This window comes from Streptomyces sp. NPDC102490 (assembly GCF_044765285.1).
Classification (GTDB): domain Bacteria; phylum Actinomycetota; class Actinomycetes; order Streptomycetales; family Streptomycetaceae; genus Streptomyces.
The window spans coordinates 1-54,596 of the sequence record NZ_JBIWJU010000019.1; the positions used below are offsets into that span (position 1 = coordinate 1).

The 54,596-nt window shown below is 73.5% G+C and carries 52 protein-coding genes and 1 pseudogene (1 of these 53 running past the window's edge); 20 read left to right on the forward strand and 33 right to left on the reverse strand.

Going from position 1 to position 54,596, the window contains the following annotated elements:
- Nucleotides 1–138: 138 nt before the first annotated feature.
- Genes ACIRGB_RS33695 through ACIRGB_RS33705 form a run of 3 tightly spaced genes read right to left on the reverse strand, consistent with a single transcriptional unit; the run spans nucleotide 139 to nucleotide 3,204 of the window.
- Entirely contained in the window at nucleotides 139–732 is a 594-nt protein-coding gene (locus ACIRGB_RS33695) for a TetR/AcrR family transcriptional regulator (RefSeq protein ID WP_403872915.1), read from the reverse strand.
- Between the two features lie 34 nt (nucleotides 733–766).
- A complete protein-coding gene (locus ACIRGB_RS33700; protein WP_403872917.1) occupies nucleotides 767–2,437 on the reverse strand; it encodes a class I adenylate-forming enzyme family protein in 1,671 nt (556 codons plus the stop codon).
- The gene (locus tag ACIRGB_RS33705) at nucleotides 2,434–3,204 is read right to left on the reverse strand and encodes an SDR family oxidoreductase (RefSeq protein WP_403872919.1); all 771 of its coding nucleotides are present in this window, start codon (nucleotides 3,202–3,204) and stop codon (nucleotides 2,434–2,436) included. Before ACIRGB_RS33705 ends, ACIRGB_RS33700 begins: the two co-directional genes overlap by 4 nt.
- 218 nt (nucleotides 3,205–3,422) lie before the next feature.
- Here ACIRGB_RS33705 and ACIRGB_RS33710 point away from each other — a divergent pair, with 218 nt between their 5' ends.
- Nucleotides 3,423–4,682 (forward strand): exo-beta-N-acetylmuramidase NamZ domain-containing protein, encoded by a 1,260-nt coding sequence (locus ACIRGB_RS33710; RefSeq protein WP_403872921.1) that lies wholly within the window; start codon nucleotides 3,423–3,425, stop codon nucleotides 4,680–4,682.
- Nucleotides 4,683–4,698: 16 nt separating this feature from the next.
- Here the strand turns inward: ACIRGB_RS33710 and ACIRGB_RS33715 are convergent, their stop codons facing one another.
- Entirely contained in the window at nucleotides 4,699–7,506 is a 2,808-nt protein-coding gene (locus ACIRGB_RS33715; protein ID WP_403872923.1) for a penicillin acylase family protein, read from the reverse strand.
- Between the two features lie 222 nt (nucleotides 7,507–7,728).
- Here ACIRGB_RS33715 and ACIRGB_RS33720 point away from each other — a divergent pair, with 222 nt between their 5' ends.
- A complete protein-coding gene (locus tag ACIRGB_RS33720) occupies nucleotides 7,729–8,331 on the forward strand; it encodes a hypothetical protein (protein ID WP_403872925.1) in 603 nt (200 codons plus the stop codon).
- Between the two features lie 105 nt (nucleotides 8,332–8,436).
- Nucleotides 8,437–9,174, forward strand: coding sequence for a 3-keto-5-aminohexanoate cleavage protein (locus ACIRGB_RS33725; protein ID WP_403872927.1), 738 nt, complete (start codon nucleotides 8,437–8,439; stop codon nucleotides 9,172–9,174).
- 27 nt (nucleotides 9,175–9,201) lie between these two features.
- Here the strand turns inward: ACIRGB_RS33725 and soxR are convergent, their stop codons facing one another.
- On the reverse strand, nucleotides 9,202–9,747 hold the full coding sequence (soxR, locus tag ACIRGB_RS33730) for a redox-sensitive transcriptional activator SoxR (RefSeq protein ID WP_403872929.1): 546 nt from the start codon (nucleotides 9,745–9,747) through the stop codon (nucleotides 9,202–9,204).
- Between the two features lie 130 nt (nucleotides 9,748–9,877).
- Between soxR and ACIRGB_RS33735 the strand changes: the two genes are divergently transcribed.
- Nucleotides 9,878–10,339, forward strand: coding sequence for a MaoC family dehydratase (locus ACIRGB_RS33735; RefSeq protein ID WP_403872931.1), 462 nt, complete (start codon nucleotides 9,878–9,880; stop codon nucleotides 10,337–10,339).
- Here ACIRGB_RS33735 and ACIRGB_RS33740 read toward each other — a convergent pair.
- The 3 genes from ACIRGB_RS33740 to ACIRGB_RS33750 form a co-directional block, all read right to left on the reverse strand.
- On the reverse strand, nucleotides 10,330–10,977 hold the full coding sequence (locus tag ACIRGB_RS33740; RefSeq protein ID WP_403872933.1) for a TetR/AcrR family transcriptional regulator: 648 nt from the start codon (nucleotides 10,975–10,977) through the stop codon (nucleotides 10,330–10,332). The genes ACIRGB_RS33735 and ACIRGB_RS33740 overlap by 10 nt on opposite strands.
- 60 nt (nucleotides 10,978–11,037) lie before the next feature.
- Nucleotides 11,038–11,355 carry a YiaA/YiaB family inner membrane protein gene (locus ACIRGB_RS33745; protein WP_403872934.1) on the reverse strand — a complete coding sequence of 106 codons (318 nt, stop codon included), beginning with the start codon at nucleotides 11,353–11,355 and terminating at the stop codon, nucleotides 11,038–11,040.
- Nucleotides 11,356–11,430: 75 nt separating this feature from the next.
- Nucleotides 11,431–12,582: an acyl-CoA dehydrogenase family protein gene (locus ACIRGB_RS33750; protein WP_403872936.1), complete on the reverse strand. Its 1,152-nt coding sequence runs from the start codon at nucleotides 12,580–12,582 to the stop codon at nucleotides 11,431–11,433.
- Between the two features lie 89 nt (nucleotides 12,583–12,671).
- Here ACIRGB_RS33750 and ACIRGB_RS33755 point away from each other — a divergent pair, with 89 nt between their 5' ends.
- From ACIRGB_RS33755 to ACIRGB_RS33765, 3 genes are all read left to right on the forward strand, one after another.
- On the forward strand, nucleotides 12,672–13,313 hold the full coding sequence (locus tag ACIRGB_RS33755) for a TetR/AcrR family transcriptional regulator (RefSeq protein ID WP_403872938.1): 642 nt from the start codon (nucleotides 12,672–12,674) through the stop codon (nucleotides 13,311–13,313).
- A 59-nt stretch (nucleotides 13,314–13,372) separates the two neighbouring features.
- A complete protein-coding gene (locus tag ACIRGB_RS33760) occupies nucleotides 13,373–14,086 on the forward strand; it encodes an ArsR/SmtB family transcription factor (protein ID WP_403872940.1) in 714 nt (237 codons plus the stop codon).
- 69 nt (nucleotides 14,087–14,155) lie between these two features.
- Nucleotides 14,156–15,109: a DMT family transporter gene (locus ACIRGB_RS33765; RefSeq protein WP_403873102.1), complete on the forward strand. Its 954-nt coding sequence runs from the start codon at nucleotides 14,156–14,158 to the stop codon at nucleotides 15,107–15,109.
- Between the two features lie 95 nt (nucleotides 15,110–15,204).
- On the opposite strand, the gene ACIRGB_RS33770 is transcribed toward ACIRGB_RS33765, so the two are convergent.
- The 9 genes from ACIRGB_RS33770 to ACIRGB_RS33810 form a co-directional block, all read right to left on the reverse strand.
- Entirely contained in the window at nucleotides 15,205–16,302 is a 1,098-nt protein-coding gene (locus tag ACIRGB_RS33770; protein WP_403872942.1) for a Zn-dependent alcohol dehydrogenase, read from the reverse strand.
- A 21-nt stretch (nucleotides 16,303–16,323) separates the two neighbouring features.
- Entirely contained in the window at nucleotides 16,324–17,712 is a 1,389-nt protein-coding gene (locus tag ACIRGB_RS33775) for an aldehyde dehydrogenase family protein (protein WP_403872944.1), read from the reverse strand.
- 122 nt (nucleotides 17,713–17,834) lie between these two features.
- Nucleotides 17,835–19,172: an ABC transporter ATP-binding protein gene (locus ACIRGB_RS33780; RefSeq protein WP_403872946.1), complete on the reverse strand. Its 1,338-nt coding sequence runs from the start codon at nucleotides 19,170–19,172 to the stop codon at nucleotides 17,835–17,837.
- 285 nt (nucleotides 19,173–19,457) lie between these two features.
- Entirely contained in the window at nucleotides 19,458–19,652 is a 195-nt protein-coding gene (locus ACIRGB_RS33785; protein WP_403872948.1) for a hypothetical protein, read from the reverse strand.
- Nucleotides 19,649–20,902: an MFS transporter gene (locus ACIRGB_RS33790; RefSeq protein ID WP_403872950.1), complete on the reverse strand. Its 1,254-nt coding sequence runs from the start codon at nucleotides 20,900–20,902 to the stop codon at nucleotides 19,649–19,651. The genes ACIRGB_RS33785 and ACIRGB_RS33790 overlap by 4 nt, the downstream gene beginning before the upstream one ends.
- Before the next feature lie 30 nt (nucleotides 20,903–20,932).
- Complete coding sequence (locus ACIRGB_RS33795) at nucleotides 20,933–22,375, reverse strand: CitMHS family transporter (protein WP_403872952.1); 1,443 nt, start codon at nucleotides 22,373–22,375, stop codon at nucleotides 20,933–20,935.
- A gap of 123 nt (nucleotides 22,376–22,498) precedes the next feature.
- Nucleotides 22,499–24,742 carry a molybdopterin-dependent oxidoreductase gene (locus ACIRGB_RS33800; protein WP_403872954.1) on the reverse strand — a complete coding sequence of 748 codons (2,244 nt, stop codon included), beginning with the start codon at nucleotides 24,740–24,742 and terminating at the stop codon, nucleotides 22,499–22,501.
- A 138-nt stretch (nucleotides 24,743–24,880) separates the two neighbouring features.
- The gene (locus ACIRGB_RS33805; RefSeq protein ID WP_403872956.1) at nucleotides 24,881–25,498 is read right to left on the reverse strand and encodes a TetR family transcriptional regulator; all 618 of its coding nucleotides are present in this window, start codon (nucleotides 25,496–25,498) and stop codon (nucleotides 24,881–24,883) included.
- Between the two features lie 103 nt (nucleotides 25,499–25,601).
- On the reverse strand, nucleotides 25,602–26,171 hold the full coding sequence (locus ACIRGB_RS33810; protein WP_403872957.1) for a hypothetical protein: 570 nt from the start codon (nucleotides 26,169–26,171) through the stop codon (nucleotides 25,602–25,604).
- Between the two features lie 188 nt (nucleotides 26,172–26,359).
- Between ACIRGB_RS33810 and hmgA the strand changes: the two genes are divergently transcribed.
- The 3 genes from hmgA to ACIRGB_RS33825 are packed head-to-tail and all read left to right on the forward strand — an operon-like array spanning nucleotide 26,360 to nucleotide 29,644.
- Nucleotides 26,360–27,685 (forward strand): homogentisate 1,2-dioxygenase, encoded by a 1,326-nt coding sequence (gene hmgA / locus ACIRGB_RS33815; RefSeq protein ID WP_403872959.1) that lies wholly within the window; start codon nucleotides 26,360–26,362, stop codon nucleotides 27,683–27,685.
- 26 nt (nucleotides 27,686–27,711) lie between these two features.
- Entirely contained in the window at nucleotides 27,712–28,461 is a 750-nt protein-coding gene (locus ACIRGB_RS33820; protein WP_403872961.1) for a GntR family transcriptional regulator, read from the forward strand.
- A 22-nt stretch (nucleotides 28,462–28,483) separates the two neighbouring features.
- Nucleotides 28,484–29,644: a type ISP restriction/modification enzyme gene (locus ACIRGB_RS33825; RefSeq protein ID WP_403872963.1), complete on the forward strand. Its 1,161-nt coding sequence runs from the start codon at nucleotides 28,484–28,486 to the stop codon at nucleotides 29,642–29,644.
- A gap of 24 nt (nucleotides 29,645–29,668) precedes the next feature.
- Here ACIRGB_RS33825 and ACIRGB_RS33830 read toward each other — a convergent pair whose 3' ends face one another.
- Nucleotides 29,669–30,373, reverse strand: a complete 705-nt coding sequence (locus ACIRGB_RS33830) for a TetR/AcrR family transcriptional regulator C-terminal domain-containing protein (RefSeq protein ID WP_403872965.1) — start codon at nucleotides 30,371–30,373, stop codon at nucleotides 29,669–29,671.
- Nucleotides 30,374–30,436: 63 nt separating this feature from the next.
- Here ACIRGB_RS33830 and ACIRGB_RS33835 point away from each other — a divergent pair, with 63 nt between their 5' ends.
- Both ACIRGB_RS33835 and ACIRGB_RS33840 read left to right on the forward strand, forming a co-directional pair.
- Nucleotides 30,437–31,414, forward strand: a complete 978-nt coding sequence (locus ACIRGB_RS33835; RefSeq protein WP_403872967.1) for an ATP-binding cassette domain-containing protein — start codon at nucleotides 30,437–30,439, stop codon at nucleotides 31,412–31,414.
- On the forward strand, nucleotides 31,411–32,241 hold the full coding sequence (locus ACIRGB_RS33840) for an ABC transporter permease (RefSeq protein ID WP_403872969.1): 831 nt from the start codon (nucleotides 31,411–31,413) through the stop codon (nucleotides 32,239–32,241). The genes ACIRGB_RS33835 and ACIRGB_RS33840 overlap by 4 nt, the downstream gene beginning before the upstream one ends.
- 213 nt (nucleotides 32,242–32,454) lie before the next feature.
- Here ACIRGB_RS33840 and ACIRGB_RS33845 read toward each other — a convergent pair whose 3' ends face one another.
- The 4 genes and pseudogenes from ACIRGB_RS33845 to ACIRGB_RS33860 all read right to left on the reverse strand — a co-directional run bounded on the left by ACIRGB_RS33845 (nucleotide 32,455) and on the right by ACIRGB_RS33860 (nucleotide 35,254).
- Nucleotides 32,455–32,724 (reverse strand): hypothetical protein, encoded by a 270-nt coding sequence (locus ACIRGB_RS33845; RefSeq protein WP_003977105.1) that lies wholly within the window; start codon nucleotides 32,722–32,724, stop codon nucleotides 32,455–32,457.
- Nucleotides 32,725–32,839: 115 nt separating this feature from the next.
- Nucleotides 32,840–33,658: an anti-sigma factor domain-containing protein gene (locus ACIRGB_RS33850; protein ID WP_403872971.1), complete on the reverse strand. Its 819-nt coding sequence runs from the start codon at nucleotides 33,656–33,658 to the stop codon at nucleotides 32,840–32,842.
- Nucleotides 33,655–34,206 (reverse strand): annotated as a pseudogene (locus tag ACIRGB_RS33855) (sigma-70 family RNA polymerase sigma factor); the annotation flags it as partial. The gene ACIRGB_RS33850 and the pseudogene ACIRGB_RS33855, both read right to left, overlap by 4 nt.
- Nucleotides 34,207–34,447: 241 nt before the next feature.
- Nucleotides 34,448–35,254, reverse strand: coding sequence for an SGNH family lipase (locus ACIRGB_RS33860; RefSeq protein WP_403872973.1), 807 nt, complete (start codon nucleotides 35,252–35,254; stop codon nucleotides 34,448–34,450).
- A gap of 194 nt (nucleotides 35,255–35,448) precedes the next feature.
- On the opposite strand from ACIRGB_RS33860, the gene ACIRGB_RS33865 reads away from it, so the two are divergent.
- Nucleotides 35,449–36,543, forward strand: coding sequence for a DUF5925 domain-containing protein (locus ACIRGB_RS33865; RefSeq protein WP_403872975.1), 1,095 nt, complete (start codon nucleotides 35,449–35,451; stop codon nucleotides 36,541–36,543).
- 48 nt (nucleotides 36,544–36,591) lie between these two features.
- Complete coding sequence (locus tag ACIRGB_RS33870; RefSeq protein WP_403872977.1) at nucleotides 36,592–37,344, forward strand: DUF72 domain-containing protein; 753 nt, start codon at nucleotides 36,592–36,594, stop codon at nucleotides 37,342–37,344.
- 72 nt (nucleotides 37,345–37,416) lie between these two features.
- Here the strand turns inward: ACIRGB_RS33870 and ACIRGB_RS33875 are convergent, their stop codons facing one another.
- On the reverse strand, nucleotides 37,417–37,785 hold the full coding sequence (locus ACIRGB_RS33875; protein ID WP_403872978.1) for a GntR family transcriptional regulator: 369 nt from the start codon (nucleotides 37,783–37,785) through the stop codon (nucleotides 37,417–37,419).
- A 71-nt stretch (nucleotides 37,786–37,856) separates the two neighbouring features.
- On the opposite strand from ACIRGB_RS33875, the gene ACIRGB_RS33880 reads away from it, so the two are divergent.
- On the forward strand, nucleotides 37,857–38,783 hold the full coding sequence (locus ACIRGB_RS33880; protein WP_403872980.1) for a GNAT family N-acetyltransferase: 927 nt from the start codon (nucleotides 37,857–37,859) through the stop codon (nucleotides 38,781–38,783).
- Nucleotides 38,764–39,264: a DUF402 domain-containing protein gene (locus tag ACIRGB_RS33885; RefSeq protein WP_403872982.1), complete on the forward strand. Its 501-nt coding sequence runs from the start codon at nucleotides 38,764–38,766 to the stop codon at nucleotides 39,262–39,264. The genes ACIRGB_RS33880 and ACIRGB_RS33885 overlap by 20 nt, the downstream gene beginning before the upstream one ends.
- 23 nt (nucleotides 39,265–39,287) lie before the next feature.
- Here the strand turns inward: ACIRGB_RS33885 and ACIRGB_RS33890 are convergent, their stop codons facing one another.
- Nucleotides 39,288–39,905: a class I SAM-dependent methyltransferase gene (locus tag ACIRGB_RS33890; RefSeq protein ID WP_403872984.1), complete on the reverse strand. Its 618-nt coding sequence runs from the start codon at nucleotides 39,903–39,905 to the stop codon at nucleotides 39,288–39,290.
- A 151-nt stretch (nucleotides 39,906–40,056) separates the two neighbouring features.
- On the opposite strand from ACIRGB_RS33890, the gene ACIRGB_RS33895 reads away from it, so the two are divergent.
- Nucleotides 40,057–40,191 (forward strand): hypothetical protein, encoded by a 135-nt coding sequence (locus ACIRGB_RS33895; protein WP_403872986.1) that lies wholly within the window; start codon nucleotides 40,057–40,059, stop codon nucleotides 40,189–40,191.
- A gap of 23 nt (nucleotides 40,192–40,214) precedes the next feature.
- Here the strand turns inward: ACIRGB_RS33895 and ACIRGB_RS33900 are convergent, their stop codons facing one another.
- The gene (locus ACIRGB_RS33900) at nucleotides 40,215–40,682 is read right to left on the reverse strand and encodes a GNAT family N-acetyltransferase (protein ID WP_403872988.1); all 468 of its coding nucleotides are present in this window, start codon (nucleotides 40,680–40,682) and stop codon (nucleotides 40,215–40,217) included.
- Between the two features lie 178 nt (nucleotides 40,683–40,860).
- Between ACIRGB_RS33900 and ACIRGB_RS33905 the strand changes: the two genes are divergently transcribed.
- Complete coding sequence (locus tag ACIRGB_RS33905) at nucleotides 40,861–41,904, forward strand: lytic polysaccharide monooxygenase (protein ID WP_403872990.1); 1,044 nt, start codon at nucleotides 40,861–40,863, stop codon at nucleotides 41,902–41,904.
- Between the two features lie 89 nt (nucleotides 41,905–41,993).
- Here ACIRGB_RS33905 and ACIRGB_RS33910 read toward each other — a convergent pair whose 3' ends face one another.
- Nucleotides 41,994–42,440: a MarR family winged helix-turn-helix transcriptional regulator gene (locus tag ACIRGB_RS33910; protein ID WP_403872992.1), complete on the reverse strand. Its 447-nt coding sequence runs from the start codon at nucleotides 42,438–42,440 to the stop codon at nucleotides 41,994–41,996.
- Nucleotides 42,441–42,552: 112 nt separating this feature from the next.
- On the opposite strand from ACIRGB_RS33910, the gene ACIRGB_RS33915 reads away from it, so the two are divergent.
- A complete protein-coding gene (locus ACIRGB_RS33915) occupies nucleotides 42,553–42,927 on the forward strand; it encodes a cupin domain-containing protein (RefSeq protein ID WP_403872994.1) in 375 nt (124 codons plus the stop codon).
- Nucleotides 42,928–42,939: 12 nt separating this feature from the next.
- On the opposite strand, the gene ACIRGB_RS33920 is transcribed toward ACIRGB_RS33915, so the two are convergent.
- Both ACIRGB_RS33920 and ACIRGB_RS33925 read right to left on the reverse strand, forming a co-directional pair.
- Complete coding sequence (locus ACIRGB_RS33920; protein WP_403872995.1) at nucleotides 42,940–43,908, reverse strand: DNA polymerase thumb domain-containing protein; 969 nt, start codon at nucleotides 43,906–43,908, stop codon at nucleotides 42,940–42,942.
- Entirely contained in the window at nucleotides 43,905–47,438 is a 3,534-nt protein-coding gene (locus ACIRGB_RS33925; RefSeq protein ID WP_403872997.1) for a DNA polymerase III subunit alpha, read from the reverse strand. Before ACIRGB_RS33925 ends, ACIRGB_RS33920 begins: the two co-directional genes overlap by 4 nt.
- A gap of 163 nt (nucleotides 47,439–47,601) precedes the next feature.
- On the opposite strand from ACIRGB_RS33925, the gene ACIRGB_RS33930 reads away from it, so the two are divergent.
- Complete coding sequence (locus ACIRGB_RS33930) at nucleotides 47,602–48,666, forward strand: DUF3533 domain-containing protein (RefSeq protein ID WP_403872999.1); 1,065 nt, start codon at nucleotides 47,602–47,604, stop codon at nucleotides 48,664–48,666.
- 138 nt (nucleotides 48,667–48,804) lie between these two features.
- On the opposite strand, the gene ACIRGB_RS33935 is transcribed toward ACIRGB_RS33930, so the two are convergent.
- From ACIRGB_RS33935 to ACIRGB_RS33955, 5 genes are all read right to left on the reverse strand, one after another.
- Nucleotides 48,805–49,887: a S1 family peptidase gene (locus tag ACIRGB_RS33935; RefSeq protein ID WP_403873001.1), complete on the reverse strand. Its 1,083-nt coding sequence runs from the start codon at nucleotides 49,885–49,887 to the stop codon at nucleotides 48,805–48,807.
- A 284-nt stretch (nucleotides 49,888–50,171) separates the two neighbouring features.
- Entirely contained in the window at nucleotides 50,172–51,074 is a 903-nt protein-coding gene (locus ACIRGB_RS33940; protein WP_403873003.1) for a S1 family peptidase, read from the reverse strand.
- A 320-nt stretch (nucleotides 51,075–51,394) separates the two neighbouring features.
- Nucleotides 51,395–52,723: an NtaA/DmoA family FMN-dependent monooxygenase gene (locus ACIRGB_RS33945; RefSeq protein WP_403873005.1), complete on the reverse strand. Its 1,329-nt coding sequence runs from the start codon at nucleotides 52,721–52,723 to the stop codon at nucleotides 51,395–51,397.
- A complete protein-coding gene (locus tag ACIRGB_RS33950) occupies nucleotides 52,720–53,799 on the reverse strand; it encodes an LLM class flavin-dependent oxidoreductase (protein WP_403873007.1) in 1,080 nt (359 codons plus the stop codon). The genes ACIRGB_RS33945 and ACIRGB_RS33950 overlap by 4 nt, the downstream gene beginning before the upstream one ends.
- 76 nt (nucleotides 53,800–53,875) lie before the next feature.
- On the reverse strand, nucleotides 53,876–54,596 hold the 3' portion of the coding sequence (locus tag ACIRGB_RS33955) for an amino acid ABC transporter ATP-binding protein (RefSeq protein ID WP_403873009.1). 89 nt of this gene lie beyond the right edge of the window; only the last 721 of its 810 coding nucleotides appear in the window; its start codon lies off the right edge, out of view; it ends in the stop codon at nucleotides 53,876–53,878.

A 54,596-nucleotide genomic window follows, 5' to 3' on the forward strand; every position in this document is an offset into this window, starting at 1 on the left:
GGGCGCGGCCGGTGTTGAGCGCCGCGGGGCGGCCGGGGGCCCCCCGCCGCGCGCGGCCCCGCCGCGCTACAAACACTCCCCTATCACCCCCGTGGCCCCCCCCCCGGGGGGGGCGGGGGGGCGCGCCTCACGGTCGGGTCACGGGCGCAGGGCCCGCAGCAGCAGGTCGGCCAGGTGGTCGGCGACCTCCTGCGGGCTGAGCGGCCCGTCCGGCCGGTACCAGGTGGACAGGTGGTGGATGGACCCGAAGTGGTAGTCCACCACCAGGTCGGCCGGGGTCTCCTTGGTGAAGACGCCGGTCCGCTGGCCTTCCTCGATGAGCGCGCGGAAGCGCTCGTGGTAGCGCCGGCGCTCGGCGCGCACCTGTTTGTTCTTCTCGGGGCTGAGCTGGTGCATGGAGCGGAAGAAGATCGACGCGTCGTCGAGGTTGTCGATGGTCGTGACGACGACGTCGGCCGCCGCGTCCCGCACCCGCTTCTCGACGGGCGCGTCGGCGTCCGCGAAGGCGTCCAGGCGTTCCTGCTGGAGGCGCAGCACGCGCGCGTACACCTCGTGCAGCAGGTCGTCCTTGGAGCCGAAGTAGTGGTAGAGGGCACCCTTGGTGACGCCTGCCGCCTCGACGATCTCCTGTACCGAGGTGCGGTCGTAGCCCTGCTCGGCGAAGAGCCGGGTGGCGGCGGCCAGGAGCCGCTGCGGCACCGGAGTGCCGTCCCCGTCCGTGGTCCTGGGCACTGCCGTCACCTGCCTTTCCGTTTTCACTGTCCGTTCACTGCTGCGTCCTGTTGTTGCCGGAACGCAGTTCCCGACGGAGGATCTTCCCACTCGCCGTCTTCGGCAAGTCGGGCAGGATCTCCACCTGGCGCGGGTACTTGTAGGCGGCCAGTCTCTCCTCGCAGTACGCGACGAGCGCGTCCGGGGCCGTGTCGGCGCCGGGCCGGAGGCTGATGTACGCCTTGACGGTCTCCCCGCGGTACCCGTCGGGCACGCCGACGACGGCGGCCTCGCGCACCGCGGGGTGGGTGTAGAGCACGTCCTCGACCTCGCGCGGCCAGACCTTGAAACCGGAGGCGTTGATCATGTCCTTCTTGCGGTCGACGACGTAGAGCCAGCCCTGGGCGTCCATGAAGCCGATGTCCCCGGTGCGCAGTTCGCCGCCGGGGAAGGTCTCGGCGGTGGCGTCCGGGCGGCGCCAGTAACCGGGGACGACCTGGGGGCCGCCGACGACGATCTCGCCCTGCTCGCCGAAGGGCACCTCCGCGCCCTGGTCGTCGACGATCCGCACGACGGTCTCGGGGCCGGGCACGCCGACCGCCAGGGTCCCCGAGACGGGGTCCACCGGCGCCTCCAGGTGCGGCGGTACGGAGGCGCAGGGCGCGGTGCACTCGGTGAGTCCGTAGCCGTTGCGGATGTACGGGCCGAAGCCCGCGCGGAACTTCTCCACCAGGGCGGGCGGCAGCGGGGCGCCGCCCGAGGAGATGTTCGCGAAGGACGCGAAGTGCTCCCGGGTGACCGAGGGGTGGGCGGCGAGGGCCATGAAGGCCGTGGACGGGCCGACCGTGTAGTGCGGCCGGTGCTCGGCGAACGCGTCCAGGACGACGCCCGCCTCGAAGCGGTACGCCAGGACGAGGGTGCCCACGCTGTTCAGGCAGGCGCCGAACTCGCAGACCATGCCGGTGATGTGGAAGAGCGGGGCCAGCGCGAAGTAGACCGGCGCCTCGGGCAGCGCGAGCCCGGTGCGCTGCCGCTCGGCGTTGTACATGATGTTGCGGTGGGTGTTGGTGGCGCCCTTGGGGGTGCCGCTGGTGCCCGAGGTGTAGCTGATGAGCGCGGTGTCGCCGGGCTGCGGGTCGCGGTCCTCGGGTGCCCGGTGACCGGCACGGGCCACCCGGGCGAGGTCGTCGGCGTCGGGGGCGTCCGGCAGCCGCTCGAACGTCAGCACGCGCGCGTCCCGGCGGGTCTGGAAGTCAAGCTCGCACCCGGTGAGCACGATCCGCACCGGCGAGTCGGCGGCCGTCTCGCGCAGGTAGGACTCCCAGGCCCGGTCGGAGCAGATCAGCGCGGCCACTTCGCCGTCCCGCAGGACGTGGCCGACCTCCCCCGCCTTGTACATCGGGTTGACGGGCACGACGACCGCGCCCGCCTTCCAGGCGCCCAGTACGGCGAGCACGAAGTGCGGGGAGTTCTGCAACAGGACCGCGACCCGGTCGCCCCGCTCCAGACCGCGCGCGGCGAGGTGCCCGGCGACGGAGTCGCTCAGCTCGTCCACCTCGCGGTAGGTGAGGCGGCCGTCGAAGTAGGCGAGGAAGACGCGGTCCGGGGCCTCGGCGGCCGCCCGGCGCAGGGCGTGCACGAGGGAGGCGTCGGGGTGGAGCGGGGCCTTCTGCTCCTCGGTCAGCAGGCCGAGCCAGGGCTTGGCCGCGTAGCGGGAGCCGGTCACCGGGCCGTCGCCTCCTCCCACTGGCGCTGGAGCCGGTTCATGCCGTGCAGCCAGCGGTCGGGTTCGGTGGCCCGCGCCTGGTAGTACTCCGCCACCTCGGGGTGCGGCAGGATCAGGAACCGGTCCTCCTCGATGCCCTTGAAGAGGGCGTCCGCGACGTCCTGCGGTTCGATCGCGGTGGGCTGGAGCACCAGTTCGCCCGCGCTGCCGCTCGCGGTGAGCATGTCGGTGCGCACCCCTTGCGGACAGATGGCGTGCACCTTGACCCCGCGGTGGCGGTAGGTCAGGGACAGCCACTCGGCGAAGGCGTAGGCGCCGTGCTTGGTGACGCTGTAGGGGGCGGCGCCGATCATGGTGAGCAGCCCGGCGGCCGAGACGGTGGAGACGAAGCGGCCGCTGCCGCGCTCCAGCCAGTCGGGGAGCAGTTCGTGGGCCGCCCGCACATGGGCCATGACGTTGACGTCCCAGGCGAGCGCCCAGACGGCCTCCTCGGCGGCCTCCGTACCGCCGCTGCCGACGCCCGCGTTGGCGCAGTACACGTCGACGGTGCCGCCCAGCGCCTCGCGGGCCTCGGTGACGATCACCGAGGCGTCGCCGGGGACCGCGATGCCGCCGATCTCGTCGGCGACGGCCTTCGCCCGGCCGGCGTCCAGGTCGTTGACGACGACCCGGGCCCCCTCGGCGGCGAAACGCCGGGCCAGCGCGGCCCCGATACCGCCTCCCGCCCCGGTGACGACGACTCCGGCGTCCTGCACGGCTTCCACCATCGGCCTCCTTCGGCACGACTGCGACACGGCTGCGACACGGCTGCGGCTGGGCTGCGGGCCGACTGCGGCACCCGCGTGGCGACTCCGCCGCAGCGTCAGACTAACCAGTCGGTATGTTCGACGGAAGGGGTGAACCGCGGTCTACTCCATTCCCTGCGGCCCGGGCGCGGGTTAGCGTGCGTGCGCATGACACCCGCCGCGATCACGGAGGTCACCGCATGACGCTGTCCAGACGGAACCTGCTCGCCACGACGGCCGCGGTGGCGGCCGGCACCAGCGCCGCCGCGTCGGCGGGCACGGCGCAGGCCGCGCCCGCGGGGCACGGGGGCCGCCGGCTGCGCACCGGCTTCGAGCGCCTCGCCGACGGCGGCTACGCCCCGCTCGGGGGCCAGAAGGTCGGCATCGTCACCAATCCGACCGGCATCACCCGGGACGTACGCCACATCGTCGACGTCATGCACGCCGACGACCGGGTGAACCTGACCGCCGTCTTCGGCCCCGAGCACGGCTTCCGCGGTACGGCCCAGGCGGGCGGCTCCGAGGGGCGCTACGACGACCCGGCGACCGGGCTGCCGGTCTACGACACGTACCTGAAGAGCGGGCGGCCGCTCGCGGACGTGTTCACGGCGTCCGGCGTGGACACCGTCGTCTTCGACATCCAGGACGTGGGCGCCCGCTTCTACACGTACATCTGGACGCTGTTCGACTGCATGGAGGCGGCCTCGCTCGCCGGGAAGCGGTTCGTGGTCCTGGACCGGCCGAACCCGGTGACCGGGCGGGCGGCCCTCGGCCCGGTGCTGCACAAGGAGTTCGCGACCTTCGTCGGCCGGCAGCCGATCGCGCAGGCGCACGGCATGACGGTCGCCGAGCTGGCGCTGCTGTTCAACGGCGAGTTCCTGACGTCGCCGGTGGAGCTGGAGACGGTGACCATGACGGGCTGGAAGCGCTCGGAGTTCTTCGACGCCTCCGGGCTGCCCTGGGTACCGCCGAGCCCGAACATGCCGACGCCGGAGTGCGCGCTGGTCTACTCCGGGACCTGCCTCTTCGAGGGCACGAACCTCTCCGAGGGCCGCGGCACCACCCGCCCGTTCGAGCTGCTGGGCGCGGAGGGTGTCGACGGGCGCTGGGCCGCCGCCGCGAACGGCCTCGGCCTGCCGGGGGTGCGCTTCCGGGAGGCGTACTTCGCGCCCACCTTCTCCAAGTTCCAGGGGAAGACCGTCGGCGGTGTGCAGCTCCATGTGCACGACCGGGCCGCGTTCGACCCGGTGCGCACCGGCATCGCCCTCCTGGTGACCGCCAAGCGGACCTGGGACGGCTTCGCCTGGCGGTCGGACAACTGGATCGACAAGCTCACCGGGTCCACCCAGGTGCGCACGATGATCGACGCGGGCGCGGACACCGACGAGGTGGTGGGCGGCTGGGAGGCGGAACTGGCGGCGTTCCGCAGGACACGCCGCCAGTACCTGCTCTACCGGTGACCGTTGTGCCGGCCGGTCACCGGTGGGACGTGAACTCCACGACCTGCTGGTAGGTCGGCCGGTTCTGCCAGCTGATGCCGCCGTGCTTGATGCCTCCCAGGGTGCGGTGGATCACCGAGTCGGCGCACCACTGGTCTCCGGCGGCGCAGTTGTCGTCGCCGGGATAGACCTGGGCGGCCGTGCGGCCCGCCGCCTCCTTGAGGGTGGTGATCAGGGTGGCCCGGCAGGCGGCGAGGTCGCCGTCGCCGCAGTAGGGGTGCGCCAGCGGGCCCTTGACGGTCTCGCCGAGCACGGACCGGATGTCCTTGTCGACATAGCTCCACCAGCCGTACTGGAAGGCGCTGCCGGCGTGGGCGCCGGTCGGGCCGTGGGCGGCGGACGGGGACTCGTCGACGGGCAGGTTGCGGGTGAAGGCCGTGTAGAGGTCGCTGCCCAGGCCGGGTTCGAACTCGGCCTTCACCAGCAGCGGCCACCAGGCGTCCAGGGTCCGGATCGCGTCGGCGTGGGCGTATTTCTTGGCACCCGCCGAGGTCTCCGTGCGCAGGCCGCCCGCGGACCGCCACGCCTTGAGCCGGTCCACGGCCGTCTTCGCCGCGGGGTCGGTGACCGGCGCGGACTCGACCACCTTCAGCAGGTCGGGCAGCACGTCCTCGGCCCGCAGGTCGGCGAGGGCCGCCTCGGCCATGGCCTTGACCAGCGCAGTGCGGGTGACTCCGCCCTCGGCGACCAGCTTCTTCACCCGGTCGTCGAGGAGGTTGCCGCGGTGGACGGAGCCGTTGCCCCAGGAGGCGGCCGGGTAGTCCTTGGCCTGCTTGTTGTTCCAGGAGATGTAGTAGTCCTGGTCGACCGACCGCGGGTGGGCGGACGCGCCGGTGTACCGGGCGGTGTTGTCGGCCGGGTCCCAGCCCTGCCACTCGTACGCCGGCCGGGCCCAGACCGGGAACTCGGCGTCGACGCCGTTCGCGCGTACCGGGTTGTCGCCGCTGTTGTAGTACGCGGTGTGCTCGGAGTCGGCGTAGAACCAGTTGAAGGTGTAGTTGATGTGCTGGACGGCGCCCTGGAAGCGCTCCGGGCTGTCGAGGTAGTCCGGGTCGTTCAGCATCTGGAAGCCGATGATGGAGTCGGCCTCGTGGAGGTAGGAGGAGCGCAGGGTGGTGTAGGCGACCTTCTTGCCGCCGACCGTGGCCCGGGACTCGACGGGGCCGTACTTGGTGCGCCAGACGCGCATCGTGTAGGAGCCGGCCGCGGTGGAGTCGGCGACCGTGGGCTTCCAGGCGTTGTGCCGTTCGACCTTCTCCATCGGCGTGCAGGTGCCGCGGTAGAGGTAGTGGTAGTCGTCCTGGCACAGCTCGACCGCGTAGGTGTCGATGATGTCCTGGCCGGAGGTGGTGGCGCTCCAGGCGTAGTCCTGGCCGCGGCCGAGTTCGACGTACATGCTCAGGCCCGCGAAGGAGGCGCCGCGGGCGCTGATGCCGGGGCCCTGGATCTCCTGGAGCATGAGAAGCTGCGGGGCGAAGTAGCCGGTCTGGGGGCCGAAGACGGCGACCGGGTGGCCGCTCGCGGTGTGCTCGCCGCTGACGACCAGGGCGTTGGACATGCCGCGCCGCGCCGAGGTCACGGCCGCGTCCGCCGCCTCGGCGGAGGTGCCGGTCGCGCTCGCGGCGCCGGCGCTGCCGGTACGGTCGTACACCAGCGGTTCCGCCTCGACCGACCCGGCGTCGGGCAGGGCGCGGCCCTGCGGGTCGTCCGGGGTGGGCAGGTACGGGAAGCTGCCGTCCTGCTGGGTGAGGACGGCCTCGGGGTCGTTGCGCTGGCGGAAGGACTCCCAGACCTCGGTGCCCTCGGCGACGCCGTACTTCTCCTGGGCGGCGAGGAGGGAGAGCGCGTTGTTGACCTCGCCGCCGCCGCCCGCGCCGAAGAGGGAGCCGATGACGGAGGCCAGCGCGATCAGGTCGGTGCGCTTGAAGTGCTCGATGGTGCCGGCGTTGGTGAGGGCGTCCTTGTGGCCGGTCAGGACGTACTCGCCGGGGAAGTAGCGGCCCTTGTCGGAGGCGTCGATGTAGGCGTTGACGCCCGCGACGTAGGCGTCCACGTCGGCCAGGGCCAGCTCGCCGCGCTCACCGGCCTTGGCGGCGGCGCTCTCGATCTGCGCCTCCAGGTCGTCCTCGGTGTAGGGGGCGCTGCGCCAGAACTGCTGCTCCAGGCCCTGGTTGGCGGGGGCGCCGCCCGCGAAGGGGGTCAACTGGCCGCGTCCGACGTGCCGGAAGAGGTCCATCAGCCACAGCCGGTCCTGGGCCGCGGCGTATCCGGCGCCGAACTCGGTGCCGTAGCGGGTGGTGCCGGTGATGTGCGGCACGCCGGTCTTCTTGTCGCGGACGATGGTGACGTCGCCGCGTCCCGCGGGGCGGACGGTGGAGGCGGCCTGGCCGTCGGGGACGCCGAACGAGGCGTCGTTGAAGAAGGTGTTGATCTTGTCGTTGGTGAGGCCCTGGTAGCCGGTGGCGAGGTTCGCGTAGGGGCCGAGCTGGTCCTCGGCGTGCGCGGGCTGGGTGCCGAACGCCTGGTTGAGGAGGATCTGGGCGAGGGTGGCGTTGCCGTTCTGGCCGGGCGGCAGGATGTCGGAACACTGCCCGCCGCAGTGGTCGTTGGCGGCGGCCCGGGCGGCCGTGACCTCGGTGGTCGTGTCCCCGGCGGCCATCGCCGGGGAAAGCGGTGACAAAACTCCGGCAATGAGCGCGCATACGGATGCGGCCTTCAGGAACCCGTGGAAGCCGCGGGGAGTTCTCAGTGTGTCGAGGGCGTTGCGTGGGGTGCGCCGTGGCATGGCAGCTCCTCCCGACGGGGGTGTGCCGGGACGTTACCGCCGGTATCCCCGACGGGGAAGATGAACATGCGTCACTTTTTGGGAGCGGGTGGATCGGCTTATGGGGGGCATCGGAAATCGGATGGAGCCGAATCGGTTGTCGATACGTCTATTCGGCGACGTCCGTACGACGACGCCGGAGTAACCCAAGTGCAGGTGCAGGTGTGACGGAGGTGCAGGGCGATGGCCGGTTTCCGAAGTCTGGCGAGACAGGTCCGCGATCCACGGTGCGACCTGGCGCTGCGGCGCTATTCGCTGCGCAAGTGCCTTGAGCGTTTCGCCCCTTATGGGCACAGGGCGACCTGGGACCATCTATGCTCCCGGGCCGGGTTCGGTCCCGAGGACCGCTCCCCCGACCCGGCGCGGCTCGTGGCCGCACTGGAGGAGTTGGAGGAGGCGCGTTCGGTGTGGCTGGCCTACGAGGACGAGTTCGCCGAGCGGCGCAGGAAGGAGAAGCACGACGGGCTGCGCAGGCCGGGCAGCGTGGACGACTGGCACCGGCTGACCTGGGGCGGGTTCGGGGTGGCCTGGTGCGACGACCCCCGGGTCCATCCCGACGGACCGCTGGCGGAGGTGCTGCGCCGGCTGATCTCGGCGCTGGAGCGTGAACCGGGCTCGGTGTGCCCGGTGTGCGACGGAGACCGCCTCGTCTGGAAGTACGGCCTGGACCACGAGCCCTCGACGGGCCCGGTCTGCACGGACTGCGGCATCCTCGTGCCGCGGCCCGTCCTCACCCCCGACGCGTGCGCGGACGCCCGGCGGGGACGGTTGCTGATGTCGGCGTAGCCGGCCGCGGGGGTGTGCCGGGGATGCCGCACCCCCGGTGGCCGGTACGGCGGTACGGCACCGGGTCGGGCGGGCGTTGTCGGTGGCGCCCGGCACCATGGGGGGATGGTGCAGCTGTGTGTGAACGGGGCGCGGGGGAGCGCCGACGGTTCGGTGGTGCCGCTGTCGCCGGAGGCGGTCGCCGACTCGGTGGCCGCGGCGGTCGCCGCCGGGGCCACGGACGTCCACGTCCACCCGAAGACGCCGTGCGGGCGGGACACGTTGTCGCCGCGCGTGCTCGCGGCGACGCTGGAGGCGATCAGGGCGCGCGTCCCGGCGCCGGTGCCGGTCGGCGTCACGACGGGCGCCTGGACCGAACCGGACCCCGCCGCCCGGGTGGCGCGGATACGGAGCTGGACGGCGCTGCCCGACCACGCCTCGGTCAACTGGCACGAGCCGGGCGCCGAGGAGACGGCCGCCGCCCTGATCGAGCGCGGGGTGGCGGTGGAGGCGGGTATCTGGTCCGGCACGGACGGGGCGGCCCGGTTCCTGCGCTCCCCGCTCGGACCGAAGGTGCTGCGCGTACTGGCGGAGGTCACGGACACCGGCCCGGCGACCGCGCAGGGCTCGGCGCGCGCCCTGCTGACCGCCCTCGGCCCGGCCCACGGCCGCCCGGTCCTGCTGCACGGCGAGGACGGCGGCACCTGGCCGGTGCTGCGCCTGGCCGGCCGGCTGGGCCTGGCGACCCGGATCGGCCTGGAGGACACCCTGTTCCTGCCGGACGGCGGCCGGGCCGGCTCCAACGCCGCCCTGGTCACCGCGGGACTGAGGGAGTGGGCCTCGGCGCGCCGGGGCGGCCACTGACGACCGGGCCCATCACCGGACGGGTCGTCAGTCACCGCAGCACGGCGCCTCCCGGCCCTCAACGCGGCTCGGCCGTCCGCCGGTGGTGGCGGCCGTGGAGGGGGTGGCGGCCGGGCCTCGGCGCTCGACGAGCAGGCGCGAGCCGGCGCGGCGTTCACCGAAGGCGTCGTCGGGGTTGGACAGCACGCAGGTCTCCAGGGACAGGCAGCCGCAGCCGATGCAGTCGGTGAGGTGGTCGCGCAGCCGGTTGAGCTGTTTGATCCGCTCGTCCAGTTCGGAGCGCCAGGACCGGGAGAGCCGGGCCCAGTCCTCCTCGGTGGGTGTGCGCCCCTCCGGCAGCTCGGCGAGCGCCTCGCGGATGGTGGCCAGCGGGATGCCGACCCGTTGCGCGGCCCGGACGAAGGCGACCCGGCGCAGCGCGTCCCGGCTGAACCGGCGCTGGTTGCCCGAGGTCCGGCGACTGCTGATCAGGCCCTTGGACTCGTAGAAGTGCAGGGCGGAGACGGCGGCGCCGCTGCGCGCGGCGAGCTGGCCGACCGTGAGCTCTTGGATCTTCTCGGGAATCTGAGGCACTCCTCAGACCCTACCGATCCGGTCACCCGCACGGACGGGTCAGGTCCGTTGACAGACCCCGCGCGGGCGACCATGCTAAGCAGTCGCTTAGAGTCGAGCGCACAGGTCGAGCGAGCAGAGAGGCCGGAACATGGCAGAGCCGAGGATCTTCGCGTCCGCCGACGAGGTGAAGGCGGCGGTGGGCGAGCAGTTGGGGTACACCGACTGGCTGGAGGTCGACCAGAAGCGGATCGACCTGTTCGCGGAGGCGACCGGGGACCACCAGTGGATCCACGTGGACCCGGAGCGGGCCGCCGCCGGGCCGTTCGGCACCACCATCGCGCACGGCTACCTGACCCTGTCCCTGCTTCCCCTCTTCGGGCCGCAGCTGATCAGGGTCGAGGGCGTGCGGATGGGCGTCAACTACGGCACCAACAAGGTCCGCTTCCCCTCCCCCGTCCCGGTCGGCTCGCGCCTGCGGGCCACGGCGACGATCACGGGGGTCGAGGACGTCAAGGGCGGCATCCAGGTGAGCGTCGCCTTCACCGTGGAGCGCGAGGGCGGCGACAAGCCGGTGTGCGTCGCCGAGTCCGTCTCACGCTACTACCTCTGAGGGGTGCCGGAGCGGTCCCGGGCCCCCACCATCCTGAGGACGAGGTCGGCGTAGAGCGCGCCGACCTCGTCGGGCGTGCGGGGGCCGTTCACGTTGAACCAGCGGGCCACGTCGATGCAGAGCGACAGCACGGCGAGCGTCGTGCCCTTGACGTCCGGCACGTCGAACTCGCCCGTCGCCACACCGTCCTCGATGATGCCGCGCACCGCGGCGTCGCACTGCCGGCGGAGCGTGAGGATCTCCTCCCGGGCCTCGGGACCGAGCGCGTCCAGCTCGTACTGCACGACCCGCGCGGTCGTGCGCCGCCCGGCGTGCCAGCGGACGAAGGAGCTGACGGCGTCGGCGAGCCGTGCGGTCGCACCGCCCTCGCCCTGGGCCGCGGCGCGCAGGATGGCCACCGCCCGGGTGTGACCGATGCGGCTGATGCGGTGGAGCAGTTCTTCCTTGGTCTTGTAGTGGATGTAGAGCGCGGCCGGGCTCATGCCGGCCCGCCCGGCGATGTCGCGGGTCGTGGTCGCGTGGTACCCGCGTTCGGCGAACGCCTCCACGGCCGCGACCAGAAGCCGCCGGGCCGCGTCAGGCGTGACCTCTTCCCACGGCTCGATGTCGCCGCCCGTCGTCTCGGCCGCCGTACTCATCGCTTGTTCGCCCCTCTCGGTGACAGGAGCACCACCATACCGCCGAAGCTGAGCGGTTGCTTAGGGGCGCTGTCCGGCCGGGGTGCCGCCGCCCGGCTTCTGGAAGGGGTCGTGCTCGACCAGGATCCTGTCCAGTCGCGCCTGGTCCACCCGGCTCACGATCTGGCCGACCTCCTGGCGGTCCCGGATGATCTTGGCCAGGGTGAAGGCCGAGGTGACGAGGTACAGGACGGCGACCGCGAGGAAGCCCCGCACCCAGGCGTCGGCCTCGAGCTGGTAGATGCCGATGGCGGTGGCGGCCATGGCCACCGAGAACGAGGCGACGGCCTGCCCGTAGAAGGCCGCGGTGTTCTGCTGCTTGACCGGTGTGTCACTCATGGGGACAAGGGTCGGCGGACGTGGCCGGGGCCACATCCGCCGTCGTACTCAGTCCGGCTACTCAAAGCCCGGCGCTCAGAAGGCCGAGACCCCGGTCAGCGCCCGCCCGATGACCAGCTTCTGGATCTGGCTGGTGCCCTCGTAGAGGGTCATCACGCGGGCGTCGCGCAGCAGCTTGCCGGCCGGGTACTCGTCGATGTAGCCGTAGCCGCCGAAGACCTGGAGGGCGTTGTTGGCGGCGCGCACGGCGGCCTCCGAGGCGAAGAGCTTGGCCTTGGACGACTCGACGGTGAAGGGCTGACCGCGGTCGATCAGGTCGGCGACCCGCCAGGTCAGCAGCCGCGCCGCGTCCACGTCGAGGGCGATGTCGCTGATCAGCTCCTGGACCAGCTGGTGGTGGGCGATGGTCTTGCCGAACTGTTCCCGCTCCCCCGCGTACCGCACGGCCGCGTCCAGCGCGGCCTGGGCTATGCCGACGCAGCCGGCCGCGACCGACATCCGCCCCTTGGCGAGGGCCGACATGGCCACCGAGAAGCCCTTGCCCTCGGGCGCGAGCATCGCGGAGGCGGGCACGCGGACGTCCTCCAGGACCAGTTCGGCGGTGGCCTGGCCGCGCAGCCCGAGCTTGCCGTGGACGGTGCGCCGGGTCAGACCGGGCGTGTCGGTGGGCACCAGGAAGGCGGAGACGCCCTTGTGGCCGGGGGCGTCGGTGGAGCGGGCGAAGAGCAGGACGACGTCGGCCCAGGTGCCGTTGGTGATGAACATCTTGGTGCCGTTGACGACGTAGTCGTCGCCGTCGCGGACCGCACGGGTGGAGAGGTTCCCGGCATCCGACCCGGTGCCGGGCTCGGTGAGGCCGAAGCAGCCGACGTACGCGCCGGAGGTGAGCCCCGGCAGCCAGCGGCGCTTCTGCTCCTCGTCGCCCCAGGCGGCGATCGTCTTGGCGACCAGGCCGAGGGAGACGGAAACGATCCCGCGCACGGAGCTGTCGCCGCGCCCCAGCTCCTCGGTGACCAGGCAGTACGCGAGGTGGTCGCCCCCGGACCCGCCGTACTCCTCGTCGATGGTGAGCCCGAGGAAGCCGACCTCGCCGAGCTTCTTCACGAGGGACCGGTCCACCTCCTCGGCGCGGTCCCATTCGACGACATGGGGGGCGATCTCGCGCTCCACGAAGTCCCGGGCGAGCTGCCGTACGGCGGTCTGCTCCTCGCTGAGCTCCAGGTTCATGCCGAGTCACCCCACAGAAAAGAAATCTTGAAAGCCGTACATTTAAATTAGCACTGCTAGTTTCAGCGTGCAGCCCTACTATGTGCGCCATGGCCCGACCGCGCAAGCCCCTGCTCAGCACCGACCGGATCGTCGAGACGGCCCGTGCGCTGGTGGACGCGGAGGGCCTCGCGGCCGTCTCCACGCGCCGGCTGGCCGCGGAACTGGGGGTCAGCGGGCCCTCGCTCTACAACCACTTCCGCACGAAGGACGAGATCCTGGAGGCCGTCGCCGACTCGGTGAGCGCCCAGGTCGACCTGTCGATGTTCGAGGACGGCCGGGAGTGGCGGACCGCGCTGCACGACTGGGCCGTCTCCTACCGCAAGGCCCTGCGCGACCACCCCAACATCGTCCCGGTGCTGGCCCACGGCCCCGGCCGCCGCCCGGCCGCGCTGCACCTGGCGGACGCGGTCTACGGCGCGATGGTCCGGGCGGGCTGGCCCCCGGCGCAGGCCACGTCCATCGGCGCGCTGATGCGGTACTTCATCATGGGCTCGGCGCTCGGCTCCTTCGCCGCCGGCTTCGTGGACGACGCCGGCGCCTACGACCCCGCCGACTACCCGCACCTCCAGCAGGCCCACCTGCTGGCCGAGCAGCAGGAGAAGATCGACGAGCGGGCCTTCGAGACCGGTCTGACGGCGCTGCTGGACGGGCTGGCGCAGCAGTACGCGCAGGTCGCGCAGGACGTCTGAGAGGCGCTCGGAGAACACTTCGGCGCCCGCCGAACGGTGCGTGGCGCATCCTGGGACGCATGACCGAGAAGGAAGCCGAGGCACCCGGCCTGGCACGGCTGGCCGGGCTGCTGGCCGACGAGACGCGCGCCGCCTGTCTGCTGGCGCTGCTGGACGGGCGGGCGTGGACCGCCGGTGAGCTGGCCCGGCACGCGGGGGTCGCCGCGTCGACGCTCAGCGAGCACCTGGGCAAGCTGGTCGCGGGCGGGCTGCTCAGCGAGGAACGGCAGGGGCGGCACCGGTACGTGCGGCTGGCCGACGACCGGGTCGCGCAGCTCGTGGAGGACCTGGCCGCGCAGGTCGCTCCCGAGGCGGCGGCCCGGCGTCCGCGCACGCTGCGGGCGTCGAGCGCCGGGTCGGCGATGGCCCGGGGCCGCACCTGCTACGACCATCTCGCCGGGCGGCTCGGCATCGCGGTGACCGACGCGCTGACCGGGCTCGGGCTGCTGCGCCAGGACACCGGCTTCGCGCTCACGGACGCGGGGCTCGGCTGGTTCGACGCCGCCGGGATCCCGTTGCGGCCGACCGGGCGCCGGCCGCTGGCCCGGGCCTGCCTCGACTGGACGGAACGCCGTCCCCATCTCGCGGGTGTGGCGGGCGCGGCCCTGTGCCGGCACGCCCTGGACACGGGCTGGTGCGTGCGCATCGGCTCGGAGCGGGCGGTGAAGGTGACGCCGGCCGGTGAGGACGCGCTGTCCGAGCTGCTCCGGATCGACCCGGTGGCGCTGCGCTGAGGCGTGCCGGTCTCCCCGTCCGAAATCCGCCGGTCGTCCCGGCCTTCCCCTCCTAACCTCGGGAGCATGATGCGTACCACCCCGTCCCGCCGTCCGGACCTGCTCGCGGCCGGTGCGGCCACCGTCACCGTCGTGCTGTGGGCGTCCGCGTTCGTCTCGATCCGCAGTGCGGGCGAGGCGTACTCACCGGGCGCCCTGGCGCTCGGGCGGCTCCTTTCCGGTGTCCTGGCCCTCGGCGTGATCTGTCTGCTGCGCCGGGAGGGCGTGCCGCCGCGCTCCGCGTGGCGCGGGATCGCGATATCGGGGGTGCTGTGGTTCGGCTTCTACATGGTCGTCCTGAACTGGGGCGAACAGCGGGTGGACGCCGGTACGGCCGCCCTCGTGGTCAACGTCGGTCCGATCCTCATCGCGCTGCTGGGCGCCCGGCTGCTGGGCGACGCGCTGCCGCCGAGGCTGCTGGCGGGGATGGCGGTGTCGTTCGCCGGTGCGGTGACGGTGGGCCTGTCGATGTCCGGCGAGGGCGGTTCCTCGCTGTTCGGGGTGGTGCTGTGCCTGCTGGCCGCGGTGGCGTACGCGGGCGGGGTGGTCGCGCAGAAGCCCGCGCTGGCGCACGCGAGCGCCCTTCAGGTGACGACGTTCGGCTGCCTGGTCGGGGCGGTGCTGTGCCTGCCGTTCGCGGGGCAGCTCGTGCACGAGGCGGCCGGCGCGCCCGCCTCCGCGACGCTCAACATGGTCTACCTGGGCGTGTTCCCGACCGCGCTGGCGTTCACGACGTGGGCGTACGCCCTGGCCCGTACGACCGCCGGCCGGATGGGCGCGACCACGTACGCGGTGCCCGCGCTGGTCGTGCTGATGTCGTGGCTGGCCCTGGGCGAGGTGCCGGGCCTGCTCACCCTGGCGGGCGGCGCGCTCTGTCTGGCGGGCGTGGCGGTGTCCCGCTCGCGCGGGCGCCGCACGCCCGCGCCCCCGGAACACGCCGAGCCCGCCGCGGACCCCCGGCGCGAGGCCACGGAGCGGGTCTAGCACCCCGAGCACCCCGGACCCCACGCCCCACGCCCCCCGCGCACCCGCCCCCCGGCACGCCGTGACGCGCGGCTGCCGGGGGGATCGGCCGTGGGTCAGAAGACGACCAGGGCCCGGCCGCCCTTGCCCGCGAGCATGTTCTCGAAGGCCGCCGGGATGCCGTCCAGGGCGATGCGTTCGGTGACCAGGGCGCTGAGGTCGAGGCGGCCGGCGCGGACGTGTTCGGCGAGGACGGGGAGGTCGCGGGCGGGGTCGGCGTTGCCGTAGACGCAGCCGGACAGGGTGCGGCCCCAGTGGAAGATCTCCAGGGCGTTGAAGGTGACCTGCTGGTCCTTGCCGCCGATGCCGACGACCGTGGTGCGGCCGCCGCGCCGGGTGGACTCCCAGGCGGTGCGGATGGTGACCGCGCGGCCGACGCACTCGACGGCGACGTCGACGCCCTGCTTGCCGGTCAGGGCGCGGATCTCGCGGGCGGTGGTGTCGGAGGCGAGGAGGTAGTCGGTGGCGCCCGCGGCGCGGGCCAGCTCCTCCTTCTCGGGGGACACGTCGACCGCGACGATCTTCGACGCGCCCGCGATCCGGGCCGCCTGGAGGGTGGCGAGGCCCACTCCCCCGACGCCGAAGACCGCGACCGTCTCGCCCTCGCGGACCTTCGCCGCGTGGTGGACGGCGCCGTAGCCGGTGAGGACGGCGCAGCCGAGGAGCGCCGCGTCGGTGAGGGGGATGCCCTCGGGGGCGGGCAGGACGCAGGAGGCGGCCACCACCGTCTCTTCGGCGAACGCGGCGACGTTCAGGCCCGGGTGCAGGTCGGTGCCGTCGTCGGCGCGGCGGGCGTGCACGTCGGCGGCGCCGGCCAGGGCGTTGGCGCACAGCCACACCTCGCCGAGCGAGCAGGCGTGGCAGGCGCCGCAGGACGGGGCCCAGTTGAGGACGACCGCGTCGCCGGGCGCGACGTGGGTGACGCCCTCGCCGACGGCGACGACCGTACCGGCGCCCTCGTGGCCGAGGACGGCGGGCAGCGGCACGCGCATGGTGCCGTTGGACAGGGACAGGTCGGAGTGGCAGACCCCGGCGGCGGCGAGCCGCACCCGGACGCGGCCGGGGCCGGGCTCGGGCAGCTCGATCCCGGTGACCTCCAGGGGGGCGCCGACAGCGGGTACGACGGCGGCACGGACTGCGGTACGGACGGCCATGAGGTGGGGCTCCCCTGCGGGCTAGAACTGGAGGGACTTGGTCTGGAGGTACTCGGCGAGGCCGTGTGCGCCCAGTTCGCGGCCCACGCCGGACTGCTTGTAGCCGCCGAAGGGCGCCAGCGGGTTGAACCGGCCGCCGTTGATGTCGACCTGCCCGGTGTCCATCCGGCGGGCGAAGGCGACCGCCTCGGCCTCGTCCCCGGCCCAGACGGCACCGGCGAGGCCGTAGACCGTGCCGTTGGCGATCCGCAGGGCGTCGTCCTCGTCCTCGTAGCGCAGGACGGACAGGACAGGACCGAAGATCTCCTCCTGGGCGATGGTCATCTCCTCGGTCACCTCGGCGAAGACCGTCGGGCTGACGAAGTACCCCCGCTCGCGCGGGGCTTCGGGACCGCCCGCGACCAGGCGCGCACCCTCGGCGACGCCCTTCTCGATGTAACCCCGCACCCGGTCCCGCTGCTTGGCGTTGACGACGGGGCCGATTCGGTCGCCGTACTTCGCGGCGGCCTCGGCGGCGAGCGACACCGCCTCGTCGTACTGGTCGCGGTGGACCAGCATGCGGGTCCAGGCGCTGCACGTCTGACCGGAGTTGGACATCACGTTGGCGACGCCGACGTTGACGGCCTTGGCCAGGTCGGCGCTGGGGAGGATCACGTTGGCGGACTTGCCGCCGAGTTCGAGGGCGACCTTCTTGACGGCGGCGCCGGCGGTGGCGCCGATCCGGCGGCCGACGGCGGTGGAGCCGGTGAAGGAGACCAGGTCCACGCCGGGGTGCTCGGCGAGCGCCTGTCCGGCGACCGGGCCGAGGCCGGTGACCAGGTTGAACACGCCTGCCGGGACGCCCGCCTCGTGCACCGCCTCGGCGAAGAGCTGCGCGGTGAGCGGGGTGTCCTCGGCGGGCTTGAGCACAATGGTGCAGCCGGCCGCGAGCGCCGGGGCGACCTTGGCGACGATCTGGTGGAGCGGATAGTTCCAGGGGGTGATGGCGCCGACCACGCCGACCGGCTCGTGGTGGACCACGGAGTTGCCCACCTTCTCCTCGAAGGCGTGGGTCGCGGCCAGCTCGGCGTAGGTCCCGGCGACCGCGATCGGGGTGCCGGCGTGCACGGCCTGGGAGAACTTCAGCGGGGAGCCCAGTTCGGCGGTGACCGTCTCGGCGATCTCGTCCTTGCGGGCCACCAGGACGTCCCGCAGGGCGGCCAGGCGCGCGGCCCGCTCGGCTGGCGGGGTGGCGGCCCAGCCCGGCAGGGCGGCGCGGGCGGCCCGTACGGCGCTGTCGACGTCCAGGGCGCTGCCGGCGGGGACGTGGCCGATCACCTGCTCGTCGGCCGGGTTCACGACCTCGATCGTGTCCCGGCCGTCGGCGGGGCGCCAGGCTCCGTCGATGTACATGCCGTCGTGTGCCTTCATCGGGTTCCTTCCGGGCGGGCCTCGTCGTCCGACCCCAAACTAGCGCCGTTAGTTTTACGGCACCAGGGGCTCCCCCGATGGTGGCGCGGGTCACCCTCCCGGAAGGCGAGGTCGGGGCGCGCTCACTCCTCCAGGTCGGGCAGCCGTGCCGGGGCGGGGCAGATGCGGTCGCCGTGCTGGTCGAAGACGAACAGGTGGGCGAGGTCGACCAGGAGGGGCACCTGCATGCCGTGGCGGAGGTCGATGTCGGGGGTGGTCCGGACGATGAGGTCGCCGGGCAGGCGCCCGTCGGGCGGGGCGACCGCGGGCTCGGGCTCCTCCGGTTCGTCCATGACGACCACCGGCCCGGCGCGCAGGGCCCCCGCCCGCTCCCGCAGCCGCTCCAGGACCGTGCCGTCGCGGCGGCGGCGCCTGGCCGGGCGGGTGACGGGGCGCGGGGCCTCCAGGTCGGGTACGACGGCCGGCTGCGAACCGGTGTTGAAGTGCACGAGGATCTCGTGCCCCTGGAACTCGACGTGCTCCACCAGCCCGGTGAGCAGCACCTCGCCGGGGCGGGCGGAGGAGGGCTTGGCGATCCGGACAGCCTCCGAGCGCAGGCCCACGATCACCTCGCGGCCCTGCTGGACGCGGAGCAACTGGTGGTCCAGCGAGAGCGGTTCGGGCAGGCGCAGGAACTGCTTGCCCAGGCTGATGGTCATCGCCCCGTCGAGCGGCGCGCGCACCAGGCCGCGCAGCAGGTTGATGCGCGGGGTGCCGATGAAGGCGGCGACGAAGACGTTGCGGGGCAGGGCGTAGACGGCGCGCGGGGTGTCCGCCTGCTGGAGGACCCCGCCGCGCAGGACGGCGACCCGGTCGCCCAGCGACATGGCCTCGGACTGGTCGTGGGTGACGTAGATCGTGGTGACGCCCAGCTCCCGGGTCAGCCGGGTGATCTCGGCGCGCAGGTGGTTGCGGAGCTTGGCGTCGAGGTTGGACAGCGGCTCGTCCATCAGGAAGGCGGTGGGGTGGCGGGCGATGGCCCGGCCCATCGCGACCCGCTGGCGTTCACCGCCGGAGAGCTGCGCGGGGAGCCGGTCGAGGAGGTCCTCAATGCCCAGCATGCGGGCGGTGGCGTCCACGCGGGGACGGGGATCGGTCTGCGGGTCCTCGACGCGCAGCGGGAAGCCGATGTTCCCGCGGGTGGTCATGTTGGGGTACAGGGCGAAGTTCTGGAAGACCATCGCCATGCGCCGTTCGGCGGGGAGCAGGTCGTTGGCGTACGCGCCGTCCAGCATCAGCTCGCCCTCGGTGATCTCCTCCAGTCCGGCGATCATGCGCAGCACGGTCGACTTGCCGCAGCCGGAGGGACCGAGCAGGACGAGGAACTCGCCCGGCGCGATGTCCAGCGACAGCCGGTCCACCACGCGGACGCCTCGCGCGTAGGTCTTGCTCACGTCGTGCAGGGAGATGGCGCGTGTCATGGAGGTGCCCCCGGGGGCTCACTGGGCTCTGGTGCTCCGCGGTCGGACGCCCTCGTGCGGGTCGTACGGGGCGTGTGAGTCACGGAAGTTAACGGACCGTGCCCGGCCGGGGGAAGACGCTGGACCGCAACTCGGCGCGAACGTCCATCTGGTGAGAAAGCGGACGCCCGGATTCAGGGCGCGGGGCGTCTCACGGGGTGATCCAGTCAGTCGGCCGCCGGGTCGGTCGGCCGCGGGTCGGTCGGCCGCCGGGTCGGTCGGCCGCCGGGTCGGTCGGCCGCCGGGTCAGTCGCCCGAGTCGCCGCTCCGGCCGCGGTTGCCGCCGGAGCGGCCGGCGGCGCGCACCAGTTCGCCCGCCGCCAGGGTCGTCCGCGCCACCGCGCGCGTCCAGGGCGGGCCACCGCGGGCCGCCCACACCACGCAGGCGCAGCCGCCGGCGACGAGGAGGACCACGGACAGCAGGAGCAGGAGCATGCTCATCCCTTCGTTTCCCGGCACCGCCGCGCGCCGTCGGCCCGGTCCGGGACATCCTGCCCCACCGCCGGACGCCCCTGGCCGGCCACACCCGTGGCCGGGGCCCGCAGGGCGACGCCGGAGGAGAGCAGCAGCAGCGCGCCCAGCATCACGAACGGCGCGGCCACGCCCGCGACGCCCGCGATCAGGCCCGCGGCGGCCGGTGCGGCGACCTGGCCGAGGCGGTTGCCGGTCAGGCGCAGGGCGAGGGCCGTGGAGCGCGCCTCGTCGGGGGCCGCCTGGACGACCGTGGTCATGGACAACGGCTGGCCGACGCCCAGGCAGAAGCCGAGGACGACCAGCATCAGCGCGAGCGCCCACACCGGCACCGGCAGCGCGACCCCGGCGCACAGCAGGGCGGCCAGCAGACACGTGACCGTGAGCAGCACCGTGCGGCCGAGCAGCCGCAGCAGGGGCGTCAGCACGAGCCGGCAGGCGATCGTGGCGGCGGCCCGCAGGCTGAGCAGGACGCCGATCACGGCCGGGGAGATCCCCCGGTGCTCGCCGACCACCGGCAGGTAGGCGGTGAGGATGTCGGTCGCGGAGAGCACGGCGAGGCTGATCAGGATGCCCGCGGGCACGCCCCGGGCGCGCAGGATGCTCCCCACGGGGACGCGCCCGCCCCGTTTCGTACCGGACCGGGCGGCTCCGGGGTGCTCTATGCGCCACAGGGAGGTGAAGGCGACCGCCGCGCCCGCGCCCGCCACCAGCAGGGCCAGCGCGCTGCTGCCGCCCATGTCGGGGCCCCCGATCAGCGCGCCCGCGGCGATGGGGCCGATCAGCTGGCCGAGCGAGGCGCCGATGGTGAAGTGGCCGAAGTTGCGGTCCTGTTCGTGCGGCGCGGACTGGCGGGCGACCAGTGACTGGGCGCCGATGACGAAGCAGAGGTGCCCGAGGCCCATGACGCCGCTCCACAGGGCCATGGTCCCCAGGGACCCGGCGACGCCGCTCAGCGCGCAGCCCCCGGCGATGAGCACCACCCCGACGGGCAGCAGCGGCGCGCAGCGGCCGTGGTCGGTGCGGCGGCCCAGCGGAACGGCGGCGAACAGCGGCAGCAGGGCGTACACCCCGGCGATGACGCCGACGGCCCGTTCGTCGGCGCCCAGCGCGAGGGCCCGGTAGGAGACGGCGGGCCGGGCCATCGACACCGCCCCCTGCGCGAAGCCGAAGGCGATGACGAGGCGGAGCAGCCAGCCGCGGTTCCCACCGGGCGCCATGATCGTGTCCCTTCCCGAGGATCTCCGAGGTCAGATGATGCCGAACAGGATGCCCGCCGCGAGGATCACCAGGCTGGTCAGGACGGCCCACTTCACCACGAACCGCGTGTGGTCGCCGAACTCGACCTTGGCCATGCCGACCAGGACGTACACGGCCGGGACGAGCGGGCTGGACATGTGCAGCGGCTGGCCGACGATCGAGGCGCGGGCGATCTCCAGCGTCGACACGCCGTGCGCCTGGCCGGCCTCCGCGAGCACCGGCAGGACGCCGAAGTAGAAGCCGTCGTTCGACATGAAGTAGGTGAGCGGCAGGCTCAGCAGACCGGTGACCAGGCCCATGTGCGGGCCCATGCCGTCGGGGATGGTGTCCACGAGCCAGGTGGCCATGTGGTCGACCATGCCGGTGCCGGTGAGGACGCCGGTGAAGACGGCGGCGGCGAAGACCATGCCGGAGACGTTGAGGACGTTGTCGGCGTGGGCCGCGATGCGGGCCTTCTGGTCGGGGATGTGCGGGAAGTTGACCGTGAGGGCGAGCGCGGCGCCGATCAGGAAGAGCACCGGGATCGGCAGCAGCTCCATGATCATGGCGGTGAGCAGCGCGACCGTGAGCAGCGCGTTGAACCAGTACAGCTTGGGGCGCAGCGTGGGCCGGTTCGGGTCGAGGCCCTTGAAGTCGTCGTCCGGCTCGCCGTCCCGGTCGGCGGCCGCACCGGAGCCGCCCGCTCCGCCGCGAGCGCTGCCCGCACCGGCGCCGGCACCGGACGCACCGGCTTTCGCCCCCGCGCCCGCACCGACCAGCACCGTCTCGCTCTCCGGCACCGACTCGGACTCGCCGCCCAGCACCTCGTCCAGCGACAGCGTGCCCAGGCGCCGGCGCTCGCGCAGACCGAGCACGTACGCGAGGACGACGACCGCGACGAGGCCGACGGCCAGGGCCGGGATCATCGGGACGAAGATGTCGGTGGCGTCGACCTTCAGCGCGGTGGCGGCGCGGGCGGTGGGGCCGCCCCAGGGCAGCGTGTTCATCACCCCGTTGGCCATCGCGGCGACGCCGGTCATCACGACCAGGCTCATCTTGAGCCGCTTGTACAGCGGATACATCGCCGAGACCGTGATCATGAAGGTGGTGGAGCCGTCGCCGTCCAGCGAGACGATCGCGGCGAGCAGCGCGGTGCCGACGACGATGCGCATCGGGTCGGCCTTGCAGAACTTCAGGATGGCCCGGACGATCGGGTCGAAGAGCCCGACGTCGATCATCACACCGAAGTAGACGATCGCGAACATGAGCATCGCCGCGGTGGGGGCGAGGCTGGACACGCCGTCGATGACGTAGTCGCCGAGGTGGGCGCCCTTGCCGACGAGCACGCAGAACAGCGCGGGAATCAGCACGAGCGCCGCGATCGGCGACATCTTCTTCATCATGATCAGGACCAGGAAGGTCGCGATCATGGCGAAGCCGAGGATGGTCAGCATGAGTGAGTACCTAACGTTCGCCCTTGAACATTCCACCGGGGCAGGCGGTGCGAGCGACGTTAGGTGGCGCGAGGGAGCGTTAACAAGACGTTGACATGCGAGCAATAAGCGCAGAACTCCAGGTCACAGCTCTGCGCCGGTCAGCGGTGTGAGGGTGACGGGTACGCCGTTGAGGACGGCGTTGCCCGAGAGCGGGTCGAGCGTGCCGCCGTCGAGGAGCTGGTTGACGTTGACGCCGGGGTCGGCGGCGGCGTGCGTCTGGCGGGTGCCGGGCCGGTCGTGGCCCCAGCCGTGCGGGATGCTGACCACGCCGGGCCGGACGGTGTCGGTGACCTCGGCGGGGACGGTCACCGCTCCCCCGGGGCCCGTCACGCGCACCGGTTGAGCGGCGCGCACCCCCAGCCGTGCGGCGTCCTCGGGATGCACGTGCAGGGTGCAGCGGTTGGAGCCGCCGGTCAGGGCGGGGACGTTGTGCATCCAGCTGTTGTTGGAGCGCAGATGGCGGCGGCCGACCAGGACGAGCCCGGCGGGGCGTTCGGCGAGGGCCCGCACGAGGCGCGGCAGGTCGGCGGCGATCGGCCCCGGCAGCAGCTCCACCTTGCCGCTGCGGGTCTTCAGCGGCTGCGGCAGGCGCGGGCGCAGCGGGCCGAGGTCGATGCCGTGCGGGTGGGCGAGGAGGCGGGCGAGGGTCAGCCCGTCCGGCCGGGCGCCGAAGCCGTCACCGTAGGGGCCGAGGCGCAGCATCAGGTCGAGGCGCCGCTCGGGGCCGTTCTCGCCGGTCAGTTGTGCGGTGAGGGCGCCGGGGTCGCGGCCGTGCACGGGTGAGTGCGGCTCCCGTACGGCCTTGGCGAGGGTCTGCTCGATCACCAGGGCGTCGACGGCGGCGGGGTCGGTGCCGTGCGCGCCGGTGACGGCCAGGGTGAGCCGGGCGAGGATCTCCGTCTCGGCCATCCTGCCGGGCTCCAGCGGGACGGCGGGGCGGGTGTAGCGGACCTGGTTGCGCACGGCGAGGGTGTTGAAGGCGAAGTCGTGGTGCGGACTCTGGGCCGGCGGGGGCGGCGGCAGGACGACGTGCGCGTGGCGCGAGGTCTCGTTGAGGTACGGGTCGACGCTCACCATGAAGTCGAGGGAGCCCAGCGCCTTGTCGAGCCGGTCGCCGTCGGGTGCGGACAGGACCGGGTTGGCGGCGACGGTGAGCAGCGCGCGGACCGGTTCGCCGGTGCCGGTGGCGGTGTCGATCTCCTCGGCGAGGGCGGACAGCGGCAGCTCGCCCTTCGCCTCGGGGTGCCCGCTCACCCGGGAGTGCCAGCGGCCGAGCGCGAACCCGCGGCCGGGTCCGGCGGGGCGCGGGGTCCGGTCGGTGGCGGCCTGCGGGAAGAGCGCGCCGCCGGGCCGGTCGAGGTTGCCGGTGAGGATGTTGAGGACGTCCACCAGCCAGCTGGCGAGGGTGCCGTGCGGGACGGTGCAGCTGCCGATGCGGCCGTAGACGGCGGCGGTGGGGGCGGCGGCGAGTTCCCGGGCCAGGGCGCGGGTCACGTCCGGTGCCACGTCGCAGGCGGCGGCGACGGACTCGGGGGTGAAGTCGCGCACGGCGTCCCGGACTTCGTCTGCCCCCTGGACGTGCGGGGCGAGTGCGCCGAGGTCGACCAGGTCCTCCTCGTACAGCACGTGGGCCATCGCGGCCAGCAGCAGCGCGTCGGTGCCGGGGCGGATCGGCACGTGCCGGTCGGCGAGCTTCGCGGTGCGGGTGCGGCGCGGGTCGATGACCGTGAGGGTGCCGCCGCGGGCCTTCAGGGCCTTGAGCCGGCCGGGGAAGTCGGGGGCGGTGCACAGACTGCCGTTGGACTCCAGCGGGTTGGCGCCGATCAGCAGCAGGTGGTCGGTGCGGTCGAGGTCGGGCACCGGGATGGCGTTCGCGTCGCCGAAGAGCAGCCCGCTGGAGACGTGCTTGGGCATCTGGTCGACGGTGGACGCGGTGAAGAGGCTGCGGCTGCCCAGGGCGCCGAGCAGGACGTTCGGGTAGAGGGCGCCGGCCACGGTGTGGACGTTGGGGTTGCCGAGGACCACGCCGACGGAGTGCGGTCCGTGCCGTTCGACGAGGGGACGGATGCCGGCGGCGACCGCGTCGAACGCCTCCTCCCAGGTGGCCTCACGCAGCTCACCGTCCCTGCGCACCAGGGGGGCGCGCAGCCGGTCGGGGTCGGAGTCGACGGCCCCGAAGGAGGCGCCCTTGGGGCAGATGAAGCCGCGGCTGAAGACGTCGTCCCGGTCGCCGCGGGCGGCGGTGACCGTGGTGCCGTCGACGGTGAGGGCCAGGCCGCAGGTGGCCTCGCACAGGGGGCAGATACGCAGGGCGGTGCGGGGCACGGGTCCTCCCGGAAGGCGGCGGTCCGCTCTAGGCGGCGGTGGCGCTCTCTGCCCCGCGAGCATACCGACCGGTAGGCATGGTGGGGAGGCTTTTGCCGTGCACCGACCGCCGCGTGCACGGTCAGGGACGGCGGCCCGTCAGTCCAGGACCCGCCCCAGATACGCCCGCAGCAGCTCCCGGGCCTCCGCGATGATCCCCTCGTCCCCGTCCGGCGCGACCCGGAAGGCGAGTTGCACGAGGGTGTCGGCGGTCTCCACGGCGACGAGGAAGACGCGGCGCAGGTCGTCGTCGGGGCGGCGGCCCAGGTAGCCGGAGAGCAGTTCGGTGAGCCGCTCGGCGACCCGGTGGTTGGGGACGGCGTGGCGGTCGCCGACCGGTATCTGGTTGCCGAAGTCGATCAGGGAGAAGCCGGGCGCGGTGCGCTTCATCGCCAGGTACTCGTCGAGCACGGCGTCCAGCGCACCGCGCCAGCCGCCGTCGCCCGTCTCCGTCAGCCGTTCGGTCACGCGCTCCGCGTAGCGCTCCAGGTTGCGCTGGGCCAGGGCGTCGGCCATCTGCCGCTTGTTGCCGAAGAAGCGGTACACGGACCCGATGGGGACGTCCGCGCGCTGCGCCACGGCCCGGGTGCTCAGGGCGTCGTAGCCCACCTCGTCGAGGAGGCCGGCGCACGCGTCGAGGATCCGGGTCAGCCGTTCGGCGCTGCGCCGCTGCACGGGGGCGCGGCGGAGCGGGGTCGCGTGGGACACGGCCTTCATGATGCCCTCCCGGCCCGGCCGGGTGAACGGTGACCTACGGCACGGCCGGGGGCACCGCCCGGATGCGGCCCTCCGGCGCACCCGGTGGGCACGGCGGCCGCGCTCACCGCTCCGCCGCCGGTTCGGTGACCGTCAGCCCCTCGATCTCCTCCGGCCGCGTCGCCCCGGTCGGCTCGGCGTCCGACGCCGTGATGTCCGCCGTGCTCTCCACGGGCTCGCCGTCGACGGCCCAGACGGTGTCGTCGTCGGCGTACAGGCGGACCGTTACCTGGTGGGTGCCGCGCGGGACCAGGCCGGCGGGGATGCGGTGGTGGGGGCCGCGCAGGCGGGTGAGGAGGTCGCCGTCGAGGAAGAGGTGGGCGACGCCGCGGCCGGACACCGCCTTCGGCTCCGTGCCGTCCGGCGAGAACCGGAAGTCGCGGACGGTCAGGCGGACGTCCCAGCTGTCGTCGGCCTCGGGCTGCACCTCGATCCCGACCTCGGGGGCGTGTTCGGCGTCCACCTCGCGGTAGCGCCGGCCCTCCTCGTCGGTGGCGTCGATCAGCCTGCCCACCGGCGTGGCCGCATCACCGGCCCCCGGTTCCTCCACGTCACCGGAGCCGCAGCCCGCCGATCCCGTCAACAGCAGGACACAGACCGCGAGCACGGCGAGCACTCCCCGCGTCCACGACATGACGCGAGACTAGAACACGGGTCCGACACTCCGGATCCTCCGGGGGTCTGGTTCCGGTCATCCTCACGACGTACGTCCGAGAAGCCACGGAGCGGGGAAGTCCTCCTGTGTCCCCTTGCGCACGGGAAACCGCAATCCTACGGTGTGCCATAGGAATCGGACGGGAACGGGTTGCGAGGGAGCGAGCGATGAGCGGGGACACGCGGAAGACCGCGGAGGGGCTGGCCTATCTGTCCGGTTTCGGCAACGAGCACAGCTCGGAGGCCGTGGCCGGCGCGCTGCCCGAGGGCCGGAACTCGCCGCAGCGGGCGCCGCTGGGCCTGTACGCGGAGCAGCTGAGCGGCACGGCCTTCACCGAACCGAGGGCGCACAACCGGCGCTCCTGGCTGTACCGGATCCGTCCGTCGGCCGCGCACCCGGCGTTCACCCGCAGCGGCAACGGCGCGATCCGCACCGCGCCCTTCAACCAGGCCGTGCCCGACCCGAACCGGCTGCGGTGGAACCCGCTGCCCCACCCCGGGCCCGCCACGGACTTCGTCGCGGGGCTGTGGACGCTCGGCGGCAACGGCGACGCGACCCAGCGCACCGGCATGGCCGTGCACCTCTACCACGCGACGGCGTCCATGGAGCGCGTCTTCAGCGACGCGGACGGCGAGCTGCTGATCGTCCCGGAGCGCGGCGGACTGCTGCTGCGCACCGAGTTCGGGCTGCTGCACGCCGAGCCGGGCCATGTGGCGCTGATCCCGCGCGGGGTCCGCTTCCGCGTGGAGCTGCTGGACGAGGACGCCCGCGGCTACGTCTGCGAGAACTACGGCGCGCCGTTCCAGCTCCCCGAGTTGGGCCCGATCGGCGCCAACGGCCTGGCCAACGCCCGGGACTTCCGGGCGCCGGTCGCCGCCTACGAGGAGCACGACGGCCCGGTGGAGGTGGTCAACAAGTTCTGCGGCAACCTGTGGACCGCCGCCTACGACCACTCCCCGCTGGACGTCGTCGCCTGGCACGGCAACCACGTGCCGTACGTCTACGACCTGCGCCGCTTCAACGTCATCGGCACCATCTCGTACGACCACCCGGACCCGTCGATCTTCACGGTGCTCACCTCCCCGTCGGACACGCCGGGCCTGGCGGGCGTGGACTTCGTGGTCTTCGCGCCGCGCTGGCTGGTGGGCGAGGACACCTTCCGGCCGCCGTACTTCCACCGGAACGTGATGAGCGAGTACATGGGACTGATCGAGGGCGCCTACGACGCCAAGACGTCCGGTCCAGGGGGTTTCGTCCCCGGCGGCGGCTCGCTGCACAACATGATGTCCGCGCACGGCCCGGACCGGGAGACCTTCGACCGGGCGAGCGCCGCCGAGCTGAAGCCGCAGCGGATCGACGACGGGCTGGCGTTCATGTTCGAGACCCGGTGGCCGGTGACCCTCACCCCCCAGGCGTCCCGCGCCGAGCACCTGCAACCCCGCTACGACGACGTCTGGCAGGGCCTGGAGCGGCACTTCCGCCCCTTGCACTGAGGATTCCCTACCGGTACGGATGGCCCGTGACCTCCTTCGCCCCGGACTCCATCGTCCTGAACCGCAAGCTGCCGCTCTGGTACCAGGTGTCGCAGTCGCTGCGCGCCTCGATACTCGGCCGCTCGCCCCGGGACCCGCTGCGCCTGCCCACCGAGGAGCAGCTGGCCGGGCACTACGGGGTGAGCGTGCTGACCATGCGGCAGGCGCTCAAGGAGCTGGAGGACGAGGGGCTGATCACCCGCCACCGCCGGCGGGGCACGTTCATCGAGCCGCACGCCCGGCGGGGCGCCCCGGTGCGGCTGCTCGGCTCGGTGGACGCGATCGTGGCCCAGCAGTCCGGCATGAAGGCCGAGCTGCTGGACCACGGCACCGCCGCCGTGCCGGCCGAACTCGCCGAGTTCTTCCCGGAGCTGTCCGAGGTGGCGACGTACCACCGGCTGCGCTGCGACGAGAAGACGGGCGAACCCACCAACCACGCCCGCAACTACGTCCGTCCCGAACTGGCCGGGCGCATCGACGTGGACGACCTCGCGCGGTGGCCGATGACGAAGGTGCTGCGGGACGTGGTGGGCATGGACATCAGCCGGATCACGGACACCGTGGAGGCCCGGCTGGCGGACCCGGAGACGGCGCGGCTGCTCGAAGTCCCGCTGCTCAGCCCGATCCTGCACTACACGGGCATCACCTACGACACCGCGGGCCGGGTCCTCGACGTGGCCGTCATCCACTACCGGGGCGACCGCTTCTCCTTCACGGTCACCCTGGATGCCACGTGAGGCCGTGGCGCCCCGTCGTACGATGCCCGGCGTGACGCACGACGACGCCCCGCCGCTGGCGGACCTCATGCCGTGGTCCGTCGCACCGCCGCGGCTCGGCCGGGGGTGGCCGACGGCTCCCGACGCGGCCTCCCTCAAGGCCCGTTGGGACGCCCTGCTGAAGGCCGAGGGACCCGACCGGGCGGCCCTGTTCGAGCCGACCCGCTCCCGCACGCCGCACTCGGCGGTCGGACGGCTGCCGGGCGGCGCCGGGGGCACCGAGCGGCTGGCGCGCGCCGCGGGGCCCTGTCCCGAGCCGGTGCGGGTGCTGCGGGCGCCGTTCGACGAGCAGTGGCTGATCCCCGACCACCGGCTGATCGACGCGGCCCGTCCGGAGCTGTGGCGGGTGGCGGACGAGCGGCAGGTGTTCGTCGTGGAGGTGCCCGACGCCGCCGGCGGGCCGCTGCTCGTCGCGACCTCGCTGCTGCCGCTGTTCGGCCCGGCCCGCGTCCGCCCGCTGCACCGGCGCCCCGGCGGCGCGGAGCCCAACCTCGCCCCGGGCCTCCTGGACCACCTGGCCGCCCGCCTCGGCCTGCGCCCCGCTCCGCTGGACATGCTCGCCTGGTCGGTGGCGGCCGTGCGGCCCGGCGCGCTGGTCCCGCTCACCGCCGACCCCGCGCTGTGGGAACGCGGGGTCGCACTGGGCCGCCGCGCCCTGTGGCTGATGCGCCGCGACGGGGAGCGCCCCAAGCTGCCCGGCGGCCGCCGCCCGTACGTCCGCGCCCCGCTGCCCCCGCGCCCGCTGACCGTGCGCTACGACCGGGACGAGGAGGCCCTGTTCCTGGACGAGGGCCGCGTCTCCCCCGTGCCGCCCGGCGCCTGGGACTTCGAAGCGGGCGGGGCGCGGGTGCTGGAGCAGTGGTGCGCGGCCCGCACGGCCGAGGGCGAACCGGGCACGCTGACCGCGATCCGGCCGGCCGGCTGGCCGCAGACGTGGACGTCCGAGCTGCTGGAGCTGATCACGGTGCTGGCCCTGCTCGACGAGGTGCGGCGGGAGTGCCGGGAGTTGACGGTCACCGACGAGGTCACCGCGACCGAGTTGCGCGAGGCGGGCGTCCTGCCGGTGCCGGCGTCGGCCCGCCGGCCGGCCTCCGTCCTGGATCAGCGGGAGGAGGGGCCGGAGGGGCAGCTGGCGCTGCTGTGACCCCCCGGCCGAGTCGGGGCCCGCTCAGGCGAAGCCGTCCAGCACCCGGGTCAGCGCCCGCTCGAAGACCCCCTCCAGGTCAATCGGCCCCGCGTCCTCGGTGAAGGAGGCCGCCAGCCGCGGATAGGCACCGCTCGCGACCTGCCGGCCGAGGTAGGAGATGCGCGCCGCGTTCTCCTGCTCCGCGGACCAGGGCAGCGAGCGGGTGCGCTCCGCGGTGGCGATCTCGTTGCCGACGTACGTGGTCACCACGCCGTTCACCATCGCGACCAGCTCCATCTTGGTGCCGTAGGGCGCCTCGAAGGGGTCGAGGCAGGCCAGGCAGTGCTCCAGGTAGCGCAGGGCGTTGGGGCTGAAGCCGTAGACGGGGGACATCAGGCGGGGCAGCCAGGTGTGGCGGTGCATCAGGGCGCGGGTCTGGTGGGCCATCCGGATCATGTCCGCGCGCCAGTCGCCGCTCGGTTCCCACAGCTCGTGCTCGCCGCTGACCGCGTCCATCATCAGCTCGTACAGGTCCTCCTTGCGGGGAACGTAGTTGTAGAGCGACATGGTGCCGCAGCCCAGCTCACCGGCGACGCGGCGCATCGTCACCGCGTCCAGGCCCTCGGCGTCGGCGATCCGCACCGCCGCGGCGGCGATGTCGGCGCGGGAGTACGCCGGTTTCGGCCCCCGGCCGGTGCGCTCGGGGCGCGACCAGATCACTTCGGGTACGGCCGCTCGGCCCGCCATCGTGCATCACCTCGGCCACCATCCTAGTTACGTACAGCGTACGTAGTGCGCTATGGTCGACCCATGACTACTACGTACGCTGTACTTAGTGAAGGGCTGGAGAAGCGCTTCGGCACCGTGCGCGCGCTGCGCGGCCTGGACCTCGCGGTGGCCGAGGGCACGGTCTGCGGGCTGCTCGGACCGAACGGGGCGGGCAAGACCACGGCGGTGCGGCTGCTGACGACGCTGCTGCGGCCGGACGCGGGGTCGGCCCGGATCGCCGGGCACGACCTGGTGCGCGAGGCCGCCGCGGTCCGGCGCCGGATCGGGGTGACCGGGCAGTACGCGTCGGTGGACGGGGACCTCACCGGACGGCAGAACCTGCGGCTGTTCGCCCGGCTGCACCGGGTGCGGGACGCGGCGGCACGGGCCGACGACCTGCTCGACCGCTTCGGCCTGTCGGATGCCGCCGACCGGCCCGCGTCCACCCTGTCCGGCGGCATGCGGCGCCGCCTCGACCTGGCCGCGAGCCTCGTGCGCCGCCCCGACGTGCTGTTCCTTGACGAACCGACGACCGGGCTCGACCCGGCCAGCCGCAACCGCATCTGGGAGGCCGTGCGCGCCCTGAAGGCGGACGGCACCACCGTGCTGCTCACCACGCAGTATCTGGAGGAGGCCGACCGCCTGGCCGACGACATCGCGCTGGTGGACCGGGGCCGGGTGGCGCACACCGGTTCCCCGGCGGAGCTCAAGGCGCTGGTGGGGGCGTACGCGGAGGCGGTCGTCACGGACGCGGACGCCCTGGGGCGGGCGGCGGCGGTGCTGGACCGGCTGACCGGTGCCGAGCCGGTGCTGGACCACGAGCGGCGCACCGTCGGCGCGGTCAGCACCGATCCGACGCTGACCCTGCCCCGTCTGGTGCGCGAACTCGACGCGGCGGGCGTGCCCCTGGCGGACGCGAGCCTGCGGCCGCCGACCCTCGACGACGTCTTCCTCCGCCTGACCGACGGCGGCGACAGCAACGACGACAGCAGTGACGACAGCAAGGAGCTGGTGGCATGAGCACGGCGACGACGACGGGGCCGTCCGGCCCGGCGTACGACTCGGCGTACGGCCTGGCGCACGACGGGGCGGCCATGCTGGGCCGCCAGTTGCGGCGGGTCCGGAACAACCCGGGGCTGCTGATCCTCACCCAGACCATGCCGATCACGATGCTGTTGTTCTTCGGCTACGTCTTCGGCAGCGCGCTGGCGATGCCGGGCGAGGAGTACCGGGCCTTCCTGGTGCCGGGCCTGCTGGTCGCCACGGCGGCGAACGGCATCATGACCGGCATGTTCCAGGCCGCCCAGGACACCCACCGGGGCGTGACGGACCGCCTGCGGACGCTGCCGGTGAGCCGGGCCGCCGTGCCGCTCGGGCAGTCGGTCGCCGACGTGCTCGTCACGGCCGCCGGGACGGTGCCGCTGCTGCTCGTCGGGCTCGCGGTGGGCTGGCGGGTGGAGGGCGGCGCGCTCGGCGCGGCGGGCGCGGTGGGGCTGCTGCTGCTGTTCCGGTTCGCGACGACGTGGATCGGGATCTTCCTGGGGCTGCTCACCCGCAGCGAGGAGGCCGCCGGTCAGCTGGGCGGCGCGACCTTCATCCTTCCGCTGCTGTCCAACGCGTACATCCCGACCGACGGGCTGCCGGGCTGGCTGCGCACGGTCGCCGAGTGGAATCCGATCAGCGCGGTGACCACGGCGCTGCGCGACCTCTTCGGCAACGCGCCGGTACCGGAGGGGGCCGCCTGGCCGGTGACGCATCCCGTCGCCGGGTCGCTGGCCTGGTGCGCGGTGCTGCTCGCGGTGTTCGTCCCGCTCGCGGTGCGCAGGTACGCGCACGGGGGTCGCTGAACGAGCCGGGGCGCGTCACCGCCGGCGGGGAGACGGCGGGACGCGGAAGCGGGGAACGGGAACGCGCGAACGCGTACGGGTCGGACGTACGGAGCCGGAGGTACCGGGAACGCCCGCGCTCGGGAGCACACCGGGGCGCCGCTGCGCGCCGTGGGGATGACGGACGAGGGCCGCGGCGCCGCGCCGGGAGGTGTGGCCTCCGGAGCGCGGGCCTCAGTTGCCGCCGAACAGCGAGCGGCGCAGTCGGCGCAGTGGCGCGAACAGCGAGACCCGGCGCACCCGGGCGCCCCTGTTGCTGCGCTTGTGCGCGGGCTCACGCGCGGTCAGCTCACGCATCAGCGACGTCGCCTCCACGGTCTCCCGCGGCGGGAGGGCGGGCCCTCCGAGTACCGCGAGATGACGGTCGAGGCGCGAGCTGGTCGCGCTGCTCCCGCAGGTGATGGCAGGGACCCTTGCCCTGCTGCGCACTGTTATCTGTTCCATGTCACTCCCCACCCGTACGAGTCCACCCGGCCCGGGCAGGGTAACCCTATCGCCCCGGTACGGCATGCGTGTATCGCGGTCACAGGATTCACCTTCCCCGTAAGGGGGTTGACGACTACTCTCCGAATCCGACAGATTCCAGGGCGAGTTGGACGACCGGCGCACTCGTCGGCAGCTCCGACCCCCCGCCGGGTTCGACCGTCACCGCGAGTGACGACGCGGAGCGGCCGAGTCCGGAGGCGATCAGGGGCGTGTCGCCGTCGAAGAGCCCGAGGGAGCGCGGTGGGGCGCCGGGGCGCATCAGCCACAGTTGGCGCACGCGGTCGCCCGGCGGCTCGCCGTACCCGCTGAGGGTCACCACCGCGCGCCCCTCGGAGGCGGAGGCGACCACCGCGACACCGCGGCCGTGCCCGTCCGCACCACGCGCCGCACGGGCGTCCCGAGCGGTGAGAACGTGGGCGATCTCACGTGTCCGGTCGCGCGCGGTGTCCAGCTCGTCCTGGGTGTGCTGGGCCCGCACGGCGAAGAGCGCGGCGACCACGAGCGCCGCGGCGGCCGTCACCGTGGCGAACGGCACGAGCGGGGGGCGCGGCCGGGCGCCGCGGGAGCGCACGACCGCGGACCGGCCGCACCACGCCTGGGCCGTCCGCCGCAGGACGGGCCCGCCGCAGGGCGCGGGTTCCTGCGCGGTGGCGCGTACGGCGGCCAGGACCCGCTCGCGCAGGGCGTGCGGCGCCGGGACGGCCGTGGACCAGGCCAGCCGGACGGCGTCCTCGGACAGGGCCCGCACCTCGGCGGCGCAGCGGTCGCAGCCCCCGAGGTGCCGTTCGAAGCGGACCCGTTCGGCGCCCTCCAGCGCGTCCAGGCCGTAGGGGGCGGCGAGTGAGTGCGCAGCGCCGCGGCGGCGGCCCGGCAGCCGTCCGAAGGGGCTCACGCGGCGCCTCCCAGGCAGTCGCGCAGGCGGCCCAGTCCGTCCCGCATCCTGGTCTTGACCGTGCCCAGCGGGAGGCAGAGGCGCTCGGCCACCTCCCGGTAGGTGTAGCCGTCGTAGTAGGCGAGGGTGACCGACTGGCGCTGCAAGGCGGTCAGGCGGTCGAGACAGCGCCGCACCCACTCGCGTTCGAGCCCCGCCTCGACCTCCTCCGAGACCTGGTCGAAGGCGGGGTGGTGGGCGCGGCGGGCCTCGCGCCGGTCGCGCTCCCCGGCCGCGCGGGCGCTGCGCACCCGGTCGACGGCTCGGCGGTGGGCGACGGTGAGGACCCACGACAGGGCGCTGCCCCGGCGCGGGTCGAACCGCGCCGCGGAGCGCCAGAGTTCGAGCAGCACCTCCTGCGCCACCTCCTCCGCCTGGGCGGGGTCGCGCACCACGCGCAGCGCGAGTCCGAACACCGGCCCCGACACCAGCCCGTACAGCTCCTCGAAGGCCTGCTGGTCGCCGTCCGCCACCAGCACCAGCAGTTCGTCCGCCTCCACCCGGTCCCCCCTCTCCGCGGGCCGCGTCCGGCCCGTCGACGTCCCCGCCGGGCGCGCGCGACGGCACGCCCTCCGCAGGAATTACGGACGGGCGGCCCGAAAACGCCAGTCCCGGGGCCGGATCGGCGTCAGGGGGGGGCGGTATCCGCACCGGGCCGGGCCGCCTGGTGCGGGCAGACGGAGGGGGAGACCCCGGCGGGCGGGACCTCCCCCTCCTCTTCTCCTCTTCTCCTTCCGCTTCCGCGTCGGGTCAGGCGGCGCCGTTGAGGACCGGCAGGTAGCCGCCGGACTGACCGGCCGCGGTGGGGTGGTACGACTCGCCGATGTTCAGCCAGTTGACGCTGTGGAGCCAGGGACTGCCCGAGCACAGCTCGTGGCCGGTGAAGGTGGTGCGGACGTCGCCGAAGGTGAAGCCGTGGGCCGCGACGCGCTGGGCGATGACGGTGTTGAGGTGGTCGGAGGCCTTGTTGATCGCCGACCGCTTGGTCTCGGACAGGCCGAGGCAGGTGGTGCCGAGCTTGTAGATGCGCGGGTAGCCGATGACGACGACGTGGGCGTTCGGGGCCTTGTCGCCGATGGCCGAGTAGACGCCGTCGAGCTTGCCGGGCAGCGTCGAGTCGACGTACGCCTCCGCGGTGGCGATCCGCGCCAGGCAGGAGCTGTCGGACTGGAGCACACACGACGTCATGACGTCGGCGAACCCGGCGTCGTTGCCGCCGATGCTGATCGAGACGAGGCCGGTGCTGGAGCTGAGCGGGCCGAGTTGTCCAGCGAGAACATCACCCGTACGGGCGCCGGAACAGGCGGTGAAGTCGAACGTGGAGGGCGAGTGGGCGGCCGCCCACAGGTAGGGGTGGGACTTGGTGCTGCGCTTGCAGTCGCCGCTCGAGCTGATGTAGCTGCCCGCTCCGACCCCGGAGGAGTAGGAGTCGCCGAGGGCCACATAGCCGTCGGCTGCGGCGGGTTGGGCCGCCTGGGCGGTCGCGGCCCCGGTGAGGGCGGCGCCGGCGGCGAGGAGGAAAGAACTCAGGAAGCCGACAAGTCGGGAACGTCTCATGGAACCTCCCTTAGCAGGATTGCTGCTTCAACCGTGGTAGCGGCTACGCGCGTTGACTGGAAGTGCTCATGCCAAGAAATGGCTGACACTGATTCACATTCGAACGAAAGCAGGGCGCCGTCGGACGTGCCCGTGCCGTGCGGACGCCCGGGAAAGCGGGTGCACGCGGCGGCCGGGTGCCGGATCATGGCGGCATGTCCGTGAACCCGCACGAAGTCCTGCCGATCCGGCTCACCGTGGACGACAGCGACTCCCCGTCCGATGTCGTCGACGCGCTCTTCCTCGGCCGTTTCGCCACGGGTGAGCAGCCGTACTCGCACGCGGCGAACATCGACCGCGTACGGCCCGGTGCCACGCTGCTGCCGTCCGGCGCCCGCGTGTTGCGGATCGCCCGGGACGACGACCGCAGCGCCACGCTGGCGGAGGGCGACGGCTGGACGCTGCTGATCTCGCGCTGGAAGCGGGGCGCCGACGTCACGGTGACGGCGACCAGCGCCGACCTCGCCGACCAGGTGCTCAGCGAGGCGACGGACGGGGCGGCGGACGAGCCCGAACCGCAGCCGGAGAACGTGACGATGGGCTTCTGGTACGTCTCCCCGCGGCGCGGCCCGCACCGCACCACCCGCCAGATCGCCGCGGGCACCTGGGACGAGGTCCGGGCCAACTACACGGCGCCGGTCGCGGAGGCGATGGACGGCCTGATGAAGACGACGCCGGAGGACATCGCGGGCCGGCTGCTGCTCCTGCACGGGCCGCCGGGCACCGGCAAGACCTCGGCGCTGCGCACGCTGGCCCGTTCCTGGCGGGACTGGTGCCAGGTGGACTGCGTACTGGACCCGGAGCGGCTCTTCTCCGACGTCGGCTATCTGATGGACATCGCCATCGGCGAGGAGGACGCGGCGGGCAAGGGCCGCTGGCGGCTGCTGCTGCTGGAGGACTGCGACGAGCTGATCCGCGGCGAGGCCAAGCACACGGCGGGCCAGGCGCTCTCCCGCCTGCTGAACCTCACCGACGGCCTTCTCGGCCAGGGCCGCAACGTCCTGGTGGGCGTCACGACCAACGAGGACCTGGAACGGCTGCACCCCGCCGTCGTCCGCCCCGGCCGCTGCCTGGCCCGCATCGAGGTCGGCCCGCTGACCCGGCGGGAGTCGGTGGACTGGCTCGGCACCGAGGAAGGGGTCCCCCGCGAGGGCGCCACCCTGGCGGAGCTGTACGCCCTGCGCCGGGGCACCTCGCCCACGGCGCTGCCGGAACAGCGGGCGGGCACGGAGGCCGGGCTGTACCTGTAGCCCGCCGTCACCGTCTCGCCGTCACCGCCTCGGTGCTTTGATGAGGGTATGACCCTGTTCGTCGGCACGTCGGGCTGGCAGTACCGGGACTGGCGGGAGGCCCTCTATCCGCCCGGTCTGCCGGTCCGGCGCTGGCTGGAGCACTACGCGGCCGCCTTCGCGACGGTCGAGATCAACAACGCCTTCTACCGCCTGCCCACCCGGGAGACCTTCGCGGCGTGGCGCGAGCGGGTGCCGCCGGACTTCACGGTCGCGGTCAAGGCGAGCCGCTACCTGACGCACATCAAACGCCTGCGCGACCCGGCGGAACCGGTCGACCGCCTGATGACCCACGCGGCCGGCCTGGGCGACCGCCTCGGCCCGGTCCTGCTGCAACTGCCGCCGACCCTGCGCGCCGACCCGGACCTGCTGGACGCCTGCCTGGCCTGCTTCCCGCCCGGCACCCGGGTCGCGGTGGAACCCCGGCACGCGTCCTGGTGGACGCCCGAGGTCCGCGAGGTCCTCGTCTCGCGGCGCGCGGCCCTGTGCTGGGCGGACGTCCGCGCCCGCCCGGCCACCCCGCTCTGGCGCACCACGGACTGGGGCTACGTCCGCTTCCACGAGGGCCGGGCCACCCCCTGGCCGCACTACGGCCGCCGCTCCCTGGCCACGTGGATCGACCGCATCACCACGACCTGGCCGAACACCAGCGACGTCTACACCTACTTCAACAACGACCCGAACGCGGCAGCGGTGACCGACGCAAGGCTGTTCGCCACACTGGCCCGCGCTTCGAGACCGGCGGTCACCCGCACGCCCTGAAGGGGCGCGGGGAACTGCGCGACCAGCCACAACGCACCCGCAGCCGGCCAGCGGCCCGAACCCAAACGGCGCTCACCCCCCGTAGGCCGCCCGCAGAGCATCCCGCACAGCCCCCAGAGCCTCCCCCTCCGTCACACCCAGCCGCCGAGCCCGCTCGGCATACCCCTGGGCCGCCGCGGCCACCTCCCGCTCAGCCGCAGAGCCCGCGGCAGCGACAAACGTCCCGTTGCGCCCCCGCGTCTCGATCACCCCGTCCGCCTCCAGCGCCCGGTATGCCTTGGCGACCGTGTTCGCGGCGAGCCCCAGGGACTCGGCGAGCCCGCGCACGGTGGGCAGCCGGTAGCCGACCGGCAGCGCGCCCGACCGCGCCTGCTCGGAGATCTGCGCGCGCACCTGCTCGTAGGGCGGCGTGCCGTCGTCGATACGGATCTTCAAGGTCACCCGGTGATTGTCCCGTATCCCCGCGAAAATGAGAGGCACCCGGCCGTCCGGCCGCCGTAGCGTGCGCCCCCATGACCGTTCTTGTACGCGACCTGCGTTCCGACGACCCGGCCGACGTCGCGGCCTTCGCCCGGGTCCGCCATCGGGCCCTGCCGTTCATCCTGTGGGCGCCGGAGGCCGTCGTCCACCGGCTCGTCCACACCCACCCGGACGCCCGGAGCCGGTCCCTGGTCGCGGAGGAGGACGGGGAGGTGATCGGCACGGCCCAGATCGGGCTGGTGCACGACAGCCCGGAGCCCGGCCAGGGATTCCTGAACGTCTACGTCGACCCGGAGCGGCTCCGGCGCGGGGCCGGTGGCCTGCTGGTGCGCACGGCCGAGGAGTACCTGACCGGCGAGGGCGCGACGAAGCTGTACTCCTGGGTGCTGGACGACCCCGCCCACCTGGCCTTCGCCGAGCGGCACGGCTACGCGCGCAGGCGTGCCGCGTACTTCCTCCGGCTGGACCTGGCGAACGCGACGCTCCCGCCCCTGTGGTCCCCTCCCCCGGGTGTCGAGCTGCGCACCGCCGCCGACTACGCGGACGCCCCCCGGCCCCTGTTCGCCCTGGACGCGGAGACGGTCGCGGACGAACCGAGCGACGTCGACGTCGAGTTCACGGACTACGAGACCTGGCTCACCGAGACCTGGCGGCACCCGCTGCTCCACCGTGAGCTGACCACGGTCGTGGTCGTCGACGGCCGCCCGGCCGCCTTCAGCGTCGCCTACACCGACGGCACCCGGTACGCGACCGCGATGACGGGCACGGTCCGCGCGCACCGCGGCCGGGGCCTGGCCAAGCTCGCCAAGACCGACTCCCTGCACCGGGCCCGCGCGGCCGGGTACACCGAGGCGCTCACCGGCAACGACACGGACAACGGTCCGATGCTCGCCATCAACAAGTGGCTCGGGTACGAGATCTGCGCGACGGAGGTGCGCCATGTCCGCGAACTCGGCTGAGCCGGCGGCCGAGGTGAGCGTCGTCCTGGTCAAGACGGGCCGTACGAAGATCCGGTACGCGGCGACGCTGCTGCACGACGACGGCACCCGCCTCGCCGTCCGCGCCCCCTGGGCCGGTGCCGGCGTGCGCGACTTCGGCTTCGTCCGCTTCGAGGCCGGGGACGTCTTCACCGAGTACTACTGGCGCGACCGGTGGTACGCGGTGAAGGAGGTCCGGAGCGCGGCCGGTGTGCTGAAGGGCTGGTACTGCGACATCACCCGCCCCGCCGTCCTGACCGGCACGGAACTGGTCGTCGAGGACCTGGACCTGGACCTGTGGCGCTCCGCCGACGGCACGGACATACGGCGCCTGGACGAGGACGAGTTCGCCGAGAGCGGGCTGGCGGACCGGGCCCCCGGGGCCGCCGCCGCCGCGGTGGCCGCACTGGACGAACTGGAGCGGCTGGCCCGCGGGGACGGCTTCACCGGTCTGCTGAAGTAGCCCGCACCCGTCCGCCGCATGCCTCACCCGTAGGTCGCCACCACCGCGTACCGCTCGTCCGTCACCTCCCCGCCCCACAGCGAGGGGTCGTCCGACAGCCGCTCCACCCGCGCCTGTCCGGCCGGCGGGTCGAGCAGGGCGGTGAGCCGGTCGGCGGGTATGCCGACCGGGGCGACGCTCCCCCACACGCCCTCGACCAGGACCAGCCGCCCTCCAGGTCGCAGCAACTGCCGCCAGTGACGCAGGGCGCGGCCGGGATCGGGCAGCGTCCACAGGACGTGCCGGACCAGCACGGCGTCGAAGCGCTGCTCGCCCACGGGCGGTGCCGCGGCGTCACCGGTGAGGAACACCGCGTCACGACCGGCGAGTTTGGTCCTGGCCAGCTCCACCATGGCCGGGGAGAGGTCGACGCCGGTGACGCGGTGCCCCTGCTCGGCCGCGAGGAGTGACAGGCTGCCGGTGCCGCAGCCCAGGTCGAGGACGTCGCCGGGCCGCCGGGGCAGCCAGGAGGCGAGCCGGGCGGCCCAGGCCCGGCGTACGTCCGCGTCGCGCAGGCCGTGGTCCGGTTCGTCGTCGAAGGAGGCGGCCAGCGCGTCCCAGTCGGCACCCGGCGCGGTCGATGCGTCACTGTTCCCACTCATGCGCCCAGGGTGACACCCGGCACTGACAACGGAGTCCGGGCGCGGGAACGTGACAACCGCCACTGACAGGGATGCATCGATGAGTGAGTCTCGGGGAATGGGTCTACCTCCGTGAGAACGCGGAACCCGGTGGATCCGTAAGGAGGCAGCCATGCGCCGTCTGACCGTGCAGAAGCCCCTGAAGAAGTCCGACGCCCGCCGAGTCCGCGAGGAGATCGACGAGCACCCCTCGGGGCGCCCGGAGGTCCGCGAGGACATCGCGCGCACCTGGTGGCCGGAGAGCTGACCGGCAGGCCGGCGTGAGACGCCTCAGAGCAGCCGCTTGCGGTAGTGGACGCGGTCGTAGGGCCCGTCCACCCGGCGTTCCACGACCTCGTACCCGTACCTCGGGTAGATCTTCTGGTTCTCCCACATCATCGCGTTGGTGTAGAGCCTGACCTCGGGCAGGCCCAGCGCACGCGCGTGCGCGTCCACGAACCGCAGCAGTCGCCGCCCCACCCCCCTGCCGTGCGCGTCGGGGTGGACGGCGATGCTGTCGAGGAAGAGGTGGTCCGCGTGCGCCTCCAGGACGACGAGGCCCACGGGCCCCGCCCGGCCCGTGCCGGGCTCGTCGGTGACGAACACCCTCCCCGCCGCCACGTTCGCCGCGTGGTCGGCCTCCATGGGCTGCGGCACCACCCCGATGCGCTCGACGTAGGGGTGGTACGCGGCGTCGGTCACGGCCTTCACCGCCGGCACGTCCGAGGGGACCGCCTGCCGGATCTGCTCTCGTTCCATGCCGCGAACGGTAGCTACCTCAGCCCAGCCTGAGCACTCCCTTAACGCGACCATAAGGATCTCCGTCACCCGCCTCCAGCAGGCGGTTTCGCGGTCTCCTGGGGCTAGCTTGCTGATCAACCCCCACGGGTTCCGGCCCGAGTTCCGCATCCCCAGTGACCGTTTCGAGGAGTTCCCCATGCCCGCACCGTCCGCGTCCCGCAGGGTCGCAGCCGTCGCCGTCGCCGGTCTCGCCCCGCTCGCCCTGACCACGTTGGCCGCCGCCCCCGCCGCGGCGCACGGTTCGATGGGCGACCCGGTCAGCCGGGTGTCGCAGTGCCACGCGGAGGGGCCCGAGAACCCGAAGTCGGCGGCGTGCCGGGCGGCGGTCGCGGCGGGCGGCACGCGGGCGCTCTACGACTGGAACGGCATCCGCATCGGCAACGCCGGCGGCAGGCACCGGGAGTTGATCCCGGACGGCAAGCTGTGCAGCGCCAACGACCCGGCCTTCCAGGGCCTGGACCTGGCCCGCGCCGACTGGCCCGCGACCGGCGTGCGCGGCGGCTCGTACACCTTCAAGTACCGCGTGACGGCCCCGCACAAGGGGACCTTCAAGGTGTACATCACCAAGCCCGGCTACGACCCGTCGCAGCCGCTCGGCTGGGGCGACCTCGACCTGTCCGCACCGGTGGCGACCGCCACCGACCCGGTCGCCTCGGGCGGCTTCTACACGTTCTCCGGCACGCTGCCCGAGCGGTCCGGCAAGCACCTGCTGTACGCGGTGTGGCAGCGCTCGGACAGCCCGGAGGCGTTCTACTCCTGCTCGGACGTCACCTTCGGCGGCGACGGCGGCAGCGGCAGCGCCGGTGCGGCCACCGGTGACGACACCGGGTCCGGCGCCCCGGCCGGCGGCACCGCGCCCGCGCCAGAGGCCTCCGTGCCGTCCGAGGAGCAGCTGGCGGCCGCGGCCGACAAGTCGACGATCGAGCACCACGGCCACGGCGACCAGGACGCGAAGACCACCGCGGACCCGACCGACGCCCCGGACGGCGCCTCAGGCGCCTCCGAACCCCACCAGGTCAAGGCCGCCGGCGGGGGGACCGAGAACCTCGCCGAGACCGGCGGGGACAGCAGCACGCCGTACCTCGCCGTCGGCGGTGCCGCCGCCCTGGCGCTCGGCGCGGCCGTCCTGTTCGCGTCGGTCCGCCGACGCGCGACGCCCGGTGGCCGCCACGGCCACTGACCCGGAGCACGGGGGCGCGGGGGAACGCGGGGTCCGTCCGGCGGCTCAGGCAGGGCGGACCCCGCGTGCGCTTCCGGTGGCGACCGACGTCACCAGGTGGGCCGGATCGGCCCGCCCGGCGCCACCCGCAGCAGGCTGCCGGCCAGCGCACGCACCCCGTCCTCGCCGAGCACCTCGGCCCACGCGCCCACGGCCTCGGCGGCCGCCGCCTCCGCGGCCCGCGTGCAGGCCCACCCCGCCTCCGTCAGCACGACGAGCCGGGCGCGCGCGTCGGCGGGATGCGGCCTGCGCTCGGCGAACCCCTTGCGGACCAACTCGTCGACCAGCTGACTGGCGGCCTGCTTGGTCATCCCGAGATGCACGGCCAGGTCGGTGACCGTCGCACCGTCCGGGGCGAGCCGGACGAAGGCGAAACCGTGCGCGGGCCGCACCCCCTCGAAGCCGCGGGCGACGACACCCTCGTGGATGCGCTGCGTGAGTCCGCCGGCCGCGGCGAGCAGGGCGGCGGTGAGGGCCATGGCGTCGGAGTTCTGCACGGGGGCATTGAAACACCCTTGACACATTGGTCAAGCAGCTTGACCATAAGCAGTGATAGTCAAGCTGCTTGACCATACGATCAGAGTCATGTGATCAGAGGAGAGCCCCGTCATGCCCGTCATCCGCTCGTCCGAAGGCGTCACCCACGAGATCCACGGCGCCCGTTTCGTCTCGTACGCCCATCCCCGCGCCGGCAGCGAGCAGTTGTGCGCCTGGCGGGGCGAGATCCCGGCGGGGACGAAGGCGCCCGCGCACACCGTCGACCGGGAGGAGATCTTCCATCTGCTCACCGGCGAGCTGCTGATCACCCTCGACGGCCGTGCCGAGCGCGTCACCGCGGGCGACACGGTGATCATCAACCCCGGGGCGACCCTCGCCGTCGAGAACCCCACCGACCGGACCGCGACCTCCTGGGTCACCACCTCCGTCGGCCTGACGGCGGAGCTGGCCGACGGCACCCGCCTCACTCCCCCGTGGGCCAACTGACCCACGGGGGCCTCACGCCGCCAGCGACCCCGGCATCACCGCCCTCGGCCCGAACTTCGCCCGCGCGCGGTCCGCGACCTCCTCGATCCGGCGGACCTTCTCGTCCACGGGGTCGAAGGTGAGCTGGTGGGAGGCCTGTTCGGCGGGCGTGAGCCCCTCGGCGCGCAGGGCGATCGTACGGACCCGGGCGCGCTGGAGCCCGAGCGCCTCGTACAGGTCGTACGCGGTCCGGGTCAGCGCCGCCGAGTGCGCGGTCGGCTCCTTCAGGGCGCGGCTGCGGGTGGTGGCCGACCGGTCGGCGTAGCGGACGGTGAGGGTGAGGGTGCGGCAGACCTTGTCCACGGCGCGCAGCCGGGCGCCCAGTTCCTCGGCGGCCGAGAGCAGGGCGCGGCGGTGCCGGTCGGGGTCGAGTTCGTCGCGGTCGAAGGGGCGGTCGGCGGCCAGGGACCGGGAGACGCCGTTGGGGACGACCCGGCCGCGGTCGACGCCGTTCGCCTTCTCGTGCAGCTCGCGGCCGGTCTTCGCGCCGACCAGGCGCTGGAGCGTGGACAGCGGCGCGGCGGCGACCCGGCCGAGGGTGTCGAGGCCGTACTCGCACAGCGTGCGGGCGGTCGCGGTGCCGACGCCGGGCAGCGCGGCGACGGGCTTGCCGGCGAGGAAGTCCCGCTCCTGGCCGCCGGGTACCGCGCGGGTCAGCCCCGGCCGGGCGTCGCGCAGCGCCATGCGGGCCAGCATCGGGCCGGGTCCGGCGCCGATCACGCAGTCCACGCCGTACAGCGCGAGGGCGCGGACCCGGATCACCGAGGCCAGTTCCACGGCGTCGCGCCCGAAGTACCGCTCGGCGCCGCGCAGGTCGGCCAGCGCGCCGTCGGGCGGCAGCGCCTCGACGACCGGCGTGAACTCCTCCAACAGCCCGAGGAGCTGGGGCAGGGCCGCCTCGTACATCGGCGGCAGTTGGAAACGTACGCACAGAATGGTCATCCCGCACTCCCCGGACTCTGGTGCCACAACTTCCTTCCCACCGCGGGCCCTTCACCCGCGGGGCGCAGATCGGCCCAGGGGTGCATCTCGTACCCGGTGGACATGCGGATCTTCCGCTGCTCCATCGGGTCCCGGGCCGCGGAGCCGGCCGGCGCGGGCCGCCCGTCCGAACCGGCGAGGCGGCGGCGCGCCGGACCGCCCTCGGGGTCGTCGCCCTCCCGGCTTCCGCCCGCTCCCGCCAGCCGGGCGGCGACGCCCTCCAGGCCCTCCTCGCGGCGCACCTCCAGCAGGTCGGCGAGGTTCCAGGCGGCGGAGCCGACGACGCTGAGGCTGCGCGGGCCGCGCCGCTGCACCACCCCGCGCACCAGCAGCAGCCAGGAGTGGAAGACGGTGTGCGCGCAGGCGTCGTGGGAGTCGTCGAAGAAGGCGAGGTCGACCAGGCCGGAGCCGTCGTCGAGGGTGGAGAAGATGACCCGGCGACCGGAGCGGATCGGCGGGGTCTGGGTGGCCGCCTTGGCGCCCGCGACCAGCACCGTCTCCCCGTGCCGTGCCTCGCGCAGCCGCTTGGCCGACACCACGCCCAGCTCGCGCAGGAAGGTGCGGTGGTCGTCCATCAGGTTGCGCGAGGCGTCCATGGAGAGCACACCGAGTTCGGCGCTGAGCTTCTCCTCGGAGGTGAGGTCGGGCAGCCCGGCGGAGGCGGTCTTGCGGCCGCCGGCCAGGGGGAGCTGGTCGCCGCGTCCGCCCCGGGCGCCGCGGTGCAGTTCGGTCAGGTGCAGTTGGAGGTCGCGGCGGTTGGCGCCGAACGCGTCCAGCGCGCCGACCTGGGCGAGCCGTCCGGCCAGCGGCCTGCTGGGGCGGGCCCGTTCCCAGAAGTCGAGCAGGGAGGCGTAGGGCTGCCCCGCGGCGATCCGCTGCGCCTCGGCCTCGCTGATGCCGTGCACGTCGGAGAGGGCGAGGCGCAGGCCCCACTTCCCCACCCCCCGCGATTCAGACACCAGTTCGATCCTGTGTGCGACCCCCGACGTGTTGACGTCCAGCGGCAGGATCGGCACCCCGCGCCGCCGCGCGTCCGCCAGCAGCAGCCGCTTCGGGTACATGCCGGGGTCGTGGGTGAGCAACCCCGCGTAGAACGCGGCCGGGTGATGGGCCTTCAGCCACGCCGACTGGTAGGTCGGCACGGCGAAGGCGACGGCGTGCGCCTTGCAGAAGCCGTAGCTGCCGAACGCCTCGACGATCTCCCAGGTCCGCTGAATCGTTTCCGCGTCGTAGCCGTTCGCCGCCGCGTGCTGGGCGAACCACACCTTGATCCGCCCCTGCGACTCCGGGTCGGAGAGGCCGCGCCGCACCCGGTCCGCCTCGCCGCGTCCGCAGCCGGTCATGAGGGCGACGATGTCGATGATCTGCTCGTGGAAGACGACGACCCCGTACGTCCCCTCCAGCGGCCCCGCCAGGTCCTCGTGCGGATAACGCACCGGCGCCCGCCCGTGCCGGGCCTCGATGAACGGCCGCACCATGTCGGCGGCGACCGGTCCCGGCCGGAAGAGCGAGATGTCGACCACGAGGTCGTGGAAGGTCGACGGCTGGAGCCTGCCCACCAGGTCCCGCTGGCCCGGCGACTCGATCTGGAAGCAGCCCAGCGTCTCGGCGGACTGGATCATCCGGTACGTCGCCGGGTCGCCCTCCGGTACGGCGTCCAGGTCGACCTCGGTGCCCGTGGCCCGCTTCACCTCGGCGACCGCGTGCGCCATCGCCGACTGCATCCTGACGCCGAGCACGTCCAGCTTGAGCAGCCCGAGGTCCTCCACGTCGTCCTTGTCGAACTGCGCCATCGGGAAGCCCTCGCCGCTGGTCGGCATGACCGGCGTACGGGAGAGCAGGGAGGCGTCGGACAGCAGGACGCCGCAGGGGTGCATGGCGACACCGCGCGGGAGGGCGTCGAGGCCCTCCACCAGCTCCCACAGCTTCCCGTACCTCTCCTTCTCCCCCGCCAGCTCCTTCAGTTCGGGCAGCTCCTCCAGCGCCGCGCGGGCGTCGCGGGCGCGGATGTGCGGGAAGGACTTGGCGACGCGGTCGATCTCGGCCGGGTCCATGGACAGGGCGGCGCCCACGTCGCGGATGGCGTGCCGCACCCGGTAGGTCTCCGGCATGGCGACCGTGGCGACCCGCTCGGTGCCGAACCGGCCGATGATCGCGCGGTAGACCTCCAGGCGGCGCGCGGACTCCACGTCGATGTCGATGTCGGGCAGCACGACCCGTTCCTTGGACAGGAACCGCTCCATCAGCAGCCCGTGCTCGACCGGGTCGGCGTGGGCGATGCCGAGCAGGTGGTTGACGAGCGAGCCCGCGCCGGAGCCGCGCGCGGCGACCCGGATGCCCATGTGCCGTACGTCGTCCACGACCTGGGCGACGGTGAGGAAGTACGAGGCGAAGCCGTGGTGGGCGATGATGTCCAGCTCGTGGTGCATCCGCTCCCAGTACACGCGGTGGTCCGGCCGCCGGTCGTAGCCGCGCCGCACCATGCCCGCCGCCACCCGGGAGGCGAGCGCTCGCTGGGCGGTGCGGCGGCCGGCGCCCACGAGGTGCGGCTCGGGGAAGTGGACGGCGCCCATGCCGAGGTCGTCCTCGGGGTCGACCAGGCACTCGGCGGCCGTGGCCCGGGTCTGCTCCAGCAGGCGGTGCGCGGTGTCGCGCCGGAAGCCCGCGGACTCGACGATCCGCTCGGCGGCGTGCCGCATGGCCCCGGCGTCCTTGAGCCAGGCCTCGCCGGAGTCCAGTTCCCTGGTGGCGCCGATCGGGACCAGCCGGCGGGCGGCGTCCAGGACGTCGGCGACCTCGCCCTGGCCGGGGTCGGCGTAGCGGACGGCGTTCGAGAGCACCGGCCTCACGCCCTGCTCGGCGGCGAAGCCGACGGTGCGGGAGGCCAGCCGCAGGGAGCCGGGGCCGGTGCCCTCGCGGCCGTGCCAGACGGCCTCCAGGCGCAGGGCGTCGCCGTAGACCTCCCGCCAGGGGGCGAGGAGCCGCGCCGCGCGGTCGGGGCGCCCGGCGGCGAGGGCGCGGCCGACCTCGGAGTCGGGGCCGAGCAGGACGGTCAGGCCGTCGGCGTGGTTGTCGGGCCAGGACAGCAGCGGGGTGCCCTCGGCCGTGTGGGCGGCGGAGACCAGGCGGCACAGGTCGGCCCAGCCGCGGGCGCCGTCGCGGGCGAGGAAGGTGACCCGGGGGGCCGACTCGTCGACGAAGGCGCCGCCGCGCACCGGGGCGCGGCGCCGGTCCCGGCGTACGGAGGTGTCCGTGCGGTCGGCTTCGGGCTCGGGGGCCGCCACCGCCAGCTCCGCGCCGAACAGGGGGCGGACGCCCGCCTTCGCGCAGGCCTTGGCGAAGCGGACCGTGCCCGCGAGGGTGTCGCGGTCGGTGAGGGCGAGGGCGTCCAGGCCCCGCTCGGCGGCGCGCTCGGCCAGCCGCTCCGGGTGGGAGGCGCCGTAGCGGGCGGAGAACCCGGAGACGGTGTGCAGATGCGTGAAACCCGGCACACGCACCTCCCGACTCATGGACCCGACGCATGACCGAACGCCATTATCGAACGTCTGTTCCCAGCTACCTCACCCACCATACCTCCATCCTCGAATACGTGTGCGACATCCGTTCGGCCCCGCCCCACCTGCGCAAACACCCCCCGACCAGGACTGTGGGGACATGTCACACACACCGGGCCCCGGCACCCGAAGCGGCTCCTTCCTCGGTGAGGTGAAGGACGCCGTCACCCCACGGGCCACCCTGCTGGTGATCGGCGTGATCGCGCTCCAGCTGCTGTTCATCGCCTCCTACGTGGGGGCGCTGCACGACCCGAGACCGAAGGACGTGCCCTTCGGGGTGGTCGCGCCCGGGTCGGCCGCCGGGCGGACGGTGGACCGGCTGGAGCGGCTGCCCGGCTCCCCGCTGGACCCGCGCGCGGTGGCCGACGAGGCGAGCGCCCGGCGGCAGATCGTGAACCGGGACATCGACGGCGCCCTGGTCCTCGACCCCTCCGGCCGCACCGACACCCTGCTGGTCGCCTCCGGCGGCGGCACCGTCCTCGCCACCACCCTGGAGGGCATCGTCGGCAAGGCGGAGCAGGGCGAGAGACGCGCGGTGCGGGTGGTCGACGTGGCCCCGGCCTCGGCCCGCGACTTCGACGGGCTGTCGTCCTTCTACCTGGTCGTGGGCTGGTGCGTCGGCGGCTACCTGTGCGCCTCGATCCTGGCGATCAGCACCGGCGCCCGGCCGGCCAACCCGCGCCGGGCGGCGATCCGGCTCATCGTGATGGCGCTGGTCGCGATCGTCGGCGGGCTCGGCGGCGCGGTGATCATCGGGCCGGTCCTGGGCGCGCTGCCCGGCGGCGTGCTGGACCTGTGGGGGCTCGGCGCGCTGATCACCTTCGCGGTGGGCGCCGCCACGCTCGCTCTCCAGGGCATCTTCGGGATCGTCGGCATCGGTCTGGCGATCCTGCTGGTGGTGATCGCGGGCAACCCGAGCGCGGGCGGCGCCTTCCCGCTGCCGCTGCTCCCGCCGTTCTGGAAGGCGATCGGCCCGGCGCTGCCGCCGGGCGCGGGCACCTGGGCGGCCCGCTCGATCGCCTACTTCAAGGGGAACGACGTGACCGCCTCCCTGCTGGTGCTGTGGGCGTGGGCGGTCGCGGGGACGGTGATCACGCTGCTGGCGGCCGTGCTGCCGCGCCGCGGACGGCAGGAGACGGAGCTGCCGCCCGCGCGGGCCGGCTGACCGTCGTACGACTGATCGTCGTACGGCTGACCGTCATACATCCGGCCGCCGTACGGGCGCGGGAGCCGCGGGCGGACACGCGGAAGTCCCGCCCCTCGCGCGCGGGACGGGACTTCACAGGTGTGCGGGTCCTGCTGCTCAGCCGATCTGCGTACCGGTGGCCGACAGAGCCTCCGTCACCGGCTGGAAGAAGGTCTCGCCGCCCGAGGTGCAGTCGCCGCTGCCGCCGGAGGTGAGGCCGACGGCCTTGTCGCCCGAGAAGAGCGAGCCGCCGCTGTCGCCGGGCTCGGCGCACACGTCGGTCTGGATCAGGCCGTTGACGATGTCGCCGTTGCCGTAGTTCACGGTGGCGTCCAGGCCGGTCACCGTCCCGTCGTGCACCTGGGTGGTGGAACCGCTGCGGGTCACCCGCATGCCGACGGTGGCCTCGGTGGCGCCCGAGATGGCCTGCGAGGAGCCGTTGTAGAGGTTCACCTCGCTCGGGTGGTCCACGTCGGCGGTGTACTTGACCAGGCCGTAGTCGTTGTCCGGGAAGCTGGACGCCGCGTTCTCGCCGATGACGTTCCCGGAGGAGTCCGACCAGGTCGAGATGGACTCGGTGCAGTGGCCGGCGGTGATGAAGTACGGCTCGCCGCCCTTGGTCACGTTGAAGCCGAGCGAGCAGCGCCCGCCGCCTCCGGTGATGGCGTCGCCGCCCGCGACGAAGGGCTTGTACTCGCCCTTGGTCCGCTTCAGCTCGGCCTTGGCGCCCAGCCCGTCGACCACCCGGGTCAGCTTGGCCAGTTCGGCCGCGGAGACCGTGCGGTCGGCGGTGACGACGACCTTGTTGGTGGTCGGGTCGGTCGCCCAGGACGTGCCCGGGATGGTCGCGTCCTTCGTGAGCGTGGTGCGCGCGCTCTTCAGGTCGGCGAGCGAGTTCTCCACGACTCTCGCCTCGGCGCCCGCCTCCTGGACGGTGTGCGCGGCGCTCTCGTCGAGCACGTTGACGACGAGGCTCTTGGCCTGCGCGTCGTAGTACGTGCCGGCCGCGTCGGCGCCGAGGTCGCCGAGCAGCGTGGCGGCGAGCTTTCCGGCCGCCGTGACCGACAGGGTCTCGGGCGCGGCGGTCTTCGGGGCCTCGCTGGCGTTCGCGGTCTGGAAGGTGACTCCCGCGGCGACCAGTGCGGTGATTCCCGCACCTACCACGGCGGCCCGCCGCCCGGGTATGCGTCGGTGCTTCAACTCACGTCCTCCTGTGGGGGGTCGGCCCGGAGGTTGTGGGGACCTCGCGGGCCGGAAGGCTGGTTGACGAGCGCTGACTCTTCCGATTCCACAGGCCGCACACAAGGTCGACTCCAGGACGTGCGCACGACAACTCCAGGGTGGTCACACGGCCTTCACCGTTCGCTTCCCTCTCAGCGGGATGCGCGGACCCGCAGTCCGGACGCGGGAGAGCCCCCGCACACCTCTCGGTGCACGGGGGCTCGTCGCACCGCCGGCCGCGCGGTACGGGACGGGCGGACCGGTCAGTAGACGCTGACGCCGTAGGCGCTCAGGGCCTCCGTCACCGGCTGGAAGAACGTCGTACCGCCGGAGGAGCAGTTGCCGCTGCCGCCGGAGGTCAGACCGTACGCGGTGCCGTTGCTGCCGTAGAGCGAGCCGCCGGAGTCGCCGGGCTCGGCGCAGACCGTGGTCTGGATCAGGCCGGAGACTATGTCGCCGCCGCCGTAGTTGACGGTGGCGTTCAGGGCGGTGACCCGGCCGCTGTGGGTGCCGGTGGTGGAACCGTCACGGATGACGGTGGTGCCCACGCTCGGGGTGGCCGCGCGGGTGATGTCCACGCCGTTGGCGGTGCCCGGCCGGGAGACGGACCCGGTGTACTGCACGATGCCGTAGTCGTTGCCCGGGAAGCTGGAGCCCGCCGTCTGCCCGATGACGGTGCCTCCGGAGCTGGCGCGCCAGGCGCCGGCGCCGTCGGTGCAGTGTCCGGCGGTCAGGAAGTACTCGGCGCCGTTGCTGGCACGGACGTTGAAGCCGAGGGAGCAGCGCCAGCTGCTCGCGTAGATGGCGTCGCCGCCCTGGATGAGCTTGTTGAACTTACCGGGGGTGCGCTTGATCGTGAGCGCGTCGGCCTTGTCGCCGGCCTGCTCCTTGATCTTCGCGATCTCGGCCTGGGAGACGGTGCTGTCGACGGTGAGCAGCACCCGGCCGGACTTGCTGTCGACGGCCCAGGCGGTGCCGGGGACGTCGGCCTGGAGCACCGCGCCGCTGGCACTGCTCAGCTCGGCGGCGCTGAAGGTGGCCGGGGCGGATGCCGCGTTCGCGCTGGGGATCGCGACGGCGGCAGCGGCCACGAGGCCGGTGGATACGGCGATCAGCCGAGTCCGTCTCGTGATGCCGCTACGGGGGGTGGTGCGCTTGATCCTCACTTTTCGTTCCTCCACAGGGGAAGTCGGGGGCCCCTCTCGTGGGGGTGGGGGCCCGTGAGGCGCAGCCAGGGACGGACCTCCGGGTTCCGAATACGTCGTGCCCCTGACAAGCGCTGAGGTTGAAGTCTCGGCCGAACGACCGGTCGGCGCAAGAGTGCCTTTCGGTCGTCCGCCTTTGAACGTCCTTTACCGACCCCCCGGCCCCAGGGGGGTGTCGTTCGGCGCCCTCCTCCGCGTTGCCGCTGCGCGCTCCCCCGCCGTCCACCGCCCGGGGGTGTCCGGAAGTTGCCCCTCCGGATGGTCCTCCGGCCCGTGGGTGCTCACGCCTCCCCCACCGGTTCGGCCAGGCCGAGGTGGGAGCGCAGGGTGGCGCCCTCGTACGCGGTACGGAACGCGCCGCGCTCCTGCAGCAACGGGACCACCCGGTCCACGAACTCGTCCAGCCCGCCCGGGGTCAGGTGCGGCACGAGGATGAAGCCGTCGGCGGCGTCGCGCGCCACGAACTCCGTCAGTTCGGCGGCGACTTCCCCGGGCGTGCCCACGAAGGACTGCCGGGCGCTCGCCTCGATCACGGTCTGCCGGATGGACAGCCCCCGCTCCTGCGCCAGGGCCCGCCACTTCTCGGCGGTCGCGACGCTGTCGTCCTGCCGGGTCCGCCCCTGGCTGAGCTGCGGATCGGGCACCGGGTCGATGTCGGGCAGCGGCCCGTCGGGGTCGTAGCCGGACAGGTCGACGCCCCAGATCCGCTCCAGCGTGAGCAGCGCGGTCTGCGGGGAGACCTGCTGCCACCGGATCTCCTCGGCCCGCTCGTGCGCCTCGGCGGCGGTGTCCCCGAGGACGACGGTGACGCCGGGCATGATCTTGAGGTCGCCGGGGCTCCGGCCGTACTTCGCCAGGCGGCGTTTCACGTCGGCGTAGAAGGCGCGTCCCGCCTCCAGGGTGCCGTGGCGGGTGAAGATCACGTCCGCCGAGGAGGCGGCGAACTCCCGGCCCTCGTCGGAGTCGCCCGCCTGGATCACCACCGGGTGCCCCTGCGGGGAGCGGGGCAGCGTGAACTCGCCCGCGATGTCGAAGTGCCGCCCGTGGTGGGCGAAGGGGCGGGGGGTGCCGTCCGGGGTCCAGGAGTCCCACAGCGTCCGTGCCGCCGCCACGAACTCGGCGGCCCGGGTGTACCTATCGGCCCGGTCCAGGTAGCCGCCGCGCCGGAAGTTCTCGCCGGTGAAGGCGTCGGAGGAGGTCACCACGTTCCAGGCCGCCCGGCCGCCGCTGAGGTGGTCCAGGGTGGCGAGCCGGCGGGCCAGTTCGTAGGGCTCGTTGAAGGTGGCGTTGACCGTGGCGGCGAGTCCGAGCCGTCCGGTGACGGCGGCGAGCGCGTTCAGCACGGTCAGGGACTCGGGGCGGCCGACCACGTCCAGGTCGTGGATGCGGCCCTTGTGCTCGCGCAGCCGCAGCCCCTCGGCGAGGAAGAAGAAGTCGAACAGGCCGCGTTCGGCGGTGCGGGCGAGGTGCTCGAAGGAGGCGAAGTCGATCTGCGAGCCCGACCGCGGGTCGGCCCAGACGGTGGTGTTGTTGACGCCCGGGAAGTGGGCGGCGAGGTGCATCGGCTTCGGTTGCGTCCGATGGGGCTGCATCGACTTGGGTCCGGTCATGACGCTCCCTGCGCGACGGCGTACTGGTTGGCGGGCCGGGTCAGGCCCAGGTGGTCCCGGAGCGTGCTGCCCGGGTAGAAGGTGCGGAACAGGCCCCGGTGCTGGAGCAGCGACACGGTGCCGTTGACGAGGCGTTCCAGGTCGCGGCGCGGCTCGGCCGGCGTGAGGTGGAAGCCGTCGACGGTGCCGTCCCGGTGCCAGGAGGCGATGAGTTCGGCGAGGTCCACGGGACCGCCGCGGTACTGCGGGCCGCGTGGCGTGGCGCGGGGGCCGCCGCCCCCGTGGCCGGGTTCGGCCGCGTACTCGCCGTCCCCGAGGTCGACGTCCAGGGCGGCCAGGACCCGCAGGTCGTCCGGGTCGCGGCCGTGCGCCGCGGCGGACGCCCGCAGTTCGGCCCGCGCGGCGGCGGCCCGGTCGGGGAGCGCGGTGCGCACGAGCGCCACGTCGGCGTACCGGGCCGCGACCGCCCGTGCGGCCCGGTCGGTGGCGTCGACCACGCGCACGGGGTGTCCCTGCGGGGGCCGCGGCACGATCGAGGGGCCCTTGACGGAGAAGGCGGAGCCGGTGAAGTCGACGTGGTGGAGCTTGTCCCGGTCGACGAAGCGGCCGGTGGCCACGTCCCGGATCTCGGCGTCGTCCTCCCAGCTGTCCCACAGGCGCGCCGCCACGTCGGCCACCTCGCCGGCCTCCCGCCAGAGCGCGTCGGCGGGGGCGGCGTGGCGGCGGCCGAAGAGGCGGGCCTCGCCCTCGGTGGTGGACACCTCGATCCGCCAGCCCGCCCGGCCACGGCTGACCCAGTCCAGGGTCGCCACGGCCGCCTGGACGTGGAAGGGCTCGGTGTGGGTGGTGGTGACGGTCGGGACCAGCCCGACGCGCCGCGTGGCGGGCGCCACCCGGGCCAGCACGGAGAGCGCGTCGGGACCGGGGCGGGCAAGGCTGTCGCCGAGGGTCACGAAGTCGAGCGCGCCCCGTTCGGCGAGCCGGGCGGCCGCCGTGAACTCGTCGGCGTCGTACACCGACCGCCGGTCCAGGGCGGTCGCCAGGTGCAGTCGCCGCCTGCCGTGGGAGGAGGTCATGCGGGGTCGTTCCCTTCTGTCCGTGTCGACGGCCTGCCGTCTCGGTCTGTCCTCTCGGTCCGCGCCAACGGCCCGGTCACGACAGGACCTTGGAGAGGAAGGCCCGGGTGCGCTCGTGCCGCGGGCGGTCCAGTACGTCGCCGGGCGGGCCCTGTTCGACGACGCGTCCGTCGTCCATGAAGACCACCGTGTCGGCGACCTCGCGGGCGAAGCCGATCTCGTGCGTGACGACGATCATGGTGGTGCCCCGCCGGGCCAGGTCCTTGATGACGTCGAGCACCTCGCCGACCAGTTCGGGGTCGAGCGCGGACGTCGGCTCGTCGAACAGGAGCAGCCTCGGTTCCAGGGCGAGCGCCCGCGCGATGGCCACCCGCTGCTGCTGACCGCCGGACAGGTGCCGGGGGTAGGCGCCCGCCTTGTCGGCGAGCCCGACCCGCTCCAGCAGCCGGCGCGCCGCCTCGACGGCCTCGCGGCGCGGTCGCCGCAGCGCGGAGACCGGGGCCTCGGTGATGTTCTCCAGCACGGTCAGGTGCGGGAAGAGGTGGAAGTCCTGGAAGACGAAGCCGATCCGGGTGCGCTGTCTCAGCACCTCGCGCTCGGACAGCTCGCGCAGCCGGTCGCCGCTGCGCCGGTAGCCGATGAGGGCGCCGTCCACGCTGATCAGGCCCCGGTCCACCTTCTCCAGGTGGTTGACGGTGCGCAGCAGCGTCGACTTGCCGGACCCCGAGGGGCCGAGCACCACGGTCACCTCGCCGGTGCGCACGGTGAGGTCGATGCCCTTGAGCACCTCCAGCGGG

Bases quoted from the DNA above. Each gene is read 5' to 3' on its own strand.
- ACIRGB_RS33770 (WP_403872942.1), bottom strand. From the start codon at position 16,302: ATGGCCGTCCGTACCGCAGTCCGTGCCGCCGTCGTACCCGCTGTCGGC.
- ACIRGB_RS33780 (WP_403872946.1), bottom strand. From the start codon at position 19,172: ATGACACGCGCCATCTCCCTGCACGACGTGAGCAAGACCTACGCGCGA.
- ACIRGB_RS33880 (WP_403872980.1), top strand. From the start codon at position 37,857: ATGACCGTTCTTGTACGCGACCTGCGTTCCGACGACCCGGCCGACGTC.
- ACIRGB_RS33860 (WP_403872973.1), bottom strand. From the start codon at position 35,254: ATGAGACGTTCCCGACTTGTCGGCTTCCTGAGTTCTTTCCTCCTCGCC.
- ACIRGB_RS33720 (WP_403872925.1), top strand. From the start codon at position 7,729: ATGGCCGGTTTCCGAAGTCTGGCGAGACAGGTCCGCGATCCACGGTGC.
- ACIRGB_RS33715 (WP_403872923.1), bottom strand. From the start codon at position 7,506: ATGCCACGGCGCACCCCACGCAACGCCCTCGACACACTGAGAACTCCC.
- hmgA (WP_403872959.1), top strand. From the start codon at position 26,360: ATGAGCGGGGACACGCGGAAGACCGCGGAGGGGCTGGCCTATCTGTCC.
- ACIRGB_RS33895 (WP_403872986.1), top strand. From the start codon at position 40,057: ATGCGCCGTCTGACCGTGCAGAAGCCCCTGAAGAAGTCCGACGCCCGC.
- ACIRGB_RS33760 (WP_403872940.1), top strand. From the start codon at position 13,373: ATGACCGAGAAGGAAGCCGAGGCACCCGGCCTGGCACGGCTGGCCGGG.
- ACIRGB_RS33755 (WP_403872938.1), top strand. From the start codon at position 12,672: ATGGCCCGACCGCGCAAGCCCCTGCTCAGCACCGACCGGATCGTCGAG.
- ACIRGB_RS33900 (WP_403872988.1), bottom strand. From the start codon at position 40,682: ATGGAACGAGAGCAGATCCGGCAGGCGGTCCCCTCGGACGTGCCGGCG.
- ACIRGB_RS33930 (WP_403872999.1), top strand. From the start codon at position 47,602: ATGTCACACACACCGGGCCCCGGCACCCGAAGCGGCTCCTTCCTCGGT.
- ACIRGB_RS33795 (WP_403872952.1), bottom strand. From the start codon at position 22,375: ATGCTGACCATCCTCGGCTTCGCCATGATCGCGACCTTCCTGGTCCTG.
- ACIRGB_RS33705 (WP_403872919.1), bottom strand. From the start codon at position 3,204: ATGGTGGAAGCCGTGCAGGACGCCGGAGTCGTCGTCACCGGGGCGGGA.
- ACIRGB_RS33915 (WP_403872994.1), top strand. From the start codon at position 42,553: ATGCCCGTCATCCGCTCGTCCGAAGGCGTCACCCACGAGATCCACGGC.
- ACIRGB_RS33885 (WP_403872982.1), top strand. From the start codon at position 38,764: ATGTCCGCGAACTCGGCTGAGCCGGCGGCCGAGGTGAGCGTCGTCCTG.
- ACIRGB_RS33890 (WP_403872984.1), bottom strand. From the start codon at position 39,905: ATGAGTGGGAACAGTGACGCATCGACCGCGCCGGGTGCCGACTGGGAC.
- ACIRGB_RS33905 (WP_403872990.1), top strand. From the start codon at position 40,861: ATGCCCGCACCGTCCGCGTCCCGCAGGGTCGCAGCCGTCGCCGTCGCC.
- ACIRGB_RS33735 (WP_403872931.1), top strand. From the start codon at position 9,878: ATGGCAGAGCCGAGGATCTTCGCGTCCGCCGACGAGGTGAAGGCGGCG.
- ACIRGB_RS33710 (WP_403872921.1), top strand. From the start codon at position 3,423: ATGACGCTGTCCAGACGGAACCTGCTCGCCACGACGGCCGCGGTGGCG.
- ACIRGB_RS33825 (WP_403872963.1), top strand. From the start codon at position 28,484: ATGCCCGGCGTGACGCACGACGACGCCCCGCCGCTGGCGGACCTCATG.
- ACIRGB_RS33870 (WP_403872977.1), top strand. From the start codon at position 36,592: ATGACCCTGTTCGTCGGCACGTCGGGCTGGCAGTACCGGGACTGGCGG.
- ACIRGB_RS33950 (WP_403873007.1), bottom strand. From the start codon at position 53,799: ATGACCTCCTCCCACGGCAGGCGGCGACTGCACCTGGCGACCGCCCTG.
- ACIRGB_RS33810 (WP_403872957.1), bottom strand. From the start codon at position 26,171: ATGTCGTGGACGCGGGGAGTGCTCGCCGTGCTCGCGGTCTGTGTCCTG.
- ACIRGB_RS33920 (WP_403872995.1), bottom strand. From the start codon at position 43,908: ATGACCATTCTGTGCGTACGTTTCCAACTGCCGCCGATGTACGAGGCG.
- ACIRGB_RS33725 (WP_403872927.1), top strand. From the start codon at position 8,437: ATGGTGCAGCTGTGTGTGAACGGGGCGCGGGGGAGCGCCGACGGTTCG.
- ACIRGB_RS33845 (WP_003977105.1), bottom strand. From the start codon at position 32,724: ATGGAACAGATAACAGTGCGCAGCAGGGCAAGGGTCCCTGCCATCACC.
- ACIRGB_RS33750 (WP_403872936.1), bottom strand. From the start codon at position 12,582: ATGAACCTGGAGCTCAGCGAGGAGCAGACCGCCGTACGGCAGCTCGCC.
- ACIRGB_RS33790 (WP_403872950.1), bottom strand. From the start codon at position 20,902: ATGGCGCCCGGTGGGAACCGCGGCTGGCTGCTCCGCCTCGTCATCGCC.
- ACIRGB_RS33785 (WP_403872948.1), bottom strand. From the start codon at position 19,652: ATGAGCATGCTCCTGCTCCTGCTGTCCGTGGTCCTCCTCGTCGCCGGC.
- ACIRGB_RS33865 (WP_403872975.1), top strand. From the start codon at position 35,449: ATGTCCGTGAACCCGCACGAAGTCCTGCCGATCCGGCTCACCGTGGAC.
- ACIRGB_RS33805 (WP_403872956.1), bottom strand. From the start codon at position 25,498: ATGAAGGCCGTGTCCCACGCGACCCCGCTCCGCCGCGCCCCCGTGCAG.
- ACIRGB_RS33945 (WP_403873005.1), bottom strand. From the start codon at position 52,723: ATGACCGGACCCAAGTCGATGCAGCCCCATCGGACGCAACCGAAGCCG.
- ACIRGB_RS33745 (WP_403872934.1), bottom strand. From the start codon at position 11,355: ATGAGTGACACACCGGTCAAGCAGCAGAACACCGCGGCCTTCTACGGG.
- ACIRGB_RS33740 (WP_403872933.1), bottom strand. From the start codon at position 10,977: ATGAGTACGGCGGCCGAGACGACGGGCGGCGACATCGAGCCGTGGGAA.
- ACIRGB_RS33765 (WP_403873102.1), top strand. From the start codon at position 14,156: ATGCGTACCACCCCGTCCCGCCGTCCGGACCTGCTCGCGGCCGGTGCG.
- ACIRGB_RS33835 (WP_403872967.1), top strand. From the start codon at position 30,437: ATGACTACTACGTACGCTGTACTTAGTGAAGGGCTGGAGAAGCGCTTC.
- ACIRGB_RS33840 (WP_403872969.1), top strand. From the start codon at position 31,411: ATGAGCACGGCGACGACGACGGGGCCGTCCGGCCCGGCGTACGACTCG.
- ACIRGB_RS33775 (WP_403872944.1), bottom strand. From the start codon at position 17,712: ATGAAGGCACACGACGGCATGTACATCGACGGAGCCTGGCGCCCCGCC.
- ACIRGB_RS33830 (WP_403872965.1), bottom strand. From the start codon at position 30,373: ATGGCGGGCCGAGCGGCCGTACCCGAAGTGATCTGGTCGCGCCCCGAG.